We start from the raw sequence: 46,222 nt of genomic DNA, 5'->3' as shown, positions 1-46,222 counted from the left end.
GACGCCGGGTACTGGTACACCAATTTGCGGGAGACGGTGGAGCTGGAGTCGGCGGTGCGGGCTCTGTCGGCGGCCGGGTTCGGGACGTTTCTTGAAATGAGCCCCCATCCGGTGTTGACGATGCCGTTGCAGGCGACGGTCGAGGACGCGGTGGTCGTGGGGTCGCTGCGGCGTGATGAGGGCGGTCCCGAGCGGTTCCTGGCCTCGCTGGGCGAGGCGTTCGTCCGCGGGGTGGCCGTCGACTGGGCCGCGGTGTTCGCCGGGCTGGGCGCGTCCGTGGTGCAGTTGCCGACGTACGCCTTCCAACGGCAGCGCTACTGGTTGGAGCAGCCCCCGGCACCGGTGGCCGCCGCCGGAGGCGACCCGGTGGACGCCGAGTTCTGGGACGCCGTCGAGCGCGAGGATCTGGCGGCGCTGACCGCCGCGCTGGAGGTGGACGCCGAGGAGGAGCGGTCGTCGCTGCGGACCGTGCTCCCGGCGCTGTCCTCATGGCGTCGCGGCAGCAGGGAGCGGTCCGTGCTCGACTCCTGGCGCTACCACGTCACTTGGAACCGGATGTCGGACCCGGCCTCGGCGGCCCTGACCGGCACCTGGCTGCTCGTGGTCCCGGCCGGACACCCCGGCACCGAGCTCATCGACGCCGTACGCGACGGTCTGGAGACCAACGGAGCCACGGTCGTCACCGTCGAGGCGGCCGAGGCCGACCGTGCCGCGGTCGCCGCACGGCTCGCCGAGGCCACCGCCGGAGACACCCCGGCCGGGGTGCTCTCCCTGCTCGGGCTCGCCGACGCACCGCACCCCGGCCACGCGGGGGTGCCCATGGGCCTCGCGCTCACCCTCGCCCTCGTCCAGGCCCTCGGCGACACCGGGATTGCGGCCCCGCTGTGGCTGGCCACCCGTGGGGGCGTGTCCGTCGGGGGCACCGATGTCCTCGACAGCCCCGCCCAGGCGGCCGTATGGGGACTGGGCCGGGTCGCCGCCCTCGAACACCCCCAGCGCTGGGGCGGCATGATCGACCTGCCGGGCACCGTCGACGGCCGGGTCACCACACGGCTGTGCGGCGCGCTCGCGGGCCGTCTCGGCGACGAGGACCAGTTGGCCCTGCGGCCCTCCGGTGTGTTCACCCGGCGGCTGATACGGGCCGCCGGACACCGGGGGAGCGGCGCCTCCTGGACCCCCGAGGGCACCGTGCTGCTCACCGGCGGCACCGGTGGCGTCGGAGCCCAGATCGCCCGCCGGCTGGCCCAGGCCGGTGCCGAACACCTGGTGCTCACCAGCCGCCGCGGCCCCGAGGCGCCCGGCGCGGACAAGCTCAAGGCCGAACTGACCGAGCTGGGCGCCAAGGTCACCGTGGCCGCGTGCGACGTGGCCGACCGTGCCGCGCTGGAGGCGCTCGTACGGGAGGTGGAGGCCGAGGGCCTGCCGATCCGCTCCGTGCTGCACATCGCCGGTGCCGGTGTGCTCGTCCCGCTCGCCGACACCGATCTGGCGGAGTTCGCCGACACGGCGGAGGCCAAGGTCGCGGGCGCCGCCAACCTGGACGCCCTCTTCGACCGGGACACGCTCGACTCCTTCGTGCTCTTCTCCTCCATCTCGGCCGTCTGGGGCAGTGGCGAACACGGTGCCTACGCCGCCGCCAACGCCTATCTGGACGGGCTCGCCGAGAACCGCCGGGCCCGCGGCCTCACCGCCACCTCGGTGGTGTGGGGCATCTGGAGCCCCGAGGAGGGCGGCATGGCCGCCAATCTCGCCGAGGAGCAACTGCGCGGCCGGGGCATCCCGTTCATGACCCCCCGGCTCGCCATCGACGCGTTCTGGCAGGTGATGGACGGGGACGAGACCGTGGTGGTGGTCGCCGACGTGGACTGGGAGCGGTTCGTCCCCGTCTTCACCTCGGCCCGGCCCAGCCCGCTCATCGGCCAGGTGCCCGACGTGGCGCGGATCCTCGCCGCCGACGCCGACACGGGGGCGGAGACGACAGGTGAGTCCTCCTCGCTGCGCGACCGGCTGGCCGACCTGGCCCCGGCGGACCGGCAGGCGGCCGTGCTGTCGCTGGTGCGCTCCCAGATCGCCAGCGTGCTCGGCTACCCCGGCCCGGAGGCCGTCGACGCCCAGCGCGCCTTCCGCGAGCTGGGCTTCGACTCCCTGAGCGCCGTCGACCTGCGCAACCGCCTGGGCACCGCGACCGGGCTCCGCTTCCCCGTCACCGTCGTCTTCGACTACCCGAGCGCGGAGGAGCTCGCCGGACACATCGGCGCCGAACTCTTCCCCGACGACACCGCGGGCACCGGCCTCGACCCCGAGGAGGCCGAGGTCCGCGCGGCGCTGACCTCCATCCCCCTGCTCCGGCTCCGCGAATCCGGGCTGCTGGACGAGCTGCTGCGGCTGGCCGGTTCCCACGACCCCGCCACCGGACCGGTGGACGAGGAGCCCGCCGAGTCCATCGACGACCTGGACGTGGATGACCTCGTCCGCATGGCCTACGACAAGAACGACCTCTGACGAGACTCGACTGCGGAGCTGACAATGGCAAACCCAACCGACAAGATCGTTGGCGCGCTGCGGGAGTCTCTGAAGGAGACCGAACGGCTGCGCCGGGCCAATCAGCAACTCACCGCCGCGTCCCGCGAACCCATCGCCATCGTGGCGATGAGCTGCCGCTACCCGGGCGATGTGCGCGGCCCCGAGGACCTGTGGGAGCTGGTCACCGGCGAGCGCGACGCCATCTCCGGCTTCCCCGGCAACCGCGGCTGGGACCTGGAGAACCTGTACGACCCGGACCCCGACCGGCAGGGCACCGTCTACGCCACCGAGGGCGGATTCCTGCACGACGCCGACCAGTTCGACCCGGCGTTCTTCGGCATCTCGCCCCGCGAGGCCACCGTGCTGGACCCGCAGCAGCGGCTGCTGCTGGAGACCTCCTGGGAGGCGTTCGAGCGCGCCGGAATCGATCCGGCGGGCCTGCGTGGCAGCAAGACCGGCATCTTCGTGGGCGCCGCCTACCAGGGCTACATCCCCGACTGGCCCCATATGCCCGAAGGGCTGGAGGGCCACCTGGTCACGGGCATCTCCGCGAGCATCATGTCCGGCCGCATCGCCTACACCCTGGGCCTGGAGGGCCCTGCCGTCACCCTCGACACCGCCTGCTCCTCCTCGCTGGTCGCCCTCCACCTGGCCTGCCAGTCGCTGCGCCAGGGCGACTGCTCCCTCGCCCTCGCGGGCGGCGCCGCCGTGATGGGCGCCCCGATGGGGCTCATCGGCTTCGCCCGGCAGCGCGGACTGGCGCAGGACGGCCGCTGCAAGGCGTTCGCCGAGGGCGCCGACGGCATGGGCCTCGGCGAGGGCGTCGGCATGCTGCTGCTGGAACGGCTTTCGGACGCCCGCCGCAACGGCCACCCGGTGCTGGCTCTGGTGCGTGGCTCCGCCGTCAACCAGGACGGCGCCAGTAACGGCCTCACCGCCCCCAACGGCCGCTCCCAGCAGCGGGTGATCCGCCAGGCGCTTGCCAACGCCGCCCTGACGGCGGAGCAGATCGACGCGGTCGAGGCCCATGGCACCGGCACCCCGCTGGGCGACCCGATCGAGGCGGGCGCGCTGCTCGCCACGTACGGGAAGGACCGCGCGGCGGACCGCCCCGTACTCATCGGCTCGCTGAAGTCCAACATCGGCCATCCGCAGGCCGCCGGGGGTGTCGGCGGTGTCATCAAGATGGTGCAGGCCATGCGCCACGGCCTGCTGCCCAAGACGCTCCACGCCGAGGAGCGTTCCTCGCGGATCGACTGGCCGTCGGGGGCGGTGGAGCTGCTGACCGAGGCCAGGGAGTGGCCGCGTGGCGAGGAGCCCCGCCGGGCCGGTATCTCGGCCTTCGGGGCCAGCGGCACCAATGTGCACACCATCATCGAGGAGGCTCCCAAAGAGGAGGCTGCGGAGCCTTCGGGCACTTCGGCCGAGGGGAACGCCCCCGTGGGCGGGGGACTGGTCCCGTGGGTGCTGTCGGCGAAGAGCGCGGCGGGCCTGCGGGCGCAGGCCGAGCGGCTGCTGACGCATGTGACCGTGCGCCCCGGCCTTTCCCCGGCCGACATCGGCCACTCGCTCGCCACCACCCGCGGCCGCTTCGACCACCGTGCGCTGGTCCTGGGTGTCGACCGTGACGAGCTGATCGACGCACTGGGCGCTGTGGCGTCGGGCGGCGAGTCCCCGCACGTGGTGCGCGGCGAGGGAGTCACGGCGACCGATGCCCGTCCGGTGTTCGTGTTCCCGGGGCAGGGGTCGCAGTGGGCTGGAATGGCGGTGGGGCTGCTGGATTCTTCGCCGGTGTTCGCGGGCCGGTTGGCGGAGTGTGAGGCGGCGCTGTCGGGGTTTGTGGAGTGGTCGTTGAGTGAGGTGTTGCGGGGTGGGGGTCCGGGGTTGGGGCGGGTGGATGTGGTGCAGCCGGCGTTGTGGGCGGTGATGGTGTCGTTGGCGGAGGTGTGGCGTGCGTGTGGGGTGGTGCCTGCTGCGGTGGTGGGGCATTCGCAGGGGGAGATCGCGGCGGCGGTGGTGGCGGGTGCGTTGTCGTTGGAGGACGGGGCGCGGGTGGTGGCGTTGCGCTCGCAGGCCATCGGGCGTGGGCTGGCGGGTCGTGGCGGCATGATGTCCGTCGCCGAGAGCGCCGATCGGGTGCGCGAGCGGATCACGGCCTGGAAGGGCCGTATCTCGGTGGCGGCGGTCAATGGCCCCGGTTCGATCGTGGTGTCCGGTGACCCGGAGGCGCTGCGCCAACTCCAGGCGGAGTACGAGGCCGAGGACGTACGAGCGAAGATCATTCCGGTGGACTACGCGTCCCACTCGGCCCATGTCGAGGAGTTGCGCGACGAACTCCTCGACGCCCTGGCCCCGATCGCCCCGCGCCGCGCCGAGGTGCCGTTCTGCTCGACGGTCACCGGCGACACCATCGAGACCACCGGGCTCGACGCCGGGTACTGGTACACCAATTTGCGGGAGACGGTGGAGCTGGAGTCGGCGGTGCGGGCTCTGTCGGCGGCCGGGTTCGGGACGTTTCTTGAAATGAGCCCCCATCCGGTGTTGACGATGCCGTTGCAGGCGACGGTCGAGGACGCGGTGGTCGTGGGGTCGCTGCGGCGTGATGAGGGCGGTCCCGAGCGGTTCCTGGCCTCGCTGGGCGAGGCGTTCGTCCGCGGGGTGGCCGTCGACTGGGCCGCGGTGTTCGCCGGGCTGGGCGCGTCCGTGGTGCAGTTGCCGACGTACGCCTTCCAACGGCAGCGCTACTGGTTGGAGCAGCCCCCGGCACCGGTGGCCGCCGCCGGAGGCGACCCGGTGGACGCCGAGTTCTGGGACGCCGTCGAGCGCGAGGATCTGGCCGCGCTGACCGCCGCGCTGGAGGTGGACGCCGAGGAGTCGTCCCTGGCCATGGTGGTTCCGGCACTGGCCTCATGGCGCCGGGCGCGTCGCGAGCGGTCGGTACTCGACTCCTGGCGCTACCACATCACCTGGACGCCCCTGGGCGACGCGCTCACCGCCCCGCACGACCGGTCGTCGATTGGCGCCACCTGGCTGATCGCCGCGCCCGCCGGAGCGCCGGAAGGCCCGCGGGTCGCGGAGGTGCTGCGGGAACGCGGCGCCCAGGTCCGGCTGGTGGAGCTGACCGAAGCGGACGCCGTACGCGAGGCGCTCGCCCGCAGGCTCGGCGAGGCGACGGCGGACGCGCCACCGACCGCGGTGCTCTCGCTCCTCGCGCTCGCCGAGGAGCCGTACGGGGCGGGCACGGCACAGCCGCTCGGCCTCGCCCTCAACCTCGCCCTGCTGCAGGCGCTCGGCGACACCGGCGCCGACGTCCCCATCTGGTACGCCACGCGCGGGGCGGTGTCCGTGGGCCGCGCGGACGTACTGGACCACCCGCTGCAGGCCCTCACCTGGGGCCTGGGCCGGATCGCCGCCGCGGAGTACCCGCGGCGCCGGGGCGGTCTGGTCGACCTGCCCGGCACCCTCGACGACCGCGCCATCGCCCGGCTGTGCGGAGTGCTCGCGGGCCGGCCGACCGGTGAGGATCAGGTGGCGGTGCGCGCCTCCGGTGTCCACGGGCGCAGGCTGGTCAGGGCCTCGGCGGCGCTGACCGACGCCACCGCGCCGTGGCGCCCGCGCGGCACCGTGCTGGTGACCGGCGGCACCGGCGGCCTGGGCGCCCATGTTGCGCGCTGGCTGGCCCGGGGCGGAGCCGAACACCTGGTGCTCGCCGGCCGCCGGGGCCCCGGCGCCCCCGGGGGGGCCGAACTCGCCGCTGAGCTACGGGAGTCGGGGGTCCGGGTGACCGTGGCCGCGTGCGACGCCGCCGACCGCGACGCGCTGGCCGCCCTCCTCGCCACGCTGGACGAGGACCAGGCCCCGCTCGACGCGGTCGTCCACACCGCGGGCGTCCTGGACGACGGGGTGCTCGACACCCTCACCCCCGAGCGCGCCGAGGGGGTGCTGCGCCCGAAGGTGGACGCGGCGCTCCATCTGCACGAGCTCACCCGCGACCGCGAGCTGTCCGCCTTCGTGCTCTTCTCCTCCTTCGCGGGCACGCTCGGCGGCCCCGGCCAGGGCAGTTACGCGGCCGCCAACGCCTTCCTCGACGCGCTCGCCCACGCCCGCCGCGCCCAGGGCCTCCCCGCCACCTCCGTGGCCTGGGGCGCGTGGTCCGGTGGCGGGCTGGTCGACGAGGCGGTCGAGGCGCGGCTGCGGGCCACCGGTATGCCCGCGATGGCGCCCGACCCGGCGATCGGCGCCCTGCAGCGTGCCCTGGACGTGGGCGACACCCATGTGGCCGTGGCCGATATCGAGTGGGACCGGCTCATCGCCGCCACCCCCTCGCTGGACGGGGCCGCCGTGCTCGGCGAACTCCCCGACGCCCGGCGGACGGACGCGGCGGACGCCACCACGGCCGACGCGGACACCCCGCTCGCCCAGCGGCTGGCCGGACTGTCGCCGCAGGAGGCCGAGGACGCGCTGGCCGACCTCGTCAGCACCGAAGTGGCCGCCGCGCTCGGCTATCCCGACACCACGGCGGTCGAGTCCGGGCGCGCCTTCCGCGAACTGGGCTTCGACTCGCTCACCGCCGTCGACCTGCGCAACCGGCTGAACGCGGCCACCGGACTGCGGCTGCCGGTCACCCTCGTCTTCGACTACCCGACCGTCACCGCGCTGACCCGCTTCCTGCTGGCCGAGAGCGGCGCCGGAGACACCGAGGCCACCGCCCCGGCGGGCCCGGTGCCCGCCACCGTCGCGGCCGACGACGACCCGATCGCCATCGTGGCCATGAGCTGCCGCCTGCCCGGCGGGGTGACCACCCCCGAGGAGCTGTGGCAGCTGCTGATGGACGGCCGCGACGCCGTCTCGGACTTCCCCACCGACCGCGGCTGGGACATCGAGGGCCACTACGACCCCGACCCCGACAAGCCGGGCACCTTCTACGCCACCGGCGGCGGCTTCCTCCACGAGGCCGACCACTTCGACCCCGAGTTCTTCGGGATCTCCCCGCGCGAGGCGCTCGCCATCGACCCGCAGCAGCGGCTGCTGCTGGAGACCAGCTGGGAGGCGTTCGAACGGGCCGGGATCGACCCGGCCTCGGTGAAGGGCACCCAGGCCGGAGTCTTCATCGGCGCCAGCTACAACGACTACGGATCGCGCTTCGGCCGCGCGCCCGAGGAGTTCGAGGGCTATCTGGCCACCGGCAGCGCGAGCAGCGTGGCGTCCGGGCGCATCTCGTACACCTTCGGCCTCGAAGGCCCCGCGGTCACCGTCGACACCGCCTGCTCGTCCTCGCTGGTCGCCCTCCACCAGGCGGTCTGGGCGCTGCGCCAGGGGGAGTGCTCGCTGGCGCTCGCGGGCGGCGTCGTCGTGATGTCCACGCTGGACACCTTCATCGAGTTCAGCCGGCAGCGGGCCATGGCCCCCGACGGCCGGTGCAAGGCGTTCTCGGCGGACGCCGACGGCGCCGGGTGGGCCGAGGGCGTCGGCATGCTGCTGCTGGAGCGGCTCTCGGACGCGCGGGCCAACGGCCATGAGGTGCTGGCCCTGGTGCGCGGCTCCGCCGTCAACCAGGACGGCGCCAGCAATGGCCTTACCGCCCCCAACGGCCCCTCCCAGCAGCGGGTGATCCGCCAGGCGCTGGCCGGCGCCGGCCTGTCGGCCGCCGATGTGGACGCGGTCGAGGCCCATGGCACCGGCACCCGGCTCGGCGATCCGATCGAGGCACAGGCCCTGATGGCCACCTACGGCCAGGGGCGGGACGCGGACCGGCCGCTGTGGCTGGGTGCGCTCAAGTCCAACATCGGCCACACGCAGGCCGCTTCGGGTGTCGCCGGGATCATCAAGATGGTGCTGGCGCTGCGCCGCGGTGTGCTGCCGAAGACCCTCCACGCCGATGAGCTCTCGCCCGACGTGGACTGGTCGGCCGGTGCGGTGGAGCTGCTGACCGCGGCCCGGGAGTGGCCCGGGACGGGACGGCCGCGGCGAGCGGGCGTGTCCGCCTTCGGCGTCAGCGGCACGAATGTGCATGTGGTGCTGGAACAGGGCCCCGAGCCCACCGCGCCGGTGGCCGAGCGGTCGATCGACTCCGATGTGGTGCCCTGGGCGCTCTCCGGGCGGAGTGAGACGGCGCTGCGGGCGCAGGCCGGGCGGCTGCGGGCCCATCTGGAGGAGCGGCCGGAGCTGCGCCCGGTGGACGTCGGCTATGCGCTGGCGACGAGCCGCTCGGCCTTCGGCCACCGTGCCGTGGTCGTCGGCGCCGAGCGGGAGGAGCTGCTGCGGGGCCTGGCGGAGCTGGCCTCGGGGACGGCCCAGGAGACGGTGGCCGACACCGGGAAGACGGCCTTCCTGTTCACCGGGCAGGGCGCTCAACGACCCGGTATGGGACGGGAGTTGTACGACGCCTTCCCGGTGTTCGCGGCGGCGTTCGACGCCGTGTGCGCGGAGCTGGACCCTCATCTGGACGGCTCGGTACGGGAGGTGGTGTTCGGGGAGGACCCGGAGCCACTGAACCGGACCGTGTTCACCCAGACCGGGCTGTTCGCCCTCGAAGTGGCGCTGTACCGGCTGGTCGAGTCCTGGGGCCTGCGCCCGGACTTCCTGGTCGGCCACTCGGTGGGCGAGTTGGCGGCGGCCCATGTGGCGGGCGTGTTCTCGCTGCGGGACGCCTGTGCGCTGGTGGCGGCCCGGGGCCGGCTGATGCAGGCGCTGCCCGAGGGCGGTGCGATGGTGTCGCTCCAGGCGGCCGAGGCCGAGGTGCTGCCGCATCTCGAAGGCCATGAGGACCGGGTGAGCGTGGCGGCGGTCAACGGGCCGCGGGCGACCGTCATCTCCGGTGACGAGGAGACCGTCCTGCGGATCGCGGAGGCGGTCGGGGGCAAGAGCAAGCGGCTCACCGTGTCCCACGCCTTCCACTCGCCGCTGATGGACGCCATGCTCGCCGAGTTCGGCACGGTGGCCGCCGGGATCGGCTACTCCGCGCCGCGGATCGCGGTGGTCTCCAACGTCACGGGTGAGGCGGCGGGCGAGGAGCTGTGCTCGCCGGAGTACTGGGTGCGCCACGTCCGCCGGGCGGTGCGCTTCGGGGACGGCATCCGCTTCCTCGCCGGGCGGAAGGTGACCCGCTTCATCGAGATCGGCCCCGCCGGTGTGCTCTCCGCCATGGGCCAGGAGTGCCTGGCCGAGACCGACACCGATGACGTCGCGTTCGTCCCGCTGCTGCGCAAGGACCGGGGTGAGGCCGAGTCGCTGCTGGCCGGGGTCGGCCGGGTGCATGCCCACGGCGGCGAGGTGGACTGGGAGAAGGTGTTCGCGGGCCGTGGCGCCCGCCGGGTGGAGCTGCCCACGTACGCCTTCCAGCGGCAGCGCTACTGGCTGGACGCGCCCGCCACCGTGGGCGATGTGGCCTCGGCCGGTCTCGGCTCCGCCGGGCATCCGCTGCTGGGCGCCGCCGTCGAACTCGCCGGCACCGACGGCCTGGTGCTCACCGGGCGGCTGTCCACGCGTGGTCAGCCCTGGCTGGCCGACCACGCGGTCCTGGACGCGGTCCTCTTCCCCGGCACCGCGTTCCTGGAGCTCGCGATCCAGGCCGGTGACCAGGTGGGCTGCGACCGGGTCGAGGAGCTGACCCTCCAGGCGCCGCTCATCCTCCCCGAGCGCGGAGCCGTCACCCTGCAACTGGTGGTGGACGCGCCCGACGAGGACGGCCACCGCACACTGAACGTCTACTCCCGCCCCGAGGACGCGCAGCGGGAGCTGCCGTGGACCCGGCACGCCACCGGTGTGCTGGCGGTCGGCGCCGCCGAGGGCTCCTACGACCTGGGCGGGGCGTGGCCGCCGCCGGGCGCCGAACCGATCCAGGTCGAGGACCTGTACGAGCGGTTCGCGGCGGGCGGCTTCGGCTACGGCCCCTCGTTCCAGGGGCTGCGCGCGGCCTGGCTGCGCGGCGACGAGGTGTTCGCCGAGGTACGGCTGGCCCAGGAGCAGCAGTCAGCCGCCACCGGCTACGGACTGCACCCGGCCCTGCTGGACGCCGCGCTGCACACCATCGCGCTCGGCCCGACGTTCCAGGATGGCGAGGGCCGGCTGCCGTTCTCCTGGACCGGGGTGTCGCTGCACGCCGCCGGGGCCGGTGAGGTACGGGTGCGGCTCACACCGGGCGGCGCCGACACGGTGGCCCTGACCGTGGCGGACACCATCGGCCGTCCGGTGGCCACCGTCGAATCCCTCGTGCTGCGCAAGCGGCCCGAACGGCTCGGCGACGCCGCCACCGGCGGTGACACGCTCTACCGGCTCGACTGGGTGGCCGCCGACACCTCCGCCGCCGCGCCCGAGCAGCACCCCGCCGGGAGCTGGGGCCTGCTCGGCGACGACGACTTCAAGCTGGTCGGACTCGACGCGCACACCTACCGCGACCTGGACGCGCTGCCCGCCGACCCGGCCGCCATGCCCGCCACCGTGCTGGTGCCCTGCGCACCGGAGCCCCAGGGGGTGGCCGAGGCCGTACGGACGGCGACCCACCGGGCGCTGGCGCTGGTCCGGGCCTGGCTGACCGAGGAGCGGTTCGCCGACTCCCGCCTGGTGTTCGTCACCCGGGGCGCGGTGGCCACCACGCCCGGCGCTGAGGTGCCCGCTCTGGCCCATGCCGCCGTCTGGGGCCTGGTGCGCTCCGCGCAGTCGGAGAACCCCGACCGGTTCGTCCTCGTCGACCTCGACGAGCACGAGGAGTCGGTGGGCGCACTGCCGACCGCGCTCGCCCTCGACGAGCCGCAACTGGCGGTGCGCCGGGGCGACATCACGGTGGCCAGGCTCGCCGCCACCCCCGCCCCCGACACCGCCCCGCCCGCCTGGGACCCCGAGGGCACGGTGCTGGTCACCGGAGCCACCGGCACCATCGGCGGGGTCATCGCCCGCCATCTGGTGGCCGAGGGCGGTATGCGGCATCTGCTGCTCGCCGGCCGCCGCGGACCGGAGGCCGAAGGCGCCGCCGAACTCCGGGCGGAACTCATGGAGTTGGGCGCCGAGGTCACCCTCGCCGCCTGCGATGTGGCCGACCGGGAGGCGCTGGCGGCGCTGCTGGCCACCGTCCCCGCCGCACATCCGCTGACGGCCGTCGTGCACACGGCGGGCGTCCTGGACGACGGGGTGGTGTCCTCGCTCACCCCTGAGCGGATGGACCGGGTGCTGCGGCCCAAGGTCGACGCCGCGCTCACCCTGCACGAACTGACCCGCGACCTGGACCTGTCCGCGCTCGTCCTCTTCTCCTCCATCGCCGGCACCTTCGGCGGGATGGGCCAGGGCAACTACTCGGCGGCCAACGCCTTCCTCGATGCCTTCGCCCAGCACTGCCGCGCCCAGGGCCGCCCCGTCCAGTCGCATGCGTGGGGGCTGTGGGCCCAGCGCAGCGACATGACCGGAAAGCTGGAGGGCGCCGATCTGAACCGGCTGGCGCGCGGTGGCATCGTCCCGTTCTCCTCGGAGGACGGCGCCAGGCTCTTCGACGCCGCACGGGCCGTGGACGCCGCCGTCGTGCTGCCCATGCGGCTCGACACCGCGGGGCTCACGGCGCGCTCCGGTGACGTACCGGCGCTGCTGCGCGGGCTGGTGAGGGCCGCGCCCGCCAAACCCGCCCGGCGGGCCGTCGCGGGTGCGGGAGCCGGGGCCGCACCTGGCCGGCCCGAGGGGCTCAAGCAGCATCTCTCCAGCCTGCCGGAGGCCGAGCGCGGCCGGTTCCTGCTGGACCTGGTCCGCACGACCGTCGCCGGGGTGCTGGGCTTCGACTCGGTGGCCGCCGTCGAGGCGGAACGCGGTCTGCTGGACCTCGGCTTCGACTCGCTCACCGCGGTCGAACTCCGCAACCAGCTCGGCAAGGCCACCGGCCGGCGGCTGCCGGTCACCCTGCTCTTCGACTACCCCACCTCCACGGCGATCGCCGCGTACCTGGAAGCGGAGATCGCCCCGGAGACCTTCACCGCCGCGTCGATGGCCTTTCCGGAACTCGACGCCCTGGAAAGCAATCTGGCCCGGGTCGCCACCGACGACGAGGCGCGCACCACGCTCGCCTCGCGTCTGCAGGACCTGCTGGTACGGCTCGGCCAGGGCCCGGAGGACGCGGAGGACGCGGTCGCCGGCCGCATCGACGCCGCCTCGGACGACGAGATCTTCGACTTCATCGAGAACGAACTCGGCCTGTCCTGACAGTACCCGGAGTTGGAAATCAAAGAGATGGGCGGTACACGGTGAGCGAGGCAAAGCTCCGCGACTACCTCAAGCGAGTGACCACGGATCTGCACCGCACTCGCCAGCGCCTTCAGGAGGCCGAGGCCAAGGACCACGAGCCCATCGCCATCGTCGGGATGGCCTGCCGCTACCCCGGCGGTGTGGCGTCCCCTGAGGACCTGTGGGAGCTGGTGGCGAACGGCCGTGACGCGGTCACCGAGTTCCCCGCCGACCGGGGCTGGGACCTGGAGGCCCTCTACGACCCGGACCCGGACAAGCCGGGGACGAGCTATGCGCGGGAAGGCGGCTTCGTCACCGACGCCGACCACTTCGACCCCGCGTTCTTCGGCATCTCCCCGCGCGAGGCCCTGGCCATGGACCCGCAGCAGCGGCTGCTGCTGGAGACCGGGTGGGAGGCCCTGGAGCGGGCCGGGATCGACCCGGCCACGCTGCGCGGCAGCCGCACCGGGGTCTTCGCGGGGGTGATGTACCAGGACTACGCGACCCGGCTGCGCCAGGTGCCCGACGATGTCGAGGGATACGTCGGCAGCGGTGGCTCCGGCAGTATCGCCTCCGGCCGTATCGCCTACACCTTCGGTCTCGAAGGCCCCGCGGTCACCGTGGACACCGCCTGCTCGTCCTCGCTGGTGGCCCTGCATCTCGCCGCGCAGGCGCTGCGCCGCGGGGAGTGCGAACTCGCCCTCGTCGGCGGCTCGATGGTGATGTCCACACCGGTGGCCTTCGTGGACTTCAGCCGGCAGCGCGGGCTCGCCTCCGACGGCCGCTGCAAGGCGTTCGCCGCGTCCGCCGACGGCACCGGCTGGGGCGAGGGCGTGGGCATGCTGCTCGTGGAGCGGCTGTCCGACGCGCGGGAGAACGGCCACCGGGTGCTCGCGTTCGTCCGCGGCTCCGCCACCAACCAGGACGGCGCCAGCAGCGGGCTCACCGCTCCCAACGGCCCCTCCCAGCAGCGCGTCATCCGGCAGGCGCTGGCGGACGCGGGGCTCACCGCCGCCGATGTGGACGCGGTCGAGGCCCACGGCACCGGCACCTCGCTCGGCGACCCCATCGAGGCCGGGGCGCTGCTCGCCACCTACGGCCAGGACCGGCCCGAGGACCGGCCGCTGTGGCTCGGCTCCTTGAAGTCCAACATCGGCCACACCCAGGCCGCCGCGGGCGTCGGCGGGATCATCAAGACCGTACTGGCGCTGCGCCACGGCGTGCTGCCCAAGACACTGCACGCCGAGGAGCCGACACCCAACGTCGACTGGGAGTCGGGCGCGGTACGGCTGCTGGCCGAGGCCAGGCCGTGGCCCGAGCCGGACACCGAGCGGCCGCGCCGCGCCGCCGTGTCCGCCTTCGGATTCAGCGGCACCAACGCCCATGTGATCCTGGAACAGGCCCCCGCCGAGGAGCCCGGGAACGAGGACGAGACCGAGGCCGAGGCCCCCGCGGACACCGGGCCCGCCGCCTGTGACCTGGTGCCGTGGCCGCTGTCGGGTCGGACCGAGGAGGCCCTGCGGGCTCAGGCCGCGCGACTGCGGTCGTATGTGGCGGGCGCGCCCGAGCCGTCCCCCGTGAACATCGGCTACTCGCTGGCGCTCACCCGCTCCGCCTTCACCCACCGCGCGGTGGTCGTGGGATCGAACCGTGCCGAACTGCTCGGTGAACTGGACCAGTTGGCCTCCGGCGTCACGCACGGCGCGGTGGCCGGTGCGGGCAAGACGGCGTTCCTGTTCACCGGGCAGGGCGCACAGCGGCTCGGCATGGGACGCACCCTGCACACCGCCTTCCCGGTCTTCGCCACCGCGTTCGACACCGTCTGCGCCGAACTCGACCGCCACCTGGACGGCCATGTCGAGCACGCGGTGCGCGACGTGGTCTTCGGCGAGGACGCCGAGTTGCTCGACCGGACCCTCTACACCCAGACCGGCCTCTTCGCCGTCGAGGTGGCGCTGTACCGGCTGCTGGAGTCCTGGGGCGTGACCGCGGACTTCCTGGTCGGCCACTCGGTGGGCGAGCTGGCGGCGGCGCATGTGGCGGGCGTGTTCTCGCTGCCGGACGCCTGTGCGCTGGTCGCGGCCCGGGGCCGGCTGATGGACGCGCTGCCCGCCGGAGGCGCGATGGTCTCGCTGCAGACCGGCGAGGCCGAGGTGCTGCCCCATTTGGCGGGCCACGAGGACCAGGTGGCCCTGGGCGCGGTCAACGGCCCGGCCGCCACGGTGATCTCCGGTGACGAGAGGACCGTCCTGCGGATCGCGGAAGCGGTGGGCGTCCAGAGCAAGCGGCTGCGGGTCGGCGTCGCCGCCCACTCGCCGCTGTTGGACCCCATGCTCGAGGAGTTCGCCAAGGTCGTCGGCGAGCTGTCCTACGCCACCCCCCGGATCGCGGTGGTGTCCAATGTGACCGGCCAGGCGGCGGCCGAGGAGCTGTGCACGCCCGACTACTGGGTGCGCCATGTGCGGCAGCCGGTGCGGTTCCAGGACGGCATGCGGTTCCTCGAGGACCAGGGCGTGACCCGCTATGTCGAGTTGGGCCCGGTCGGTGTGCTGTCCGTGATGGGACAGGAGTGCGTCTCCGGCACCGATGCCGCCGCGTTCGTCCCGCTGCTGCGCAAGGACCGGGGTGAGGCCGAGTCGCTGCTGGCCGGGGTCGGCCGGGTGCATGCCCACGGCGGCGAGGTGCACTGGGAGAAGGTGTTCGCGGGCCGTGGCGCCCGCCGGGTGGAGCTGCCCACGTACGCCTTCCAGCGGCAGCGCTACTGGCTGGACGGCCCCGACCGGGCCGGCGACGTGACCTCCGCGGGTCTTGGCTCCGCCGGGCATCCGCTGCTGGGCGCCGCCGTCGAACTCGCCGACACCGACGGCCTGGTGCTCACCGGCCGGCTGTCCCTGGCGGCCCAGCCCTGGCTGGCCGACCACGCCGTGTCCGGCACGGTCCTCTTCCCCGGCACCGCCTTCCTGGAGCTCGCGATCCAGGCCGGTGACCAGGTCGGCTGCGACCAGGTCGAGGAGCTGACCCTCCAGGCGCCGCTCATCCTCCCCGCCCGTGGCGCGCTCACCCTCCGGGTGACCGCCGGGGAACCCGACGAGAGCGGACGGCGCCCGCTGAACGTCCACTCCCGCCCCGAGGGCGCCGGGTTCGGCGAGCCGTGGACCCCGCACGCCACCGGCACGCTCGCCACCGCCGCCCCGGCCACCCCCGCGGAGCTGACCGCGTGGCCTCCGGCGGATGCCACCGAACTCGACGTCAGCGACATGTACGAGCGGTACGCGGCGGGCGGCTTCGGCTACGGCCCGGCCTTCCGGGGCCTGCGGGCCGCCTGGCTGCGCGGCGACGAGGTGTTCGCCGAGATACGGCTGGCCCAGGAGCAGCAGCCGGCCGCCGCCGCGTACGGGATCCACCCGGCCCTGCTCGACGCCTCCCTGCACGGCATCGCGCTCGGCACCCTCTTCGCCGGAGAGGACCCCGAGACGGCGCAGGGGCGGCTGCCGTTCTCCTGGACCGGGGTGTCGCTGCACGCCGCCGGGGCCGACGAGGTGCGGGTGAGGATCTCCCCGGCCGGGGAGGACACCGTGGCGCTCGCGGTGGCCGACCCCACCGGCCGCCCGGTGGCCACCGTCGAGGGCCTGCTGCTGCGGAAGATGACCGGCGATCAGCTCAGCGGCGCCCGCGCCGCGAGCAACGAGGCACTGTTCCAGCTCGACTGGCCCGCTCTCGCCGGTTCCGCCCCGGCCACCCCGCTGACCCGGGCCGCGCTGGTCGGCGACGACGGACTGGAGGTGACCGAGAGCCTCTTCGCGGCCGGGGTCCACCTGGAGTCGTATGTGGACCTGGAGTCGCTGGGCGCGGCCGTCGACGCCGGTACGGCCGCCCCCGCGGCGGTCCTGGTGTGCTGCCAGGCCGGGCCCGGCGCACCGGCCGACGCCGTACGGGCCTCCCTGGGCGCCGCCCTGGAGCTGGCCCAGAGCTGGTCGGCCGATGAGCGGTTCGCCGACTCCCGGCTGGTGTTCGTCACCCGTGGCGCCGTGGCCACCGCGCCCGGCGCGGACGTCACCGATCTGCCGGGCGCCGCCGTCTGGGGCCTGGTGCGCTCGGCGCAGTCGGAGAACCCCGACCGGTTCACCCTCGTCGACATCGACGAGCACGAGGAGTCCGTACGGGCCCTCCCGGCGCTCCTCCCCTCCGGCGAGCCACAGCTCGCGCTGCGCGCCGGCCAGGCGCACACCCCGCGGCTCGCCCGCGCCCAGGGCGAAACCGGCGCCACGCGTGCGCTGGACCCCGAGGGCACCGTTCTGATCACCGGCGCCACCGGTACGCTCGGCGGGCTGCTCGCCCGCCACCTGGTGACCCGGCACGGCGTCCGCCATCTGCTGCTGACCAGCCGCCGGGGACCGGCCGCCGAGGGCGCCGGGCGGCTGCGGGACGAACTGACCGCGCTCGGCGCCACCGTGACCGTGGCGGCGTGCGACACCGCCGACCGGGACGCCGTGGCCGCCCTGGTGGCCCAGGTGCCCGGCGACCACCCGCTGACCGGGGTGTTCCACACCGCCGGGGTACTGGACGACGGAGTGCTCTCCTCGCTCACCCCCGAGCGGATGGACACGGTGCTGCGGCCCAAGGCCGACGCCGTACTCCACCTCCACGAGGCCACCCGGGAGCTGGACCTGGCCGCTTTCGTGCTCTTCTCCTCGGCCGCCGGTGTGCTCGGCGGCGCCGGACAGGGCAACTACGCGGCCGCCAACGGCTTCCTCGACGCCTTCGCGCAGACCCGCAGGGCGCAGGGGCTGCCCGCCCACTCCCTCGCCTGGGGGCTGTGGGCGCAGACCAGCACGATGACCGGCACGGCGGACACGGCCGGGGCCGCCCGCTCGGGCGTGGCCGCGCTCACCTCCGAACAGGGCATGGAACTGCTCGACACCGCCCTCGCCCTGGACACTCCGCTGCTGATCCCGATGCGGCTCGACCTCGCGGCGCTGCGCGCGAACGCCGGATCCGGCTCGGTGCCGCTGCTGCTGCGCGGACTGGTGCGGGCACCGGCGCGCCGGGCGGGCGCGACCACGCGCGCCGGCTCACCGGGCGGCGACTCCGCGCTGCGGGAACGGCTCGCCGGGCTGTCCGAGGCCGAACAGGAAGCCGTACTGGTGGAGTTGGTGCGCACGCAGGTGGCCACCGTGCTCGGCCACCCGGACCCGTCCGCCATCGGCGCCACCCATGAGTTCGTGGACTCCGGCTTCGACTCGCTCACCGCGGTCGAACTGCGCAACCGGCTGAACGCGGCCACCGGGCTGAGGCTTCCCGCCACGCTCGTCTTCGACCACGAGACGCCCACCGATCTGGCCGCCCGGCTCCGCTCGGACCTGGCCGCGGCCCGGCAGTCGGGCCCGTCCGTGGAGACGCCCACGGGCACGACGGCCGCCGCCGCGGGTGAGTCCACCACGCTGAGCGCGCTCTACACCCAGGCGTTCGAGACCGGGAAATGGAAAGAGATCTTCGACCTGTTGCACGCCACGGCGGCGCTGCGGCCCCGGTTCAGCGCCACCTCCGAGCTGGCGAAGCTGCCGACGCCGGTCAGGCTCAGCAAGGGCCCGGCCGAGCAGCACATGTTCTGTTTCTCCTCGTGCCTGGCGGTCGCGGGCATCCACCAGTACGCGCGGTTCGCGGCCTCGCAGCGGGGCCGGCGCGATGTGTCGGCGCTCGCGCTGCCGGGCTTCGGCCGCGGCGAGCCCCTTCCGGAGACGGCGGACGCGGTGGTCGCCGCCCAGGCCGAGGCGGTGGCGAAGGCCGCGGACGGGGCGCCGATCGTGCTGCTCGGTTCCTCGGCGGGCGGCTGGTTCGCCCATGCGGCGGCGGGACATCTGGAGCGGATGGGCATCCAGCCGACCGCGGTGGTGCTGGTGGACACGTACGTGCCCAAGAGCAGCATCCTCAACCAGTTCGGGCTCTCGCTCATGGACGGGATGACCGAGCGCGAGGGCGTGTTCGTCACCATGGACGACGACCGGCTGTCGGCCATGGGCTGGTATCTCAACCTCTTCGGAAGCTGGGATCCCGAGCCGATCGCGACCCCCACCCTCCTCGTGCGCGCGCTGGAGCCGCTGTCCACCGGTTCGCTGAAGCTCGAAGAGCTGCCCGACTGGCGGTCCTTCTGGGAGCTGCCGCACGACATCGTCGATGTGCGCGGCAACCACTTCACCATGATGGAGGACCACTCCCTCCCCACCGCCCAGGCCATCGAGGACTGGCTGGAGTCCCTGCCGCGCGACGGCGCCTGACCACCCCCGCACCCGCCGCCGAGGCGCCCTCCCCGCACCGCGAAAGGAACGACGACCATGGCGTTGCCCGTCACCGATGAGAGCCTGTGGTTCCGCAGGTTCCATCCGCGTCCGGAGGCCGAGGTCAGCCTGGTCTGCCTGCCGCACGCCGGAGGAGCCGCCAGCTTCTACTTCCCCATCTCCGAGCTGCTGCCGCCGACCGTGGAGGCGCTGGCCGTCCAGTACCCGGGACGGCAGGACCGCCGCCATGACGCGCCCATCGAGAACATCCATGAGATGGCGGGCGAGATCTTCCAGGCGCTGACGCCACTGACCGCACACCGGCCGATCGCGCTGTTCGGCCACAGCATGGGCGCGAGCGTCGGGTTCGAGCTGGCCCGGCTGCTCGAAGGGGAGCTGGGAACCGTCCCCGTGGCGCTCTTCGCCTCGGGCCGGCCCGCGCCCTCACACCACCGGAGCCTGGACATCCACCGGCGCGACGACGCCGGGCTCATCGCCGAGCTCCAGCTGGTCAGCGGGACCGACTCGCGCATCCTCGGCGACGCCGAACTGCTGCGGCTGACCCTGCCGGCCATCCGCAGCGACTACAAGGCGGCAGAGACTTATGAGTACCGGCCCGGCGCCAGGCTGCGCTGCGACATCGTGGGGCTCGTCGGCGACAGCGACATCCGCGTCAGGGCCCCGGAGATGGCGGGCTGGCGGGAGCACACCTCGGGCTCCTTCCGGCTGGAGGTCTTCTCCGGCGGCCACTTCTACCTGGGTGAACAGAAGGCAGCGGTGGCCGGAGTCATCACGGACACCCTGCGGGCGGCCACCGCCCGCCCCCGACGACCTATCGACTGAGAGAGAAACCGACGATGCGTATCCTTTTCGCGACGGTGTCCGAGAAATCGCACCTGTTCACCATGGTCCCGCTCGCCTGGTCGCTGGCCGCGGCCGGCCACGAGGTGCATGTCGCCAGCAACCCCGCGCTGACCGAGCACATCAAGAGCACCGGTCTGACGGCCGTCTCCGTCGGCACCGACCACAATCTCCACGAGATGCTGACGCAGAACCGCGACTCGCTGGAGAACCCGCTGTCCGACTGGTCCACTCCGGACCTCGATCAGCACTCCTGGGAACAGGTGCTGATGAAGTTCAAGGTCAGCGTGATGTTCGCGTACCAGACCTACAACGACTGCATGGTGCACGAGCTGGTGGCCTACGCCCGCGACTGGCAGCCCGATCTGGTCATCTGGGACCCGGTCACCTACGCGGGCCCGGTGGCCGCCCGGGTCGTGGGCGCCGCCCACGCCCGGCTGCTGTGGTGTATCGACATCTACTCCAAGATGCGCGAGGTGTTCCTGACCCGCCTCGCGGAGCAGCCCGAGGAGCGCCGCGAGGATCCGCTGGCCGACTGGCTCGGCGGCATTCTCGCCCGCTACGACCGCACCTTCGACGAGGAGGTCGTGGTCGGCCAGTGGACCATCGACCAGATCCCCACCAGCCTCCAGCTTCCGCTCTCGGTCCACCGGGTCCCGGTCCGCTATCTGCCCTACAACGGCCCCTGTGAGATCCCGGACTGGCTGCGCGAGGTCCCCGAGCGGCCGCGGGTCGTGCTGACCTCCGGCGTCTCCGCACGGGCGGCCCTGGGCGGCACCTTCATGCCGGTCACCGACATCATCGACACCCTCGGGACCATGGACATCGACGTGGTGGCCGCGCTGCCGCCCGAGGAGGTCGAGGCCCTGGAGAAGATCCCCGCCAACACCCACATCGTCGACTTCGTCCCGCTGCACGCCCTGCTGCCCGGCGCCGCGGTCCTCATCCACCACGGCGGCTTCGGCTCCTGGGGCACCGCACTGGTCAACGGCGTACCGCAGTTCATCCCCACCATCCGCTACGGCGACTGGTGGAACAAGGCCACCAGTCTGCACGAGGCCGGTGCCGGACTGGCCGTGCACGCCTCCGAGCTGACCGCAGAGGTGCTGCGGGAGAGCGTCGAACGGCTGCTGGGGGACGCCACGTACCAGGAGACCGCCGGGCGGCTGCGCGAGGAGAACCTGCACACCCCCACCCCGCACGATGTGGTGCCGGTGCTGGAGAAGCTCACCATGGAGCACGGCCGATGAAGGTACGTGAGCTGGCGGTCTCCGGCGCCTACGAGTTCAGCCCGGACGTCCACCGCGACGAGCGTGGCGCGTTCGTCGCCCACTACACCGAAGCGGCCTTCGCCGCGGCCGTCGGCCATCCGCTGCGCCTGGGCCAGAACCACCACAGTGTCTCCCGGCGCGGCACGGTCCGCGGAGTGCACTACGCGGACGTACCCCCGGGCCAGGCCAAGATGGTGACCTGCACCAGCGGCGAACTCCTCGATGTGGTGGTGGACTTGCGGGTGGGCTCGCCCACCTTCGGCCACTGGGACAGTGTGCGCCTGGACCCCGTCTCGTACCGGGCGGTGTATCTGGAGGAGGGCCTCGGCCACGCCTTCATCGCGCTGCGGGACGACACCGTGGCGGCCTATCTGAACTCGGCGGAGTACAACCCGGGCGCCGAGCACGAGATCGACCCCTTCGACCCGGCGCTCGGCCTGCCCTGGCCCACGGACCTGGAGTATCTGGTCTCCCAGCGCGACCGGAACGCCCCCGGCCTGGCCGAGGCCGAGCGGGCGGGCCTGCTGCCGTCCTACGAGGTCTGCCGGGCGCTGCACCCCCGGCGTGACTGACCCGGCCGTGGCGTACCCCCATCCACCGATCGGTTGATGCGGCCGGTCAGCCGGTGGGTGGAGGGAGGATCAGCCCGGTGGGCAGCCGATGGGCCGATCCGCGGGGGATACCCGCTTCCTACGGTGGAAGAGTGAAGGAACCGAGCGAGGAGGACCCGGGCCGATGCCGCTGATCGAGGTCAGTAACCTGCGGAAGGAATACCGCAATCACGTCGCGGTACAGGATGTGTCCTTCTCTGTGGAGGAGGGTGAGATCTTCGGCATCCTGGGCCCCAACGGCGCGGGCAAGACCACCGCCGTGGAGTGCATCGAGGGGATGCGCAAACGGGACGGTGGCGAGATCTCCGTGATGGGCCTGGACCCGCTGAAGGACCTCGCCGAGCTGCGCGAGTCCATCGGGATCCAGCTCCAGCAGAGCGAACTGCCCCCCAAGATGAAGGTGTGGGAGGCGCTCGAGCTCTACAGCACCTTCTACCGCGACCCCGTCGACTGGCGCGAGCTCATCAAGGACTGGGGCCTCTCGGGCAAGGCCGACACGCCCTACGGATCGCTGTCCGGTGGACAGCAGCAGCGGCTGTCCATCGCGCTCGCCCTCGTCGGCAACCCCAGGATCGCCGTCTTCGACGAGCTGACCACCGCACTCGACCCGCACGCCCGGCGCGAGACCTGGAAGCTGATCGAGAAGGTCAGGGAACAGGACGTGACCGTGCTGCTGGTCACCCACTTCATGGAGGAGGCCGAGCGGCTCTGCGACCGGATCGCCATCATCGAATCCGGCCGGGTCGTGGCCCTGGACACCCCCTCCGGACTGGTGTCCCGGGTCGATGAGCAGCAGATCATCCGGTTCAAGCCGTCCGTGCCGATGGACGACGAACTGCTGACCTCGCTGCCCGAGGTGAGCAGTGTGACCCGGTCCAAGTCGCAGGTGACGGTGGTCGGCAAGGGCAATGTCGTCTACGCGGTGATCTCCGTCCTGGCCCGCAATCAGATCGTGGCGAACGAACTCCGCCTGGAGCAGGCGAGTCTCGATGACGCCTTCGTCGCCCTGACCGGCTCCAAGCCCGCCAACTGAACCGCCGAGGAGATCTCTGCCATGTCCGGGCGCACCAAGCTCACCTACGTCGAGAGCAAGCTGTTCCTGCGCGATCCCACCGCGGTGTTCTTCGTCATCGCGCTGCCCATCATGCTGCTGGCCATCTTCCACTTCGTCACCACCAAGTCCAACGACGACGCCGCCACCAAGGAGTCGATGGCCGCGTTCGTCCCCGCGATGGCCATGTCGCTGTGTCTGACGATGCTGGCCCTCAACCTGCTGCCCACGACGCTGGCGACCTACCGGGAGAAGGGCATTCTGCGGCGCCTGGCCGCGAGCCCCGTCCACCCGGGGAACCTGCTGATCGCCCAGCTCTTCATCAACCTGGTCACGGCGGCGGTCTCCGCGGTGCTGGTGCTCATCGTCGGCAAGGCCGCCTTCGACACCAAGCTGCCCGGTGACGTCCCGGCCTTCCTGGTGAGCTTCGCCCTGGGCACCTGGGCGCTGTTCTCCATCGGCCTGGTCATCGCGGCCATCGCGCCGAGCAGCAAGTCGGCTACCGCGATGGGCCTTTCCCTGCTCTTCCCCAGCCTCTTCTTCGGCGGGGCGTTCCTCCCCAAGGAGGATCTGCCCGAGACCGTGTCCACCATCGGCGACTACACCCCGCTGGGCGCCGCGCTGCAGGCGCTGCGCGACTCCTGGGAGAACCAGTGGCCGCAGGCGCTGCATCTGACCGTCCTCGGGGTGATCGCGGTGGCCGCCACCGCGGCCGCGGCCAAGCTGTTCCGCTGGGAGTGAGGTGAGCGCGTCCAAGGACGACGGCGGACGGTGGGAGCGGCACTCCGACATCCTGTTCGGAGGGCTGCCCTACCTTCTGCTGTTTCTGTCCACGGCCCTGAGCGTGGTCCACGGCCCGCCGTCGGCCCGGGAGCTGCTCACCACGCTCGGCCTGGCGGCCCTGGCCGCCCTCTGGATCCTGGGCACCTACAGCCTGCCGACGGGCCGCCGCAGCAGACAGCCGTACGGCATGGCGCGGACGGCCGTCTACTTCACCGGGCTGCTCGCCCTCTCCGCCGCGCTGATGGCGCGGGACCAGGTGTTCATGGTCTTCGCCGCCACCGGGTTCCTGCAGGCGCTGGTGCTGCTGCCGACGGTCTGGGCGCTGGTGTCCGTGGCGGCCACCTCGTTCGTCGTCAACACCGTGCCGGGCGGCTTCCCGCGCCCCACGACCGGCGCGGTGGTCGGCTATATTGCCGCCATCGCCTTCCAGACCGTGGTGATCGGCTGGATCAATCTGCTGTCGAGCCGGCTGAACGAACAGCATCAGCGGCGCAAACGGACCGTGGCCGAACTCCGGTCGGCGCTCAACGAGAACGCCGGGCTCCATGCCCAGCTCATCACCCAGGCGCGTGAGGCCGGAGTGCTGGACGAGCGCCAGCGGATGGCGGGGGAGATCCATGACACCCTCGCCCAGGGGCTGGCCGGCATCATCCGGCAGCTGGAAGCCGCCGAACACGCCGAAGGCGACCGCGAGGTGTGGCGCCGCCATCTCGGCGCGGCCAAGGACCTGGCCCGGGACAGCCTGGCCGAGGCGCGCCGGTCGGTCCAGGCGCTCCGCCCCGAGCAACTGGAGTCCCGGACGCTGCCCGACGCCCTGGAGTGCCTGGTCGAGGGCTGGTCACGGGGGCGGGAGGCGAAGGTCGCGTTCGCGACGACCGGGACCGCCACCCCCGTCCACGCCGAACTGGAGGCCACGCTCTACCGGGTGGCGCAGGAGGCCCTCGCCAACATCGCCAAGCACGCCGAGGCGTCGAAGGTGGGCATCACGCTGTCGTACATGGAGGACGTGGTCGTCCTCGATGTGCTCGACGACGGCGTCGGATTCGACCCCGCGGCCGCGGAGGCCGCGGCCGGCACCTCCGGTGACCACGGGCTGGGGCTTGTGGCGATGCGGCGCCGACTGGGCCGGGTCGCCGGTACGTTGGACATCGAAAGCGCCCGTGGCGAGGGCACCGCCATCAGCGCGGCCGTCCCCGTCATCCCTCAGGAAGCCGGTGCATGAGCGGAATCACCCCCAGCGGCCACACCCACGGCGGTAACCCCCACGACGGCGGCGCCCACCGCGCCACCGCCGCGCCCATCCGCATCCTCATCGTGGACGACCACCCCGTGGTCCGCGACGGGCTGCGCGGGGTGCTGGAGCGGGACCCCGACTTCACGGTGATCGGCGAGGCCGGTGACGGTGCCGAGGCCGTCGAACTGTACGAGCGGCGGCGGGCCGATGTGGTCCTGATGGATCTGCGCATGCCCCGGATGGGCGGGGTCGAGGCCATCAAACGGCTGCTGCGCGGCGACCCGGAGGCCCGGATCCTGGTGCTGACCACCTATGACACCGACAGCGACGTCATGGGCGCCCTGGCCGCCGGGGCGACCGGCTATCTCCTCAAGGACACCCCGCGCGAGGAGCTGACCCGCGCCGTGCGGTCCGCCTCCTCGGGCCAGTCCGTCCTCTCGCCCGCGGTCACCGGACGGGTTATCGGCCAGGTCCGCAAACCCACTCAGGGACCGCTGAGCGACCGTGAACTCCAAGTGCTCAGGCTTATCGCGGACGGGGCCACGAATCGACAGGCCGCGGCAGCGTTGTTCATCAGCCAGGCGACGGTGAAGACACATCTGTTGCATGTTTACGAGAAACTCGGGGTGAAGGATCGCGCGGCAGCCGTCAGCGAGGCCCATAAACGACATCTATTCCAATGACATCGCAGGTCGGCGCGGTGATAGGGGTGGCTGATAGGGGTGGATGAGGGTAGGGGTTGTTCCGCTCGAAGCGGCGCCAATACGGTGGCGATATGGGCCACATGCGAGATCGGCAGGCCGTTGTGATCGGCGGCACCGGATTCATCGGGCGACATATCTGCAGGGCTCTCACCAAACGCGGATATGAAGTCCTGGCAATAGCGAGAAAACCCGCTGAACCCATTCCCGGAGTCGCATTTCTGCCCCTTGACGCGGTATCCGCGCCGAGCGATGACATCGCCCGGGCCGCGAAGTCCGCCGATCTCGTCGTCAACGCCGCGGGCGACAGCTGGGAAGGCGACGAGGCGAGCATGACGGCCTCGCACATCCCGCTCGTCGACCGGCTGGTGGATGCCGTGGCGACCCTCCCCAGGCGGCCGCGGCTGATCCATCTGGGCTCGGTGCACGAGTACGGCCCCGTCCCCGACGGCACGGCCATCACCGAGGACCACCCCACCGCCCCGCACACCCCCTACGCCCGCACCAAGCTCGTCGGCAGCCGGATCGTCCTGGGCGCGGCGGACGCGGGCCGCATCGACGGCTGTGTCCTGCGCGTCACCAACGTCTGCGGACCGGGCACTCCCCGGGGCAGCTTCCTCGGCGGACTCGCCCACCGGCTGCGCCGGACCACAAAGGACGCTCCGCTCTCCCTCACCCTCGTCGACGACCAGCGCGACTTCATCGACGTCCGCGACGTCGCCGAGGCCGTGGCGCTGGCCGCGAGCAGCCCGGTGACCGGCCGGGCGATCAACATCGGGCAGGGCGACGCCTCCAGCATGCGCGAACTGGCCTGGCTGCTGATTTCCGCCTCCCAGGTCCCCGCGGATCTGGTACGCGAGGAGAGCGGCGCCGTGCACAGCAAGGGCGGCGGCTGGACCCAGGCCGACATCCGCCTCGCCCGGCGGCTCATGGGCTGGTCCCCGAAGGTGGCCCTGAAGGAATCCCTCCACGACCTGTGGGCCGCCTCCGCCACCTCGAGCCGACCGGCTGCCGAGGCGGCCCGTACCGAAGGACACTGATGGAGTACACCTATCTCGGACGTACCGGCCTCAAGGTGAGCCGGGTGTGCCTGGGCACCTTGAACCTCGGGGTCAGGGCGAGCGACGAGGAGAGCCACGCGATCCTGGACACCGCACTGGACCGCGGGGTCAACTTCGTCGACACCGCCAACCAGTACGGCTGGCAGAAGCACAAGGGCTACACCGAGGAGTTCCTCGGCGGCTGGTTCGCCCAGGGAGGCGGCCGGCGCGAGAAGGTCGTGCTGGGCACCAAGGTGTTCAACCCGATGAGCGACTGGCCCAATGACTCGGGGCTGTCCGCCCGGCACATCATCGCCTCCTGCGAGGACTCGCTGCGCCGGCTGGGCACCGACTGGATCGACCTGTTCCAGATGCACCACATCGACCGCCACGCCCCCTGGGAGGAGGTGTGGCAGGCGATGGAGACGCTGACCCGGCAGGGCAAGGTGCGCTACGTCGGCTCGTCCAACTTCGCCGGCTGGCATATCGCCGAGGCCCAGGAGACCGCCGCCCGCCGCCACTTCCTCGGCATCGTCTCCGAGCAGAGCGTCTACAACCTCGTCACCCGCCATATCGAACTGGAGCTGATCCCCGCCGCCCAGCGGTACGGGGTCGGGGTGCTCGCCTGGTCCCCGCTGCACGGCGGACTGCTCAGCGGGGCGCTGCGCAAGCTGGCCGAGGGCACCGCGATGAAGACCGCCCAGGGCCGGGCGGCCCAGGCGCTGGAGGTCCACCGGGACGCCGTCGCCGCGTACGAGAAGCTGTGCGACGGCCTCGGCGCCGACCCGGCCGAGGTGGGCCTGGCCTGGGTGCTGGGCCGCCCCGGCATCACCGCGCCGGTCATCGGGCCGCGCAGCCTGCAGCAGCTCGAAGGGGCCTTCAAGGCCATGGAGCTGACGCTGTCCGACGAGGTGCTGACCGAACTGGACCGGCTGTTCCCGCCGATCGGCAACGGCGGCCCCGGACCGGAGGCGTGGGCGTGGTGAAAACGCTCCAGGAGCGGCTGGTCCGTTCGGCCACCACCGTCGACAGCTCGGTGACCCTGCTCGCCGACTTCCAGCGCTGGTTCCGGGAGCGCGTCGACGCCGACGAGTCCCGGGTCGAGATCATTCCGTTCGAGAAGATGCGTGGCTGGGCCTTCGCGCCGGACACCCACAACCTCGTCCATGAGACCGGCCGGTTCTTCAGCGTCGAGGGCATCCGGGTGCGGATGCCCGGGGCGCCGGTGGAGGAGTGGCGCCAGCCGATCCTCCACCAGCCGGAGATCGGCATCCTCGGCATCCTGGTCAAGGACTTCGACGGCGTACCGCACTTCCTGATGCAGGCCAAGATGGAGCCGGGCAACCACGGCGGGCTGCAGCTCTCACCCACCGTCCAGGCGACCCGCAGCAACTACACCCGGGTGCACAAGGGCCGGGCCGTGCCGTATGTGGAGTACTTCCAGCGGGCGGACCGGCACCGGGTGCTCGCCGACGTCCGCCAGTCGGAGCAGGGCAGCTGGTTCTTCCACAAGCGCAACCGCAACATGCTGGTCGAGGTCGCACCGGAGACGGACGTCGAGGTGCGCGACGGCTTCCGCTGGCTGACGCTGGGCCAGCTGCACCATCTGCTGGCCGTGGAGGACCTGGTGAACATGGACGCGCGCAGCGTCCTGGCCTGTCTGCCGCACTCCCCGCTGGACCCCGAGGAGACCTTCCCGGCCCTCAAGACCCACAGCCGCCACCGCGACGCCGACATCCTGAGCTGGATCACCGGGCTGCGCACCGAGCGCGAGGTGTTCACCGAGCGGATACCACTGCGGGAGACGGCCGGCTGGCACCGCAGCGCCCATCGGATCTCCCATGAGAGCGGGCGCTTCTTCAGCGTGATGGCCGTGGACGTGACCGCGGGCGGCCGTGAGGTGGGCGGCTGGACCCAGCCCATGATCGAGCCCCATGGCCCGGGCGTGGCGGCCTTTTTGCTGGCCTACGCCGACCAGGTGCCGCATGTGCTGGTGCAGGCCCGCGCCGAACCCGGCTACACGGATGTGGTGGAGCTGGCCCCCACCGTGCAGTGCACACCGCGCAACTACACCCATCTGCCCGAGGGGGCCACCCCGCCGTTCCTCCGGGAGGTGGTGGATGCGCCGGCCGACCGGGTGCGGTTCGACACCGTGCTCTCCGAGGAGGGCGGCCGTTTCTTCCACGCCTTCAACCGCTATCTCGTCGTGGAGACCGAGATGAGCGCCGTCCCCGAGGAGCCGCCGCACTACCGCTGGATGGCGGTGCGTCAGCTGCTCGACCTGATACGCCACAGCCATTACGTCAATGTCGAGGCCCGCACGCTCATCGCCTGTCTGCACTCCCTGGCGGTATAGGGGGGCGCCTAGGGGGGGCCGGACCTGGGCGGACGTAGGGGTTATTCGGATCGTGGCCGCTGCCATAGCCTCCGGGACACAGGGTGCCCGGGGCGGTACATCGGAGGACATGTCATGCAGGACATCATCAGCGCCATGCTGGCAGAGGATGCGGTGGCCGCGGATTTCGCCGCCTTGAAAGTGCCCGAGTCCTATCGGGGCGCGGTGATCCTCAAAGAGGAATCCGAGATGTTCGAGGGCATGGCCACCAAGGACAAGGACCCCCACAAGTCGCTCCACATCCGTGAGGTGCCCACGCCCGAACCGGGCCCGGGCGAGGCGGTGATCGCGGTCATGGCCAGCGCGATCAACTACAACACCGTGTGGAGCGCCATCTTCGAGCCGCTGCCGACCTTCGGCTTCCTGGAGCGGTACGCGCGGACCGACGACCCCGGAGCGGCCCGCCACGACCAGCCCTACCACGTGCTCGGCTCCGATCTGGCCGGTGTGGTGCTGCGCACCGGGCCGGGGGTGCGCCACTGGAAGCCCGGCGACCGGGTGGTGGCCCACTGCCTGTCCATCGAACTGCGCTCACCGGACGGCCACGACGACAGCATGCTCGACCCCGAGCAGCGCATCTGGGGCTTCGAGACCAACTTCGGCGGGCTCGCCGAGCTCTCGCTGGTCAAGGCCAACCAGTTGATGCCGATGCCCGCCCACCTCACCTGGGAGGAGGCCGCGTCCTCCGGCCTGGTCAACTCCACGGCGTACCGGCAGCTCGTCTCCCGCAACGGCGCCCAGATGAAACAGGGCGATGTGACCCTCATCTGGGGCGCGGCCGGTGGCCTCGGCTCGTACGCCACCCAACTGGCCGTCAACGGGGGGTCCATCCCGGTGTGCGTGGTCTCCGGGCAGCGCAAGGCCGAACTCGTCCGCTCCATGGGGGCCGAGCTGGTCATCGACCGGGCCGAGGAGGGCTATCGGTTCTGGAAGGACGCGGCCACGCCCGACCCCAAGGAGTGGAAGCGCTTCGGCGCCCGGATCCGCGAACTGACCGGCGGCGACGATCCGGACATCGTCCTGGAGCACCCCGGCCGGGAGACCTTCGGCGCCAGTGTGTATGTGGCGCGGCGCGGCGGAACGATCGTCACCTGCGCCTCGACGTCCGGCTACCGCCATGAGTACGACAACCGCTATCTGTGGATGGCGCTCAAGCGGATCATCGGCACCCACTTCGCCAACTACCGGGAGGCATGGGCGGCCAACCGGCTGATCGAGAAGGGGATGGTGCACCCCACGCTCTCCAAGGTCTATCCGCTCGCCGCGGTCGGCACGGCCACCCAGGACGTCCACCGCAACCGCCACTCCGGGAAGGTCGGCGTCCTGTGCCTGGCCCCGGAGGAGGGTCTGGGGGTGCGCGATCCGGAGCTGCGGGAGCGCCATCTGCCGTCCATCAACCGCTTCCGCCAGGACTGAACCGGTCCACGGCCGCGGTCAGGACGCGGACGGCACCACCGGCCGCCAGGGCGCGAACGGACTCGCCCCGCGGGGCAGCACTCCGGCCAGCTCCGGGCAGTGCCGCAGGATCACCGAGGTCATGCTGGACTTCTCCACCCAGTCCAGCCCCTGCGGCGTGTACACCTCGGGCCGGAAATCCACGGTCAGAAGGCGATCGTCCTGAATCCGCCGGGTGGCCATGAGCAGCAGGACATGGCACGCGGTCTCGCTGAAGCCGGCCCCCTCGGGCCGGTTCTCCGCGAACAGCCCGACCATGGTGTCGATCTCATTGACCGAGGCGTAGACCTCCTCGAGCCGCGCGACCGTGTCCGGATCGGGGGACAGCTCCTCGAAGGAGCGGATCCGCGCTCTGCCCAGCCGGGCCCGGAAGTCGTTGTACCGCGGTACGCCCCGCCGCCGGGCCCGCATCAGATCCGCCACCGGCAGATCGAGGAGCTCGCCGTCCCGCTCACAACGCCGCAGTGCGCGCGGGTAGTTGCCCAGGGTGATCGCGCCCGGGTTTGCGATGCCGAAGGAGTAGAGGGCGTCGGCGAGCCCCGTCTTGCGCATCACCGCCTCGGCCGCCGCGCCCCGCACCTCGTCGAAGCCGAGCGACCGCGACCGCCGCCCGAAGCGGTGGTCGCACAGCTCGACGTCGTCCGGGACCAGCGGATGCGTCCGGTAGACCGTCATGAACTCCTCGGCGAGGGCGAACGGCACCCCGGGATGGTCCGGTACGCCGCGGGGGCCGCCCGCCGACGCGCTCGCCTCGAACAGCCACAGGCCGAGTCGGGACAGCCAATGGGCGGGCGGGCCCTGCCAGTTGGTCTTCGAGCCGAGGTCGATCACCTCGGTGGTGAGGATCGCCGGAATCCACTCCACCGTATGGATCTTGGCGATGAGCGCGGAGACCACCAGCCGGGCCGTGTGATGCACCGACTCCTCGTCCATCGCCGGATGGGTGCGGCGCAGCGCCTCGCACACCGCCTCGTGCTCACGGGCGAAGAGCGTGTGCATCGCACTGAGCCCCAGCCACCAGGCGCCGGCCGAGCCGATCGGCGGCACTCCGCCCGGGCCCAGCGGCAGATGGCCCTCCTCCAGGCGCGGCCCGGCGCCGCCGTACACCTGCGAGCCGTCCCACCGGTGGGAGGTGGCGCCGACCCAGTCCGGGGACTGGAAGTGGGTCCAGGCGGCAGCCAGGACATTGAGCGAGGTGGCGGGCCGGAAACGCTCCCGGTGCAGCAGCCGTCCGCTGACCGTGGCGGGGTGGGGCACATGGAACAGCTCGGGCCGGTGGACCGGTGACAGGCGACGGCCGACGGCGGCCCCGGCCACGTCTCTTTGCGCCATGCCCGGATCGCCGGTCGGGCCGTCGTACGAGCGCGCCACCCGCGGCCTCTCCCCGGCCGGGGCGGGGGCCGGATCGGGGCGCGGCGGCGCCTCGGGCGGGGCCGCGTCGAGGAGGCCGAGCCGGCGCAGCGTCCGGCCCAGCGCGACCGGGTTGAGCAGCCCCAGCGGGTCCGGCAGCCGATGCCAGGGCACACAGCGGTTGACCAGGCCGAAGGCCGCGCGCACCGGCAGGTCGAAGGCGGCGCGCACCGGAACGGGCAGCAGCGCGGTGGGACGCGGTTCGCAGGAGGGGCCTGGCCCGGCGGCAGGGCCTGGCTCGGCGGTGGGGAAGCGCAGGCCGAGGCGGTGCGCCGCGGCGACCTCGTACGCGGCCTTGCGCGCCCGGTTGAGATTGCCCAGCGGACGGAACTCCTCGGTGGTGTGCCAGGGGTTGAACGCCAGCAGCTCGACCCGGCGGGCCGCCGCCCGGGCCCGGGCGCTGTCCAGGTCCTGGCACGGCACGGTGAGCACCGCGACCGGGACGACCGGGGCGTCGCTCTCCCGCCACTCCACCGAGCCGTCCTCGACCGGGGTGTGGCGGTCGTCCAGATAGCGCTGCACACACAGCTCGAAGGCGATGTCGCCGGTGGACAACCGCATCGCCAGCTCACGGTCGAGATAGCCGGGGTCGCCGCGGTCGGGCGGGGGAGCGGCGGTGCCGCCGGGCGCCGGACGGAGTTGATACCGCACCGGACCGGCCGGGCCCCACAGGATCGCGCCACGGCTCCAGAAGGTCTCGCGGGCCAGCGAGCCCACCGTATGGCGGGTGGCGATCCGCACGTTGCGGCGCATCCGGTCGGCGGTGGCCCAGCCCACCGCCAGCGGCAGCCGGACGAAGAGCCCGAACGCCTTCTCCACGGTGCTCCCCGCGCCCGCCGTGGCCTTGGCGAAGGCGACGAACTCGTGCACATCGGCGGCATGGGACACCGGGAAGCTGGTGGCCAGCAGATCGTGGGTCTCCTCCGGACCGGCCTGGACCCGCACCGCCATCCGGCGCAGATCGGGCGTGGTGTCCTGCCGCTCGGTGCCGCTCGCGCTGGACAGCCGCACCACGGCCGGGTACTCGGCGCCCGGCCGGGCGTATCCCACGCACAGCTCCGGCGGAAGGTCGTCACGGAACCGCAGCCGGGCGTTCTCCACACCCAGCGCCGCCTTGGCCCGGAAGGGGCGCAGGAGCTGCGGGGCGCCCGGGCTGTCCGCGCCGCCGGGGCGTGCCCGCTGCGTCCGCATCAGCTCGCGGGTCAGCTTCTCGAAGCGCCGCCGCTCGGCCTCGGGGCTGCCGCCCTCGTACGCCTCATAGCCCTCGTACGTCGCGCCTCGCCTCCCGCCCGTCGCCTCGTGCCGTGCCGCCTCGCCGACGCGTGCCGCCGCACCGCCGCGTACTGCCTCGCTTCGCACGGACTGCTGTCCGGTGTCGACCATGGGGAACGCTCCGTACGGGGCAGGCTGGGACGAGAAGGGACAAAAGAGACGGTAAGGGAGCGCCCGCGAGGCCGCAGCCCGGAGCGGTGCGCCGGTGGTAACCGGCCCCCTCCGGGGCGCCCCGGGTGAATCGCCTGCGCCCTGCGGCACACTGGTGGCATGCCGGAGCTGCCCGAGGTGGAGGCCCTCACCGCGATCCTGGCCGAGCGCGCCGCCGGCCGGGAGATCGCCCGTGTCCTCCCCGTCGCGGTGAGCGTCCTGAAGACCTACGACCCGCCGCTGAGCGCGCTCGAAGGCCACACCATCACGGCGGCGGCCCGCCGCGGCAAGTTCCTCGACCTGGCCACCGACGGCCCCCATCTGGTCGTCCACCTCGCCAAGGCGGGCTGGCTGCGCTGGCGGGACGGACTCCCCGAGGCCCCGCCCCGCCCCGGCAAGGGCCCGCTCGCGCTGCGGCTGCTTCTGGCCGGTCCGGAGCGCTCCGGGTTCGACCTCACCGAGGCCGGGACGCGCAAGGGGCTCGCGGTGTACGTGGTCCGCGACCCGCAGGAGGTCCCCGGGATCGCCCGGCTGGGCCCGGACCCGCTCGACGACTCCTTCACCCTGGAGGCGTTCGCCGGGCTGCTGCGCGGCGTACGCCACCGGATCAAGGGGGTGCTGCGCGACCAGAGCGTCATCGCCGGGATCGGCAACGCCTACTCGGATGAGATCCTGCACGCCGCCCGGATGTCGCCCTACCGGCTCGCCTCGGACCTCACCGAAGAGGAGATCGCCGGGGTGTACGAGGCGATGGGCGCCACGCTGCGCTCCGCCGTCGAGCGCTCCCGCGGGCTGGCCGCCACCGACCTCAAGGGGGAGAAGCGCGGCGGCATGCGGGTGCACGGCCGCACCGGGCAGCCGTGCCCGGTGTGCGGGGACACCGTCCGCGAGGTGTCCTTCCGCGACTCCTCGCTGCAGTACTGCCCCACCTGCCAGACCGGCGGCAAGCCGCTCGCCGACCGGCGGCTGTCCCGGCTGCTCAAGTAGGCGGGACCGCTGATGCAGCGGAGCCGCTCATGTAGCGGGGCGGCTCATGTGGCGGGCCGCTCACGTGGCGGGTTGCCGGAGCTGTCCCAAATGCCGCCCACCACCGGGTAGTTGAACTGCCGCTCTTGACCCGGGGGGCTCCGGTCCGCCATATGGTGCTGTCGCAACCCCATGACACGACCACCCCACGCCACGTCACGGAGCACCATGACCACAGCCCTGATCATCGGTGGCGGCATCGCCGGCACGGTGACCGCGATGGCCCTGCGGAAAGCCGGGATCGACGCGGTCGTCTACGAGACGTACCCCACGGACGCCACCGACGCGGGTGCGTTCCTCGTCGTCGCCGCCAACGGCCTGGAGGCATTGCGCACCATCGACGCCCATGAACCGGTGCTGGAGAACTCCTTCCCGGTCGGCCGCGTCGAGTTCATCAGCAACACCGGCAAGCGGCTCGGCAACCGGCCCATGTCCGGATCGCAGGACGGTGGCCTCGGCTCCGTCACACTCAAACGCGCCACCCTCGCCCGGGTGCTGCGCGAGGAGGCCGTGCGCCGCGGAGTGCGCATCGAGCACGGCAAGCGGCTGCTCGCCGCACACACCAGCCCCGACGGCCGGATCGTCGGCTCCTTCGCCGACGGCGGGCGCGCCGTGGGCGATGTGCTGATCGGCGCGGACGGCATCCACTCGCTCGTCCGCAGGTCCATCGACGCGGCCGCGCCCCGGCCTCGCTACACCGGACAGCACACCGTCTGCGGCTACACCCGTGACGCCGAGACGCCCCCGGACCCGGACGCCTACACCATGATCTTCGGCAAGCAGGCGTTCTTCGGCTGCACCACCGCCCCGGACGGCGAGGTGTGGTGGTTCTGCAACGCCCCCGCCGAGGAGATGTCCCAGGGTGAGCTCGCCGCCATCACCGCCGAGGAGTGGCGGGAGCGGCTGCTGAAGCTCTTCGCCGAGGACAACACCCCCGCCGCCGACCTGGTCCGCGCCACCGGCGACGCCATCGTGGCCACCGCCGCCTACGACATCGTCTCCACCCCCACCTGGTCCGAGGAGGCCATGGTCATCGTCGGCGACGCCGCACACGCCTGCGCGCCCAACGCCGCCCAGGGCGCGTCGATGGCCATCGAGGACGGTGTCGTGCTCGCCAAATGCCTGCGCGATCTGCGCTCGCCCCAGTCGGCCTTCGCCGCGTACGAGGCGCTGCGCCGGGAGCGGGTCGAGAAGGTCGCCGCGGCCAGCGCGGGCATGGCCCGCCGCACGGCGCCGGGGCCCGTGGCGCGGGCCCTGCGCGATGCCACCATGCCGCGCAAGCTGGACCGGGCCGGCAACGGCGCCCCCGACTGGCTGACCGGCTACCGCATCGACTGGGACGAGCCGGTCGACGCGCAGACGGCCCGCCGGCGCCGCTGACCCACCGCGGCCCCGCCCCCGGACCGTACCGGGACCCTCCGGAACGCGGTCCCGGGGGCGGGGCCGCGTGGGCCCGACGTTTGGTCCGGACTCTCACGGGCACTTGGTGCTCCCTGGCCCCGTATGCCCGGGAGATTAGTGTGAGCCCAGTACGCATAGTGATCGTCGGTGCCGGTTTCGCCGGTTATCAGGCCGCCCGTGACCTCTCCCGCACCCTGCGGGGCGCCGCGGACATCGTCCTGATCAACCCCAATGACTACTTCCTGTATCTGCCGCTGCTGCCCGAAGTGGCGGCCGGGGTCCTGGAGCCCCGGCGGGTCTCGGTCTCCCTCACCGGCACCCTGCCGCATGTCCGGCTGGTGCTGGGCGAGGTCCACGGCGTCGACCTGGACGCCCGCCGGATCTCCTGGCGGGACCCGGACGGACGGACCGGCGAGATGGCGTACGACCGCCTCATCCTCTCCGTGGGCAGCGTCAACAAGCTGCTGCCGATTCCCGGTGTGGCCGAGCACGCCCATGGCTTCCGCGGCATGCCGGAGGCGCTCTACCTGCGCGACCACGTCACCCGGCAGATCGAGATGTCCGGCACCAGCGAGGACCCGCGGGAGCGGGCCGCCCGCCGCACCTTCGTGGTGGTCGGCGCCGGCTACACCGGCACCGAGGTGGCCGCCCACGGGGTGCTCTTCACCGACTCGCTCGCGCGCGAGAACACCACGCTGCGCGACGCGCCGCGGCCCCGCTGGCTGCTGGTCGACATCGCGCCCCGGGTGCTGCCGGAGCTGGACAAGAAGCTGTCCCGCACGGCCGACCGGGTGCTGCGCAAACGGGGTGTGGAGATCCGCACCCGTACCACGGTCAAGGAGGCCACCTCGGAGGGCGTTCGGCTGGACGACGGCGAGTTCATCGACACCCGGTCGCTGATCTGGTGTGTCGGGGTGCGCCCCGACCCGCTGGTGGAGCAGCTCGGGCTGCCGACCGAACGCGGCCGGCTGAGGGTCGACCAGTATCTGGCCGTGCCCGGCCATCCGGAGGTGCTGGCCTGCGGGGACGCCGCCGCCGTACCCGATCTGACCCGGCCGGGCCAGTTCACCCCGATGACCGCACAGCACGCCCACCGGCAGGGAAAGGTCGCGGCCCACAACGTCCTGGCCTCCCTCGGACGCGGCGACCCCAAACCGTACAAACACCATGACCTCGGGTTCACCGTCGACCTCGGCGGGGCGCAGGCCGCCGCGGACCCGCTGCACATACCGCTGTCCGGGCCAATCGCGGGCGCGGTCACCCGCGGCTATCACCTGATGGCGATGCCGGGGAACCGGGTCCGGGTCGCCACCGACTGGCTGCTCGACGCGGTGCTGCCACGTCAGGCGGTGCAGCTCGGGATGGTCCCCCCCTGGGCGGTGCCGCTGGACACCGAAACGCCCGAGGTCGCGCAGACGGTACGGGCGGGTCGCGGCTGACCGTCGGCGAAACCTGGAAGGAGAACAATGCGACACGAACAACTCAGCGAGCTCGGCCAGCAGCTCCGTGTGGACTCGGTGCGCGCCGCCGATGCCGCCGGGTCCGGCCATCCCACGTCGTCGATGTCGGCGGCGGACCTGATGGCCGTCCTGATGGGAAGCCATCTGCGCTATGACTTCGAGCAGCCCGAGCGTCCGGGCAATGACCACCTGATCTTCTCCAAGGGCCACGCCTCCCCGCTGCTCTACTCGGTCTACAAGGCGGCCGGGGCCCTCCGCGACGAGGAGTTCATCACCTTCCGCAAGCGCGGCAGCAGGCTGGAGGGCCACCCCACGCCACGGCTGCCGTGGGTGGACGTGGCCACTGGATCGCTCGGGCAGGGCCTGCCCTACGGCGTGGGCATGGCGCTGAGCGGCAAGCGGCTCGACCATGTGCCCTATCGCGTCTGGGTGCTGTGCGGCGACAGCGAGATGGCCGAGGGTTCGATGTGGGAGGCGTTCGAGCACGCGGGCTATGAGCGGCTGGACAACCTCATCGCCATCATCGATGTGAACCGGCTCGGCCAGCGCGGCCCCACCCGCCATGAATGGGATCTGGACGCCTACGCGCGGCGCATCCGCGCCTTCGACTGGCACACCATCGAGATCGACGGCCATGACATCGAGGCCATCGACCGCGCCTACGCCGAGGCGCTGTCCACCGTCGGCCGCCCCACCGCCATCATCGCCCGCACCATGAAGGGCCGCGGCGTCGCCTCGGTGGAGAACCGCGAGGGCATGCACGGCAAGCCGCTGAAGAACCCGGAGGAGGCCATCGCCGAACTCGGCGGCGTACGCAACCTGGCCGTGCCGGTGCTCGGTCCGCCCTCGGTCTCTCCCACCCGGCCCTTCGCCGAGGGCCCGCTGGTCCTGCCGCGCTACAACACCGGCGACTCGGTCCCCACCCGTGACGCGTTCGGCGAGGCGGTGGCCGCCGTCGGCACCGCCCGCGGCGATGTGGTGGCGCTCGACGGCGAGGTGGGCGACTCCACCCGCCTGGAGTACTTCCACAAGGAACACCCCGAGCGGTACTTCGAGTTCTTCATCGCCGAGCAGCAGCTCGTGGCCGCTGGCGTCGGCATGCAGGCCCGCGGCTGGAACCCGTACGTCTCCACCTTCGCGGCCTTCTTCACCCGCGCCTACGACTTCATCCGGATGGCCGCCATCAGCGACGCGGACCTCAACCTCATCGGCTCCCACGCCGGGGTGGCCATCGGTGAGGACGGCCCCTCGCAGATGGGCGTGGAGGATCTGGCGGCCATGCGGGCGGTGCACGGCAGCACGGTGCTCTACCCGTGCGACGCCAACCAGACCGCCCAGCTGACCGCGGCCATGGCCGCCGAGTCCGGCATCTGCTATCTGCGTACCACCCGCGGCGGAACGCCGGTCATCTACCCGCCCACCGAGAGCTTCCCCATCGGCGGCTCCAAGGTCGTCCGCGCCACCGACGACGACCAGGTCACCCTGATCGGCGCGGGGGTCACCCTGCACGAGGCCATCGAGGCCGCCGACCGGCTCGCCCAGGAGGGCATCCCCGCCCGCGTCATCGACCTGTACTCGGTCAAGCCGGTGGACGCCGAGACGCTGCGCACCGCCGCCGAGGTGACGGGCCGGCTGATCACCGTGGAGGACCACCACCCCGAGGGCGGACTGGGCGACGCGGTGCTCGGGGCGTTCGGCGACGGCCGCCCGGCGCCCCGGACGGTCCGGCTCGCGCTGCGCACGATGCCGGGCTCCTCGACCCCCGACGAGCAACTGAGCGACGCGGGGATCGACGCGGACGCGATCGTCGCGGCCGCGCGGGAGCTGGTCGGCCGGGCCGGCTGAGGAGGCGGACGGCCGAGTAGCGCCGGGACGGCCGAGGACCCTGGGACGGCCGAGGACACGACGCGGCCGGAAGGAGCGGACACATGGGCATCAAGCAGGGCATGCGCGTGGTGGTGGTCGGAGCCACCGGCAACGCCGGTACGAGCGTCGTCCGCGCGCTCGGCGAGGCCCCGGACATCGAGTCGATCGTGGGCGTCGCCCGCCGGGTGCCCAACTGGTCGCCGCCGAAGACCACCTGGGTACGGGCGGACATCGGCCGGGACGCCGGTGCGCAGGCCGATCTCGTACGGCACTTCGAGGGCGCCGACGCGGTCGTCCACCTCGCCTGGCTGATCCAGCCCAGCCACCGGCCCGCCGTCACCTGGGACACCAATGTCCTCGGCAGCATCCGCGTGTTCGAGGCGGTGGCGCGGGCCGAGGTGCCGGTGCTGGTGTACGCCTCCTCGGTGGGCGCCTACTCACCCGGCCCCGAGGACGGCCGCCCGGTGGACGAGTCCTGGCCCACCCACGGCTGGCCGGAGGCCGCGTACTGCCGTGAGAAGGCGTATGTGGAGCGGGTGCTCGACGCCTTCGAACGGGAGCGTCCGCAGATCCGGGTGGTGCGGATGCGGCCGGGCTTTCTCTTCAAGGAGGAGGCGGCGGCCGAGCAGCGCCGGCTGTTTATGGGGCCGTTCCTGCCCCGGCGGCTGATCCGCGCCGGCTTCCTGCCCGCGGTCTTCGACCTGCCCGGGCTGCGCCTCCAGGTCCTGCACACCGACGACGCCGCCGAGGCGTACCGCCTGGCGCTCGGCCGGCAGGTGCGCGGCGCCTTCAACCTCGCGGCCGAACCGCCGGTCGACGGCGAGACGCTGGCCGGCCTCCTCGACGCACGGACGGTGCGGATCCCGCGCCTCGCCGCCCGCTCGGCCATGGCCACGGCCTGGCATCTGCGTCTGCTGCCTCCCTCACCCCAGCTGTTCGACGCGGCCCTGCGGCTCCCGCTGATGGACACCACCCGTGCCCAGGAGGAACTGGGCTGGCGGCCCCGGCACACCGCCGTCGAGACGCTCCGGGAGTTCCTCACCGGGCTGCGGCGCGGCACCGGTATGGATCAGACCGCCCCGCTGGCTGCCAAGCTGCCCGGCGGACGGCCGCGCGAGGCCGCGACGACCGGTGTGGGGGAGCGACCCTGACCCCGAGCCACTGACCCCGCCGATCCCCTGACCCCGAAAAGGGCCCCGGCCGGGGCGTCGGCCGGGTGGGAAACGGCCCCAGCCGTGTGAGACGCGGCACATGAGACGGGCTCAGCGGCAGCACCGCCGCGGGGCCCGTCCCGCTGTGACCCATAGCCCCTCGTAACCCGTGACGCGACTCCCGTACGCTTCTGCCCAGTTGGTCGGGTTGTCGACGAGGGTGGGGACACATGGGCAGGGTGGGGAATCCGGCGCGCGGTCATGCCCGGCGCACGGGAACGGTGGCGGTCGCAGCGGCGGCCGCCGCACTGTGTCTGACGGCACCGGCGGAGGCCCGGCCCGCCGCCGCGGACGATCCGTCCTATTCCGCCACCACCTCGGTAGGGGTGCACAACGCGTACGAAAAGGCCAAGTATCCGTACTTCGCCGACGCGCTCGACTCCGGCGCCTCGCTCCTGGAACTCGACGTGTGGACCAATGCGTTCGGCGCCGGCTGGCGGGTCTCACACGGCAATCCGCTCGGCAACGACAACAACTGTGAGAACGCCGCCGGCCCGGACGAGCTGCGCACCAAGCCCCGTGACCAGAGCCTGACCGGCTGCCTCGCCGATATGCGGGCCTGGCACCAGGCCCATCCGGGCCACCGTCCCATCTTCATCAAGGTGGAGATGAAGGACGGCTTCTACGGCAAGAGCGGACGCGGCCCGGGCGACCTCGACGCCCTCCTCGGCGCCACCCTGGGCGACGCGCTGCTGCGCCCGGCGGATGTGGTGGGCGGCCACGCCAACCTCGACGAGGCGGTGCGGGCGGACGGCTGGCCGTCCCGCTCCGCGCTCGCGGGCAAGTTCGTCGTCGAGCTGATCCCGGGCACGGTCGAGGAGAACAACCCGCTGGACTCGCTGTGGACCGACCGTGAGTACGCCACCCATCTGCGGGACCTGTCCGCGGCCGGGAAGCTCGGTCAGGCCGCCGCCTTCCCCGCCGTCCACGGCGCCGCCTCGGGCGACCCGCGCACCCGCTACACCGACGCCACCCTCCGGCCGTGGTTCGTGGTCTTCGACGGGGACGCGTCCACGTATGTCACCAGCGGTGTCGACACCGCCTGGTACGACGACCGCCACTACCTGCTGATCATGACGGACGCGCACAACGTGGCGCCCGCGATCGACGGCACCAGCCCCACCGAGGACCAGGCGCGCACGCGGGTGTCCGAACTCGCCGCCCGGCACGCCAGCTTCGCGACCGCCGACTGGTATCCGCTGCCGTCCGTGCTCTCCACCGTCGTGCCCCGTGGCTGAGCACGCGACCGCTGAGGCCGTGCCCGCTGTGCTGCGGGCCCGGCCGGGGTCAGTCGGGGTCCTCGAGCCGGAATCCGACCTTCAGCCCCACCTGGTAGTGCGCGATCCGGCCGTCCTCGATATGCCCGCGCACTTGACCGACCTCGAACCAGTCAAGATTGCGCAGCGTCTTGGAGGCACGGCCGATGGCGGTGCGGATCGCGTCGTCGACGCTCTCGGTGGACGAGCCGACGATCTCGCTCACCCGGTAGGTGTGGGCCATGACAGTCTCCCCGGTCCCTGGGGTGGTCCGTTCGTTTCTCCCACCGTGCCTCACCGCGCCGGGCTCCGCGAGCCGGCAGGGGTCCTACGGCACCACCGTGACCGGCCAGCGGCCCGCCTTGACCAGCCGTACGGCCACCGAGCCGATGAAGCGGTGCCCGGCCTGCTCGGACGCGCCCACCACCACGGCGTCGGCCTTCAGCTCATCGGCCGCCTGGGCCAGGCCGTTGTACGGATCGCCCCGGAAAGTGTGGAACTCCCAGCGCACGTCGAAGACCCCGCGCAGCCGCTCGGTGGCCTCCCGCATCTCCGTCATCAGCTCCTCGGCCACCTCGCCCGTGGTGTCGGCCACCGAGGCACCCAGCGCCGCCCCGGCGGCCAGCACCGGCTGGATATAGACCACGACGAGCAGCGCCTTCTGGCGTCTGGCCAGTCCGGCGGCGTAGGCCGTGGCACGCCAGGAAGATTCGGAACCGTCCAGTCCGGCGACGATGACCTTGGGTCCGTCGGTTCCCCGTTCAAAAGACGGAGGGAGTTTGTCCACCACATCTGCGAGGCTAGCGCCAGGGACGGTCCGGTGATCACCCGGCCCGTCCCGCGGCGCGTGAGCACCGCGACCGCGTCATGACCGCCACCGTACGACAGGAGAGACAATGGGTGGCACCCACGGGGGCGAACTCCTCGCAATCAGCGACCTGCATGTGGCCTATTCGGAGAACCGGGCGATCGTGGAGCGGCTGCGGCCCGGCTCCGACGACGACTGGCTGATCGTCGCGGGGGACGTCGGCGAGGTCTTCTCCGAGATCGAGGAGGTCCTCGGCCTGCTGAGCGAGCGCTTCGCCAAAGTCATCTGGTCACCGGGAAACCACGAGCTGTGGACCCATCCCAAGGACCCCTTGGAAGCCCGGGGGGTGGCGCGCTACGAGGCGCTGGTGGAGATGTGCCGGGCCAAGGGCATCGTCACCCCCGAGGACCCCTACCCCCTCTGGGAAGGCATCGGCGGACCGCTGGTCATCGCCCCGCTGTTCCTGCTCTACGACTACACCTTCCGCCTCGACGGCATGGCCACCAAGGAGGCCGCGCTGGCCCACGCCCATGAGGTGGGCGTGGTCTGCACCGACGAGCACTTCCTGCACCCCGACCCCTACCCCACCCGCGACGCGTGGTGCCGGGCCCGGGTGGCCGAGACCGAGGCCCGGCTGGCGGCCGTCGATCCGGGGCTGCGGACCGTGCTCATCAACCACTGGCCGATGACCCGGCTGCCCACCCGGGTGCTGCGCTACCCCGACTTCGCGCTGTGGTGCGGCACCGAGCTGACCGCCGACTGGCATGTGCGGTTCCGGGCCGAGACCGTCGTCTACGGCCATCTGCACATCCCCCGGACCACGGTGGAGGACGGGGTGAAGTTCCAGGAGGTCTCGGTCGGCTACCCCCGGGAGTGGAAGGCCCACGGCCGGCTGCCGGAGGACCCGCTGCGCCGGATCCTCCCGGTGCCGGTGCCGTAGGGGCCGCACGGCGTCCGACGGGCTCACGGTCTCCGGCGGGCCCGGGGCGTCCGGGGGGCCCGGGGCGTCCGGTGGGCCCACGGGGTCCGGGGGGCTCGCGGGGTCCGGAGGGGACGAGGTGTCTGATGGGCTCAGGGGGTCTCTGGTGGGCTCAGGGGGTCGGTGGGCTCCGGGCGTCTTGACGGGCCCGGAGGGCGGCGCCGTACGGTCTCGGCTGTGAACCCTGTCGAGGCGTTCCTTCCCGAGACCTACACCGCCGGTGTCCCCTACGCGCTCTTCGCCGAACTGCGCACCACCCGCCCGGTCTGCCGGATCGAGGAGCCCGCGGTCGGGGCCTGGCCGGCCGGCCCCGGCTTCTGGGCGGTGTTCCGGCACGCCGACGTCAAACACGTCCTGCGCACCCCCGAGGTCTTCTCCTCCCACCTCGGGGCCACCCAGATCCGCGACCCCGACACCCCCGCCGACCTGGAGTTCGTGCGGGCGATGATGCTCAACCAGGACCCGCCCGACCACTCCCGCACCCGCCGCATCGTCGCCGCGGCCTTCACCCCGCGCGCCGTACGGGAGCTGGAGGAGGTGATCGAGGAGCGCGCGGCGGCGCTCGTGGACTCCGTGGCCGGGCGCGGCGAGGCCGACTTCGTCGAGCTCGCCGCCGATCTGCCGGTCTGGACCCTCGCCCATGTGATGGGTATCCCAGAGGGCGACCGGCGGTTGCTGTTCGACTGGGCCGGCAGGGTCATCGGCTACCAGGACGCCGACTACGCCGAATCGTCCACCGTGGCCATCGAGGAGCTGAGCCCCATGGGGCGCGCCGCCCTCGCCCGCAGACCGGCCCCGGCGGCGCGACGCCCCGACGGCCGGCCGATGAACCCGCGCTCCCGCGAGGCCCTGGCCGACATGTTCGCCTACGCCCACGCGTTCGCCGAGCGGCCCCGTCCGGGCAGTGTGATGGCGCGGATGCGCGAGGGCGGGCTGAGCCGGGACGAGTTCGAGAACATGTTCTTCCTCTTCGCCGTAGCGGGCAACGAGACGCTGCGCAACGGCATCCCCGGCGGGCTGCTCACCCTGCTCGACCACCCCGAGAGCCTGCGACTGCTGCGCGACCGGCCCGAGCTGACCGGCCCGGCAGTGGAGGAGATGCTGCGCTTCTGGCCACCCGTCATCGACTTCCGGCGCACCGCCACCCGCGATGTGGAACTGGGCGGACAGCTCATCCGGCGCGGTGAGAAGGTCGTCGTCTTCCACGCCTCGGCCAACCGCGACGAGACGGTCTTCACCGACCCCGACCGGTTCGACATCACCCGCACCCCCAACGACCATCTGAGCTTCGGCTTCGGACCGCATGTCTGCCTGGGCGCGCATCTGGCCCGCGTCCAGATGCGGGCCATGCTGCGCGCCACCCTGGACCGGCTGCCGGGGCTGCGCCGGGCAGGTGAGCCGGTGCGGCTCACCTCCAACTTCCAGAACGGGCTCAAGACCCTCCCCGTGCGCTGGGGAACAGATCGGTGAAGGCCGTGGTCGAGTCGCCGACCGACCGGCCGAAGGGCGCGTCGAAGTCCCACACCAGGAAGAGCAGGAAGACGATGAGCGCGGTGAACATCACCGCGAGCATCAGCTCCCGGGGCGAGCGGCGGATCTGCAGGGTGAAGACCAGCCCGACCACCAGCGCCGCGCCCAGCACCAGGCCGAACCAGACCAGATGGGGCATCGTGGGCCCCGCGCTCTGCTGCCGGGCGTTCCGCGCGTCGTCCACGGCGGCCACCTGATCCACCAGCGGCTGATACGCCTGCGACTGGAGATCGCTGTGCGGTGTCGCGAGGGTGACGTCGCGGCGCAGGGTGGTCAGCAGCTCGCCGCCGCGGTCGGTGAGCTCGCCCTTGTCGATCATCACCTTCCACTCCGTGTGCACCACATGGTGCACATACGCGTCCACGTCGTCACGGATGCGGTCGCGCACCGGGCCGGGGTAGACGCTCGACCGCTCGATCACCTCATGCAGCGCCTGCGCCTCCGTACGGACCCCGTCCTGCGCGGCGGAGCGGCCCTCCCAGACACCGGCGATCGCCAGGCCCAGCACGATCGCGTAGACCACGCCGATCATCATGATCATGTAGTCGAGGACATCGGGGGTCTCGTCCGGATCGTCCTCGTCCCCGAGCCGACGGGCGTTGAGGACCGCCCCGGTGACCACGACCGCGCAGGTCCCGGCCATCACCAGGACCATAATCAGCCATTCGGGCATGCATAACCTCCCAAGCGGTTCGACAGTGAGCCGTCAGCCGCGCCGCCCGCCGCGCCCGGCGGAGCGCGAACGGGGACGGAGAGCGGCGGCCGCGAGGACCGCGGGCGCGGTGAGCAGCAGGGTGAAGGTGACCAGGGAGGTGCCGTCGTCGGGCTTTTGGCGCGTGGGCTTCTGATACGCGTGCACCTCGACGGCACGGGTCCTGGTCGGTGTGGGAACCGGCGTGGGGGGTGAGGCCGGAGGCTTGGTGCGCAGGGGCGGGGACGGCAGCGGAAGCGCGGGCTCGGGTGTGGGCCCCGGCGTGGGAAGCCGCGGAGAGGGCTTGGGGGAGGGGGCCCGCGGCGTCCGGGTGGGTGTGGGGGTGGGGCTCGGGGTCCGCGTGGGCGTGGGCGTAGGGGTCGGTGTGGCGGACGGGCTGGGGGTGGGCGTCGTCGGGGTTGGTGTCGGCGTCGGTGTCGGCGTAGGGGTGGGCGTGGGTGTCGGGGTAGGCGTGGGCGTCGGGGTCGGCGTGGGTGTGGGGGTCGGCGTGGGCTTCGGCTTGGGGCACCAGCCGTAGTGGGCGAAGAAGCCGACCGGGCCCGCCGAGGCGGCGACGCAGACGCATAGGCCCGGACCGATCCGGATCTTCACCCAGACGTGCGGTCCGTGGTCCGGGCCCCCGGTCCCGGGCCGGGCACCGGCCGTCGGCCGTGGGGAGGCGGACGCGGCCGCCGGACCGTCACCGTCCTGGTCGGCCAGGGCTGTCGCCCCCGCCGAGGCGAGGACAAGGGCAGTGGTCAG

Annotated in this window: 25 protein-coding genes and 1 pseudogene (1 of these 26 running past the window's edge); 21 read left to right on the top strand and 5 right to left on the bottom strand. The window is 72.6% G+C overall.

What is annotated here, in order from left to right; genetic code table 11:
* From J5X86_RS24640 to ccrA, 13 genes and pseudogenes are all read left to right on the top strand, one after another.
* Window positions 1-12,702, top strand: a pseudogene (locus J5X86_RS24640) (type I polyketide synthase); the annotation flags it as partial.
* Window positions 12,699-18,998: a type I polyketide synthase gene (locus J5X86_RS24635; RefSeq protein ID WP_243981311.1), complete on the top strand. Its 6,300-nt coding sequence runs from the start codon at window positions 12,699-12,701 to the stop codon at window positions 18,996-18,998. The pseudogene J5X86_RS24640 and the gene J5X86_RS24635, both read left to right, overlap by 4 nt.
* 57 nt (window positions 18,999-19,055) lie before the next feature.
* Entirely contained in the window at window positions 19,056-19,841 is a 786-nt protein-coding gene (locus J5X86_RS24630) for a thioesterase II family protein (protein WP_208518917.1), read from the top strand.
* 35 nt (window positions 19,842-19,876) lie between these two features.
* On the top strand, window positions 19,877-21,109 hold the full coding sequence (locus J5X86_RS24625) for an activator-dependent family glycosyltransferase (RefSeq protein WP_208518916.1): 1,233 nt from the start codon (window positions 19,877-19,879) through the stop codon (window positions 21,107-21,109).
* Complete coding sequence (locus J5X86_RS24620; RefSeq protein ID WP_208518915.1) at window positions 21,106-21,702, top strand: dTDP-4-dehydrorhamnose 3,5-epimerase family protein; 597 nt, start codon at window positions 21,106-21,108, stop codon at window positions 21,700-21,702. Before J5X86_RS24625 ends, J5X86_RS24620 begins: the two co-directional genes overlap by 4 nt.
* Window positions 21,703-21,865: 163 nt before the next feature.
* The gene (locus J5X86_RS24615) at window positions 21,866-22,774 is read left to right on the top strand and encodes an ABC transporter ATP-binding protein (RefSeq protein ID WP_014056963.1); all 909 of its coding nucleotides are present in this window, start codon (window positions 21,866-21,868) and stop codon (window positions 22,772-22,774) included.
* Window positions 22,775-22,795: 21 nt separating this feature from the next.
* The gene (locus J5X86_RS24610) at window positions 22,796-23,533 is read left to right on the top strand and encodes an ABC transporter permease (RefSeq protein WP_208518914.1); all 738 of its coding nucleotides are present in this window, start codon (window positions 22,796-22,798) and stop codon (window positions 23,531-23,533) included.
* A 1-nt stretch (window position 23,534) separates the two neighbouring features.
* Complete coding sequence (locus J5X86_RS52510) at window positions 23,535-24,797, top strand: sensor histidine kinase (RefSeq protein WP_208518913.1); 1,263 nt, start codon at window positions 23,535-23,537, stop codon at window positions 24,795-24,797.
* On the top strand, window positions 24,794-25,492 hold the full coding sequence (locus J5X86_RS24600) for a response regulator transcription factor (protein WP_243981258.1): 699 nt from the start codon (window positions 24,794-24,796) through the stop codon (window positions 25,490-25,492). The genes J5X86_RS52510 and J5X86_RS24600 overlap by 4 nt, the downstream gene beginning before the upstream one ends.
* Window positions 25,493-25,584: 92 nt before the next feature.
* Window positions 25,585-26,550, top strand: a complete 966-nt coding sequence (locus tag J5X86_RS24595; RefSeq protein WP_243981256.1) for an NAD(P)-dependent oxidoreductase — start codon at window positions 25,585-25,587, stop codon at window positions 26,548-26,550.
* Complete coding sequence (locus J5X86_RS24590) at window positions 26,550-27,536, top strand: aldo/keto reductase (RefSeq protein ID WP_208518912.1); 987 nt, start codon at window positions 26,550-26,552, stop codon at window positions 27,534-27,536. Before J5X86_RS24595 ends, J5X86_RS24590 begins: the two co-directional genes overlap by 1 nt.
* Window positions 27,530-28,906 carry an NDP-hexose 2,3-dehydratase family protein gene (locus tag J5X86_RS24585; protein WP_208518911.1) on the top strand — a complete coding sequence of 459 codons (1,377 nt, stop codon included), beginning with the start codon at window positions 27,530-27,532 and terminating at the stop codon, window positions 28,904-28,906. The genes J5X86_RS24590 and J5X86_RS24585 overlap by 7 nt, the downstream gene beginning before the upstream one ends.
* Window positions 28,907-29,020: 114 nt before the next feature.
* Window positions 29,021-30,361, top strand: a complete 1,341-nt coding sequence (gene ccrA / locus J5X86_RS24580; protein ID WP_208518910.1) for a crotonyl-CoA carboxylase/reductase — start codon at window positions 29,021-29,023, stop codon at window positions 30,359-30,361.
* Window positions 30,362-30,379: 18 nt separating this feature from the next.
* Here the strand turns inward: ccrA and J5X86_RS24575 are convergent, their stop codons facing one another.
* Window positions 30,380-33,193: a peroxidase family protein gene (locus J5X86_RS24575; protein ID WP_208518909.1), complete on the bottom strand. Its 2,814-nt coding sequence runs from the start codon at window positions 33,191-33,193 to the stop codon at window positions 30,380-30,382.
* A 159-nt stretch (window positions 33,194-33,352) separates the two neighbouring features.
* Between J5X86_RS24575 and J5X86_RS24570 the strand changes: the two genes are divergently transcribed.
* From J5X86_RS24570 to J5X86_RS24545, 6 genes are all read left to right on the top strand, one after another.
* A complete protein-coding gene (locus J5X86_RS24570) occupies window positions 33,353-34,219 on the top strand; it encodes an Fpg/Nei family DNA glycosylase (RefSeq protein ID WP_208518908.1) in 867 nt (288 codons plus the stop codon).
* A 207-nt stretch (window positions 34,220-34,426) separates the two neighbouring features.
* Complete coding sequence (locus J5X86_RS24565) at window positions 34,427-35,638, top strand: FAD-dependent monooxygenase (RefSeq protein ID WP_208518907.1); 1,212 nt, start codon at window positions 34,427-34,429, stop codon at window positions 35,636-35,638.
* A 140-nt stretch (window positions 35,639-35,778) separates the two neighbouring features.
* Entirely contained in the window at window positions 35,779-37,098 is a 1,320-nt protein-coding gene (locus J5X86_RS24560; RefSeq protein WP_208518906.1) for an NAD(P)/FAD-dependent oxidoreductase, read from the top strand.
* A 27-nt stretch (window positions 37,099-37,125) separates the two neighbouring features.
* Window positions 37,126-38,964, top strand: a complete 1,839-nt coding sequence (locus tag J5X86_RS24555) for a transketolase (RefSeq protein ID WP_208518905.1) — start codon at window positions 37,126-37,128, stop codon at window positions 38,962-38,964.
* A gap of 83 nt (window positions 38,965-39,047) precedes the next feature.
* Window positions 39,048-40,136, top strand: a complete 1,089-nt coding sequence (locus tag J5X86_RS24550) for an NAD-dependent epimerase/dehydratase family protein (RefSeq protein WP_208518904.1) — start codon at window positions 39,048-39,050, stop codon at window positions 40,134-40,136.
* 230 nt (window positions 40,137-40,366) lie between these two features.
* Window positions 40,367-41,434: a phosphatidylinositol-specific phospholipase C domain-containing protein gene (locus J5X86_RS24545; RefSeq protein WP_208518903.1), complete on the top strand. Its 1,068-nt coding sequence runs from the start codon at window positions 40,367-40,369 to the stop codon at window positions 41,432-41,434.
* 49 nt (window positions 41,435-41,483) lie between these two features.
* Here the strand turns inward: J5X86_RS24545 and J5X86_RS24540 are convergent, their stop codons facing one another.
* Both J5X86_RS24540 and J5X86_RS24535 read right to left on the bottom strand, forming a co-directional pair.
* On the bottom strand, window positions 41,484-41,696 hold the full coding sequence (locus J5X86_RS24540; protein WP_078639048.1) for a dodecin: 213 nt from the start codon (window positions 41,694-41,696) through the stop codon (window positions 41,484-41,486).
* An 84-nt stretch (window positions 41,697-41,780) separates the two neighbouring features.
* A complete protein-coding gene (locus J5X86_RS24535; RefSeq protein WP_078639047.1) occupies window positions 41,781-42,242 on the bottom strand; it encodes a universal stress protein in 462 nt (153 codons plus the stop codon).
* Between the two features lie 106 nt (window positions 42,243-42,348).
* On the opposite strand from J5X86_RS24535, the gene J5X86_RS24530 reads away from it, so the two are divergent.
* Entirely contained in the window at window positions 42,349-43,200 is an 852-nt protein-coding gene (locus tag J5X86_RS24530; RefSeq protein ID WP_208518902.1) for a metallophosphoesterase, read from the top strand.
* A gap of 216 nt (window positions 43,201-43,416) precedes the next feature.
* Window positions 43,417-44,709, top strand: a complete 1,293-nt coding sequence (locus J5X86_RS24525; protein WP_208518901.1) for a cytochrome P450 — start codon at window positions 43,417-43,419, stop codon at window positions 44,707-44,709.
* On the opposite strand, the gene J5X86_RS24520 is transcribed toward J5X86_RS24525, so the two are convergent.
* Window positions 44,672-45,442 (bottom strand): DUF4239 domain-containing protein, encoded by a 771-nt coding sequence (locus tag J5X86_RS24520; protein ID WP_208518900.1) that lies wholly within the window; start codon window positions 45,440-45,442, stop codon window positions 44,672-44,674. The genes J5X86_RS24525 and J5X86_RS24520 overlap by 38 nt on opposite strands.
* Window positions 45,443-45,475: 33 nt before the next feature.
* A protein-coding gene (locus J5X86_RS50915) for a hypothetical protein (RefSeq protein ID WP_243981313.1) crosses the window boundary here: on the bottom strand, window positions 45,476-46,222 show its 3' portion. 36 nt of this gene lie beyond the right edge of the window; 747 of the gene's 783 nt are visible here — the last part of the coding sequence; its start codon lies off the right edge, out of view — the gene reads right to left on this strand; its stop codon occupies window positions 45,476-45,478.

Source organism: Streptomyces sp. NEAU-YJ-81, from assembly GCF_017592595.1.
GTDB classification, from domain to species: domain Bacteria; phylum Actinomycetota; class Actinomycetes; order Streptomycetales; family Streptomycetaceae; genus Streptomyces; species Streptomyces hygroscopicus_B.
The sequence above is the reverse complement of the archived record's forward strand: the minus strand, read 5'-3'. Positions and strand labels throughout refer to the sequence as shown.

Bases quoted from the DNA above. Each gene is read 5' to 3' on its own strand.
- J5X86_RS24630 (WP_208518917.1), top strand. From the start codon at position 19,056: ATGGCGTTGCCCGTCACCGATGAGAGCCTGTGGTTCCGCAGGTTCCAT.
- J5X86_RS24620 (WP_208518915.1), top strand. From the start codon at position 21,106: ATGAAGGTACGTGAGCTGGCGGTCTCCGGCGCCTACGAGTTCAGCCCG.
- J5X86_RS24615 (WP_014056963.1), top strand. From the start codon at position 21,866: ATGCCGCTGATCGAGGTCAGTAACCTGCGGAAGGAATACCGCAATCAC.
- J5X86_RS24610 (WP_208518914.1), top strand. From the start codon at position 22,796: ATGTCCGGGCGCACCAAGCTCACCTACGTCGAGAGCAAGCTGTTCCTG.
- J5X86_RS24600 (WP_243981258.1), top strand. From the start codon at position 24,794: ATGAGCGGAATCACCCCCAGCGGCCACACCCACGGCGGTAACCCCCAC.
- J5X86_RS24595 (WP_243981256.1), top strand. From the start codon at position 25,585: ATGGGCCACATGCGAGATCGGCAGGCCGTTGTGATCGGCGGCACCGGA.
- J5X86_RS24590 (WP_208518912.1), top strand. From the start codon at position 26,550: ATGGAGTACACCTATCTCGGACGTACCGGCCTCAAGGTGAGCCGGGTG.
- ccrA (WP_208518910.1), top strand. From the start codon at position 29,021: ATGCAGGACATCATCAGCGCCATGCTGGCAGAGGATGCGGTGGCCGCG.
- J5X86_RS24575 (WP_208518909.1), bottom strand. From the start codon at position 33,193: ATGGTCGACACCGGACAGCAGTCCGTGCGAAGCGAGGCAGTACGCGGC.
- J5X86_RS24570 (WP_208518908.1), top strand. From the start codon at position 33,353: ATGCCGGAGCTGCCCGAGGTGGAGGCCCTCACCGCGATCCTGGCCGAG.
- J5X86_RS24565 (WP_208518907.1), top strand. From the start codon at position 34,427: ATGACCACAGCCCTGATCATCGGTGGCGGCATCGCCGGCACGGTGACC.
- J5X86_RS24555 (WP_208518905.1), top strand. From the start codon at position 37,126: ATGCGACACGAACAACTCAGCGAGCTCGGCCAGCAGCTCCGTGTGGAC.
- J5X86_RS24550 (WP_208518904.1), top strand. From the start codon at position 39,048: ATGGGCATCAAGCAGGGCATGCGCGTGGTGGTGGTCGGAGCCACCGGC.
- J5X86_RS24545 (WP_208518903.1), top strand. From the start codon at position 40,367: ATGGGCAGGGTGGGGAATCCGGCGCGCGGTCATGCCCGGCGCACGGGA.
- J5X86_RS24540 (WP_078639048.1), bottom strand. From the start codon at position 41,696: ATGGCCCACACCTACCGGGTGAGCGAGATCGTCGGCTCGTCCACCGAG.
- J5X86_RS24530 (WP_208518902.1), top strand. From the start codon at position 42,349: ATGGGTGGCACCCACGGGGGCGAACTCCTCGCAATCAGCGACCTGCAT.
- J5X86_RS24520 (WP_208518900.1), bottom strand. From the start codon at position 45,442: ATGCCCGAATGGCTGATTATGGTCCTGGTGATGGCCGGGACCTGCGCG.